The 57,671-nt window shown below is 59.7% G+C and carries 51 protein-coding genes, 1 tRNA gene and 1 pseudogene (2 of these 53 cut by a window edge); 19 read left to right on the forward strand and 34 right to left on the reverse strand.

Features of this window, described 5'->3' with window-relative positions; all coding sequences use genetic code 11:
* The 3 genes from groL to G7066_RS13000 all read right to left on the reverse strand — a co-directional run.
* A protein-coding gene (gene groL, locus G7066_RS12990; protein ID WP_166331495.1) for a chaperonin GroEL crosses the window boundary here: on the reverse strand, window positions 1-1,038 show its 5' portion. The gene continues 582 nt to the left of window position 1, outside the view; the window shows 1,038 of its 1,620 coding nt (coding positions 1-1,038); its start codon is at window positions 1,036-1,038; the stop codon falls past the left edge of the window.
* 249 nt (window positions 1,039-1,287) lie between these two features.
* Window positions 1,288-2,049 carry a LytR C-terminal domain-containing protein gene (locus G7066_RS12995; protein ID WP_244303000.1) on the reverse strand — a complete coding sequence of 254 codons (762 nt, stop codon included), beginning with the start codon at window positions 2,047-2,049 and terminating at the stop codon, window positions 1,288-1,290.
* A gap of 124 nt (window positions 2,050-2,173) precedes the next feature.
* A complete protein-coding gene (locus G7066_RS13000; RefSeq protein ID WP_166331497.1) occupies window positions 2,174-3,343 on the reverse strand; it encodes a heme/hemin ABC transporter substrate-binding protein in 1,170 nt (389 codons plus the stop codon).
* Window positions 3,344-3,486: 143 nt separating this feature from the next.
* On the opposite strand from G7066_RS13000, the gene G7066_RS13005 reads away from it, so the two are divergent.
* Window positions 3,487-4,656, forward strand: a complete 1,170-nt coding sequence (locus tag G7066_RS13005; RefSeq protein WP_166332076.1) for a FecCD family ABC transporter permease — start codon at window positions 3,487-3,489, stop codon at window positions 4,654-4,656.
* A complete protein-coding gene (locus G7066_RS13010; RefSeq protein WP_205881582.1) occupies window positions 4,631-5,407 on the forward strand; it encodes a heme ABC transporter ATP-binding protein in 777 nt (258 codons plus the stop codon). Before G7066_RS13005 ends, G7066_RS13010 begins: the two co-directional genes overlap by 26 nt.
* A gap of 3 nt (window positions 5,408-5,410) precedes the next feature.
* Here G7066_RS13010 and G7066_RS13015 read toward each other — a convergent pair whose 3' ends face one another.
* The 4 genes from G7066_RS13015 to G7066_RS13030 all read right to left on the reverse strand — a co-directional run bounded on the left by G7066_RS13015 (window position 5,411) and on the right by G7066_RS13030 (window position 11,799).
* On the reverse strand, window positions 5,411-6,331 hold the full coding sequence (locus G7066_RS13015; RefSeq protein ID WP_166331499.1) for an HtaA domain-containing protein: 921 nt from the start codon (window positions 6,329-6,331) through the stop codon (window positions 5,411-5,413).
* Window positions 6,332-6,396: 65 nt separating this feature from the next.
* Window positions 6,397-6,627: a hypothetical protein gene (locus G7066_RS13020; protein ID WP_166331500.1), complete on the reverse strand. Its 231-nt coding sequence runs from the start codon at window positions 6,625-6,627 to the stop codon at window positions 6,397-6,399.
* On the reverse strand, window positions 6,624-9,314 hold the full coding sequence (locus G7066_RS13025) for an HtaA domain-containing protein (protein ID WP_166331501.1): 2,691 nt from the start codon (window positions 9,312-9,314) through the stop codon (window positions 6,624-6,626). Before G7066_RS13025 ends, G7066_RS13020 begins: the two co-directional genes overlap by 4 nt.
* 217 nt (window positions 9,315-9,531) lie before the next feature.
* On the reverse strand, window positions 9,532-11,799 hold the full coding sequence (locus G7066_RS13030) for an HtaA domain-containing protein (RefSeq protein WP_166331502.1): 2,268 nt from the start codon (window positions 11,797-11,799) through the stop codon (window positions 9,532-9,534).
* Window positions 11,800-12,093: 294 nt separating this feature from the next.
* Between G7066_RS13030 and msrB the strand changes: the two genes are divergently transcribed.
* Together msrB and G7066_RS13040 are read left to right on the forward strand one after the other, a co-directional pair.
* The gene (gene msrB, locus G7066_RS13035) at window positions 12,094-12,519 is read left to right on the forward strand and encodes a peptide-methionine (R)-S-oxide reductase MsrB (protein WP_166331503.1); all 426 of its coding nucleotides are present in this window, start codon (window positions 12,094-12,096) and stop codon (window positions 12,517-12,519) included.
* A complete protein-coding gene (locus G7066_RS13040) occupies window positions 12,516-13,109 on the forward strand; it encodes a nitroreductase family protein (RefSeq protein ID WP_166331504.1) in 594 nt (197 codons plus the stop codon). Before msrB ends, G7066_RS13040 begins: the two co-directional genes overlap by 4 nt.
* Here the strand turns inward: G7066_RS13040 and G7066_RS16520 are convergent.
* From G7066_RS16520 to secA, 5 genes are all read right to left on the reverse strand, one after another.
* Window positions 13,096-13,287, reverse strand: coding sequence for a hypothetical protein (locus tag G7066_RS16520; RefSeq protein WP_244303001.1), 192 nt, complete (start codon window positions 13,285-13,287; stop codon window positions 13,096-13,098). The two genes, G7066_RS13040 and G7066_RS16520, sit on opposite strands and share 14 nt — an antisense overlap.
* Window positions 13,254-14,042, reverse strand: a complete 789-nt coding sequence (locus G7066_RS13045; RefSeq protein WP_244303002.1) for a DMT family transporter — start codon at window positions 14,040-14,042, stop codon at window positions 13,254-13,256. The genes G7066_RS16520 and G7066_RS13045 overlap by 34 nt, the downstream gene beginning before the upstream one ends.
* Window positions 14,043-14,121: 79 nt before the next feature.
* Window positions 14,122-14,197: transfer RNA gene (locus G7066_RS13050), tRNA-Thr, on the reverse strand.
* Window positions 14,198-14,229: 32 nt separating this feature from the next.
* Complete coding sequence (locus G7066_RS13055) at window positions 14,230-15,216, reverse strand: DsbA family protein (RefSeq protein WP_166331505.1); 987 nt, start codon at window positions 15,214-15,216, stop codon at window positions 14,230-14,232.
* Window positions 15,217-15,267: 51 nt separating this feature from the next.
* Window positions 15,268-18,012, reverse strand: a complete 2,745-nt coding sequence (gene secA / locus G7066_RS13060) for a preprotein translocase subunit SecA (RefSeq protein ID WP_166331506.1) — start codon at window positions 18,010-18,012, stop codon at window positions 15,268-15,270.
* 191 nt (window positions 18,013-18,203) lie between these two features.
* On the opposite strand from secA, the gene G7066_RS13065 reads away from it, so the two are divergent.
* On the forward strand, window positions 18,204-18,941 hold the full coding sequence (locus G7066_RS13065) for a polyprenol monophosphomannose synthase (RefSeq protein WP_166331507.1): 738 nt from the start codon (window positions 18,204-18,206) through the stop codon (window positions 18,939-18,941).
* Window positions 18,942-18,988: 47 nt separating this feature from the next.
* Here the strand turns inward: G7066_RS13065 and hpf are convergent, their stop codons facing one another.
* The 5 genes from hpf to mtrA form a co-directional block, all read right to left on the reverse strand.
* Window positions 18,989-19,615, reverse strand: coding sequence for a ribosome hibernation-promoting factor, HPF/YfiA family (hpf, locus tag G7066_RS13070; protein ID WP_166331508.1), 627 nt, complete (start codon window positions 19,613-19,615; stop codon window positions 18,989-18,991).
* Window positions 19,498-20,403 carry a ComF family protein gene (locus G7066_RS17995; protein WP_425280733.1) on the reverse strand — a complete coding sequence of 302 codons (906 nt, stop codon included), beginning with the start codon at window positions 20,401-20,403 and terminating at the stop codon, window positions 19,498-19,500. Before G7066_RS17995 ends, hpf begins: the two co-directional genes overlap by 118 nt.
* Window positions 20,404-20,479: 76 nt before the next feature.
* Complete coding sequence (locus G7066_RS13080; protein ID WP_244303003.1) at window positions 20,480-22,192, reverse strand: LpqB family beta-propeller domain-containing protein; 1,713 nt, start codon at window positions 22,190-22,192, stop codon at window positions 20,480-20,482.
* A complete protein-coding gene (mtrB, locus tag G7066_RS13085) occupies window positions 22,189-23,892 on the reverse strand; it encodes an MtrAB system histidine kinase MtrB (protein ID WP_166331510.1) in 1,704 nt (567 codons plus the stop codon). Before mtrB ends, G7066_RS13080 begins: the two co-directional genes overlap by 4 nt.
* A gap of 4 nt (window positions 23,893-23,896) precedes the next feature.
* The gene (gene mtrA / locus G7066_RS13090) at window positions 23,897-24,580 is read right to left on the reverse strand and encodes an MtrAB system response regulator MtrA (protein ID WP_166331511.1); all 684 of its coding nucleotides are present in this window, start codon (window positions 24,578-24,580) and stop codon (window positions 23,897-23,899) included.
* 134 nt (window positions 24,581-24,714) lie between these two features.
* Here mtrA and G7066_RS13095 point away from each other — a divergent pair, with 134 nt between their 5' ends.
* Window positions 24,715-25,170: an aquaporin gene (locus tag G7066_RS13095; protein ID WP_244303004.1), complete on the forward strand. Its 456-nt coding sequence runs from the start codon at window positions 24,715-24,717 to the stop codon at window positions 25,168-25,170.
* On the opposite strand, the gene G7066_RS13100 is transcribed toward G7066_RS13095, so the two are convergent.
* The 5 genes from G7066_RS13100 to manA all read right to left on the reverse strand — a co-directional run bounded on the left by G7066_RS13100 (window position 25,167) and on the right by manA (window position 31,913).
* The gene (locus tag G7066_RS13100) at window positions 25,167-25,601 is read right to left on the reverse strand and encodes a metallopeptidase family protein (RefSeq protein WP_244303005.1); all 435 of its coding nucleotides are present in this window, start codon (window positions 25,599-25,601) and stop codon (window positions 25,167-25,169) included. The genes G7066_RS13095 and G7066_RS13100 overlap by 4 nt on opposite strands.
* A gap of 17 nt (window positions 25,602-25,618) precedes the next feature.
* A complete protein-coding gene (locus G7066_RS13105) occupies window positions 25,619-27,010 on the reverse strand; it encodes a DUF5719 family protein (RefSeq protein ID WP_166331513.1) in 1,392 nt (463 codons plus the stop codon).
* Window positions 27,007-29,982: a glycosyltransferase family 2 protein gene (locus G7066_RS13110; RefSeq protein WP_244303006.1), complete on the reverse strand. Its 2,976-nt coding sequence runs from the start codon at window positions 29,980-29,982 to the stop codon at window positions 27,007-27,009. The genes G7066_RS13105 and G7066_RS13110 overlap by 4 nt, the downstream gene beginning before the upstream one ends.
* A gap of 82 nt (window positions 29,983-30,064) precedes the next feature.
* Window positions 30,065-30,379 carry a WhiB family transcriptional regulator gene (locus G7066_RS13115; protein WP_425280734.1) on the reverse strand — a complete coding sequence of 105 codons (315 nt, stop codon included), beginning with the start codon at window positions 30,377-30,379 and terminating at the stop codon, window positions 30,065-30,067.
* Between the two features lie 250 nt (window positions 30,380-30,629).
* Complete coding sequence (gene manA, locus G7066_RS13120) at window positions 30,630-31,913, reverse strand: mannose-6-phosphate isomerase, class I (protein ID WP_166331515.1); 1,284 nt, start codon at window positions 31,911-31,913, stop codon at window positions 30,630-30,632.
* 52 nt (window positions 31,914-31,965) lie between these two features.
* On the opposite strand from manA, the gene G7066_RS13125 reads away from it, so the two are divergent.
* The 3 genes from G7066_RS13125 to G7066_RS13135 all read left to right on the forward strand — a co-directional run bounded on the left by G7066_RS13125 (window position 31,966) and on the right by G7066_RS13135 (window position 35,726).
* Window positions 31,966-33,375, forward strand: coding sequence for an O-antigen ligase family protein (locus G7066_RS13125; protein ID WP_166331516.1), 1,410 nt, complete (start codon window positions 31,966-31,968; stop codon window positions 33,373-33,375).
* Window positions 33,376-33,380: 5 nt separating this feature from the next.
* The gene (locus tag G7066_RS13130; protein ID WP_244303007.1) at window positions 33,381-33,737 is read left to right on the forward strand and encodes a hypothetical protein; all 357 of its coding nucleotides are present in this window, start codon (window positions 33,381-33,383) and stop codon (window positions 33,735-33,737) included.
* A gap of 84 nt (window positions 33,738-33,821) precedes the next feature.
* On the forward strand, window positions 33,822-35,726 hold the full coding sequence (locus G7066_RS13135; RefSeq protein WP_166331517.1) for a glycosyltransferase: 1,905 nt from the start codon (window positions 33,822-33,824) through the stop codon (window positions 35,724-35,726).
* Between the two features lie 74 nt (window positions 35,727-35,800).
* On the opposite strand, the gene G7066_RS13140 is transcribed toward G7066_RS13135, so the two are convergent.
* The 3 genes from G7066_RS13140 to glf form a co-directional block, all read right to left on the reverse strand.
* Window positions 35,801-36,931, reverse strand: a complete 1,131-nt coding sequence (locus G7066_RS13140; RefSeq protein WP_166331518.1) for an S-layer homology domain-containing protein — start codon at window positions 36,929-36,931, stop codon at window positions 35,801-35,803.
* Window positions 36,874-38,421, reverse strand: coding sequence for a M12 family metallo-peptidase (locus tag G7066_RS13145; protein WP_166331519.1), 1,548 nt, complete (start codon window positions 38,419-38,421; stop codon window positions 36,874-36,876). Before G7066_RS13145 ends, G7066_RS13140 begins: the two co-directional genes overlap by 58 nt.
* Before the next feature lie 106 nt (window positions 38,422-38,527).
* Window positions 38,528-39,667, reverse strand: a complete 1,140-nt coding sequence (gene glf, locus G7066_RS13150; RefSeq protein WP_166331520.1) for a UDP-galactopyranose mutase — start codon at window positions 39,665-39,667, stop codon at window positions 38,528-38,530.
* A 136-nt stretch (window positions 39,668-39,803) separates the two neighbouring features.
* On the opposite strand from glf, the gene G7066_RS13155 reads away from it, so the two are divergent.
* Window positions 39,804-41,711, forward strand: coding sequence for a DUF6541 family protein (locus G7066_RS13155; protein WP_166331521.1), 1,908 nt, complete (start codon window positions 39,804-39,806; stop codon window positions 41,709-41,711).
* Here the strand turns inward: G7066_RS13155 and G7066_RS18000 are convergent.
* From G7066_RS18000 to G7066_RS13185, 7 genes are read right to left on the reverse strand one after another with little or no spacing between them, the layout of a single operon-like run.
* Window positions 41,695-41,853 carry a hypothetical protein gene (locus G7066_RS18000; RefSeq protein ID WP_425280774.1) on the reverse strand — a complete coding sequence of 53 codons (159 nt, stop codon included), beginning with the start codon at window positions 41,851-41,853 and terminating at the stop codon, window positions 41,695-41,697. The two genes, G7066_RS13155 and G7066_RS18000, sit on opposite strands and share 17 nt — an antisense overlap.
* A gap of 20 nt (window positions 41,854-41,873) precedes the next feature.
* Window positions 41,874-43,799 (reverse strand): acyltransferase family protein, encoded by a 1,926-nt coding sequence (locus tag G7066_RS13160; protein ID WP_166331522.1) that lies wholly within the window; start codon window positions 43,797-43,799, stop codon window positions 41,874-41,876.
* Window positions 43,800-43,848: 49 nt separating this feature from the next.
* Window positions 43,849-46,200, reverse strand: a complete 2,352-nt coding sequence (locus tag G7066_RS13165) for an acyltransferase family protein (protein ID WP_166331523.1) — start codon at window positions 46,198-46,200, stop codon at window positions 43,849-43,851.
* On the reverse strand, window positions 46,187-47,803 hold the full coding sequence (locus G7066_RS13170) for a class I SAM-dependent methyltransferase (protein WP_166331524.1): 1,617 nt from the start codon (window positions 47,801-47,803) through the stop codon (window positions 46,187-46,189). Before G7066_RS13170 ends, G7066_RS13165 begins: the two co-directional genes overlap by 14 nt.
* The gene (locus G7066_RS13175; protein ID WP_166331525.1) at window positions 47,800-48,189 is read right to left on the reverse strand and encodes a DUF2304 domain-containing protein; all 390 of its coding nucleotides are present in this window, start codon (window positions 48,187-48,189) and stop codon (window positions 47,800-47,802) included. Before G7066_RS13175 ends, G7066_RS13170 begins: the two co-directional genes overlap by 4 nt.
* A 6-nt stretch (window positions 48,190-48,195) precedes the next feature.
* Window positions 48,196-48,879, reverse strand: coding sequence for a glycosyltransferase family 2 protein (locus G7066_RS13180; protein WP_205881455.1), 684 nt, complete (start codon window positions 48,877-48,879; stop codon window positions 48,196-48,198).
* Window positions 48,880-48,921: 42 nt separating this feature from the next.
* Window positions 48,922-50,040: a glycosyltransferase family 4 protein gene (locus G7066_RS13185; protein WP_205881456.1), complete on the reverse strand. Its 1,119-nt coding sequence runs from the start codon at window positions 50,038-50,040 to the stop codon at window positions 48,922-48,924.
* Between the two features lie 118 nt (window positions 50,041-50,158).
* Here G7066_RS13185 and G7066_RS13190 point away from each other — a divergent pair, with 118 nt between their 5' ends.
* The 8 genes and pseudogenes from G7066_RS13190 (at window position 50,159) to G7066_RS13220 (ending at window position 55,616) form a co-directional block, all read left to right on the forward strand.
* On the forward strand, window positions 50,159-50,836 hold the full coding sequence (locus tag G7066_RS13190) for a glycosyltransferase (RefSeq protein ID WP_244303411.1): 678 nt from the start codon (window positions 50,159-50,161) through the stop codon (window positions 50,834-50,836).
* Window positions 50,830-51,246, forward strand: coding sequence for a glycosyltransferase (locus G7066_RS13195; protein WP_166331528.1), 417 nt, complete (start codon window positions 50,830-50,832; stop codon window positions 51,244-51,246). The genes G7066_RS13190 and G7066_RS13195 overlap by 7 nt, the downstream gene beginning before the upstream one ends.
* A gap of 50 nt (window positions 51,247-51,296) precedes the next feature.
* Window positions 51,297-52,469, forward strand: coding sequence for a lipopolysaccharide biosynthesis protein (locus G7066_RS13200; protein WP_205881457.1), 1,173 nt, complete (start codon window positions 51,297-51,299; stop codon window positions 52,467-52,469).
* A gap of 77 nt (window positions 52,470-52,546) precedes the next feature.
* Window positions 52,547-52,855, forward strand: a complete 309-nt coding sequence (locus G7066_RS13205) for a hypothetical protein (RefSeq protein WP_166331530.1) — start codon at window positions 52,547-52,549, stop codon at window positions 52,853-52,855.
* Window positions 52,762-54,039: a DUF2142 domain-containing protein gene (locus G7066_RS13210; protein WP_244303412.1), complete on the forward strand. Its 1,278-nt coding sequence runs from the start codon at window positions 52,762-52,764 to the stop codon at window positions 54,037-54,039. Before G7066_RS13205 ends, G7066_RS13210 begins: the two co-directional genes overlap by 94 nt.
* Window positions 54,040-54,142: 103 nt before the next feature.
* Entirely contained in the window at window positions 54,143-54,523 is a 381-nt protein-coding gene (locus G7066_RS18005) for a DUF2142 domain-containing protein (RefSeq protein ID WP_425280775.1), read from the forward strand.
* Window positions 54,448-54,642: pseudogene (locus G7066_RS17585) on the forward strand (DUF2142 domain-containing protein); the annotation flags it as partial. The gene G7066_RS18005 and the pseudogene G7066_RS17585, both read left to right, overlap by 76 nt.
* Window positions 54,639-55,616: a DUF2142 domain-containing protein gene (locus tag G7066_RS13220; RefSeq protein WP_166331532.1), complete on the forward strand. Its 978-nt coding sequence runs from the start codon at window positions 54,639-54,641 to the stop codon at window positions 55,614-55,616. The pseudogene G7066_RS17585 and the gene G7066_RS13220, both read left to right, overlap by 4 nt.
* Here G7066_RS13220 and G7066_RS13225 read toward each other — a convergent pair.
* Both G7066_RS13225 and G7066_RS13230 read right to left on the reverse strand, forming a co-directional pair.
* On the reverse strand, window positions 55,548-56,435 hold the full coding sequence (locus G7066_RS13225; protein WP_166331533.1) for a hypothetical protein: 888 nt from the start codon (window positions 56,433-56,435) through the stop codon (window positions 55,548-55,550). The genes G7066_RS13220 and G7066_RS13225 overlap by 69 nt on opposite strands.
* Window positions 56,333-56,812, reverse strand: coding sequence for a hypothetical protein (locus G7066_RS13230; protein ID WP_166331534.1), 480 nt, complete (start codon window positions 56,810-56,812; stop codon window positions 56,333-56,335). Before G7066_RS13230 ends, G7066_RS13225 begins: the two co-directional genes overlap by 103 nt.
* Window positions 56,813-56,880: 68 nt before the next feature.
* Between G7066_RS13230 and G7066_RS13235 the strand changes: the two genes are divergently transcribed.
* Window positions 56,881-57,671 carry the 5' portion of a glycosyltransferase family 2 protein gene (locus G7066_RS13235; RefSeq protein ID WP_166331535.1) on the forward strand. It continues 97 nt past the right edge of the window, so 791 of the gene's 888 nt are visible here — the first part of the coding sequence; its start codon is at window positions 56,881-56,883; its stop codon lies beyond the right edge, outside the window.

Consider the following 57,671-nt stretch of genomic DNA (forward strand, 5'->3'; position numbering starts at 1 on the left):
CTGCGTGACGCGGCCCTGGATAGCCTCTTCTTCGCCAGCGCCCTGAACGATGGTGGTCTCATCCTTGGTGATGATGACCTTGCGTGCGGTGCCGAGCATGTCGAGCGTCGCGTTCTCAAGCTTGAGGCCGACCTCTTCAGAGATGACCTGACCGCCGGTGAGGATCGCGATGTCCTGCAGCATTGCCTTGCGGCGATCGCCGAAGCCCGGAGCCTTCACGGCAGCCGACTTGAAGATGCCACGGATCTTGTTGAGCACGAGAGTCGCGAGAGCCTCGCCCTCAACGTCCTCAGCAATGATGAGGAGCTGCTTGCCCGACTGGATCACGGGATCAACTACGGGGAGCAGGTCCTTGATGTTCGAGACCTTGCTGTTGACGATGAGGATGTAAGGCTCCTCGAAGACAACTTCCTGGCGATCAGCGTCGGTGACGAAGTATGCCGACAGGTAGCCCTTGTCGAAGCGCATGCCCTCGGTCAGCTCAAGCTCGGTGCCGAAGGTGTTGGACTCCTCGACGGTGACAACACCCTCCTTGCCAACCTTGTCGATGGCCTCGGCGATCAGTGCGCCAATCTGGGGGTCAGCTGCCGAAATCGACGCGGTTGCCGCGATCTCGTCAGTGGTCTCGATCTCTTTAGCGTTATCGAGCAGCTTAGCGGCGACAGCTGCAACAGCGGCCTCGATGCCCTTCTTGATCGCGATGGGATCGCTGCCAGCAGCAACGTTGCGCAGGCCCTCGCGCACGAGCGCCTGAGCAAGCACAGTTGCGGTAGTGGTGCCGTCACCCGCGACATCGTCGGTCTTCTTTGCGACCTCCTTGACCAGCTCAGCGCCGATCTTCTCAAAGGGGTCGTCGAGCTCGATCTCTTTTGCGATGGAGACGCCGTCGTTGGTGATGGTGGGAGCACCCCACTTCTTCTCAAGCACAACGTTGCGACCGCGCGGGCCGAGCGTCACCTTTACGGCATCAGCGAGGGTGTTCAGGCCCCGCTCAAGCCCACGACGTGCTTCTTCATCAAACGCAATGATCTTTGCCATGTATTTCGCCTCTCTCGGACGTTCTCGTGGTGGGATCACCGTGCCGACGACAATCGCGGCAGCACGGATATTTAGCACTCAGTCGAATCGACTGCTAGCACAATCTTGGCACTCTCACCCCATGAGTGCAAGCGGCGAAACAGACTTGCCGCCGACGCTCAGCATTGACACAGAGCCAATTTCAGCGAGTGTTCGCGTCAAGCGGACGCAAATCGAGACCCGCGGATCCTGAGCCAACCGCTCGCGTAGTTACTGCGCGGGTGCGGCGTTCGGATCGACGAGTTCACCAGTGTCAGGGTTGATCAGCATTCCGGTGTTCGGGTCGGTTTCCCAGTCAGCCATGGGGTCAATGGTGCTTCCCGTTTCGGAATCACTCTGAGGTTCACCCGAGATTGGGGAGCCTTCCTCGGCAGTTATCTTTTTGGCCTCTTCGAGGCCGGGCCCTGCATAATCTTCACCGATCAGTACGATGAGACGCGCACCGTAATTACCGTAGTCCTCGGTGAAGTACGTCGAGATTCCACCGAGTTTTGCAGCAAGACCCGCAGCGGCCGCCTGGTCAGCGGCATCGCGGTAAAAGACCGCCGAAATCTTGACATCGCTCTTGTCTGCGCTGAACGCGTAGACCACTTTTCCCCAGTTGTTCTCCGGAATAATCTTCTCAAGAGCACCCGCGAGATTTTCCGTCGGAGTACCGTTCAGAATGGCAACGGTCGCCTCAGGGTCAACCTTAGCCGTAGCGGGCTTTTGGGTGCCTGTCGCGCCCCCTTTGTTGCCAAGGAGCGGCAGGGCCTCAACATTGCCGATACTTTGCAAAGCGAAAATTCCGGCGGTGGTCAAGAGTGCGAAGCCAAGTAGCGCCGCGATGAGGTACTGCCAGAAGTAGCGTGGCCGAGCAGCGACTCGGTGAGCCCCCACACGACCACTCCGCTCGACGCGGTCAAAACGATCCTCTGGATGCCCCGTACGGGTGCGGCGATTCGCCTGTGGGTCAGCGGGTGTTTGCGCCACGCTCATCTCCTCGGATCCGGATCCCACAGCCAAACACTCGACTGCCCGGTACAACTCAAAACAATGCTGCTGACCTTCAGCGGCTCAACTAGCGTACATTGATGAGGCTGCAAGACAGGTGAGGTTACTCTTTCAAAGAGTCGGGAGCGTAGATTGCGCGGGCGAGTCCGTCAATCACGTCGGGGATTCTGGTGCCACCCGCGAACAACACAGTGTCGTCAACATCGATGATGCGGCGGTGTTTTCCGGCCTGCGTCAGCGCGATGCTCGGTTGGGCGGCGATCAACCCGTCAACTCCGCCCGCACTTTCAAGACCCTTCGTCATCACAAGAATGACGTCAGGATCCATGGCGACCAGCGCTTCCTCGGTCATTGGACGTTCACCTTTCCAACCTGCCTCCTCGGCAACATCGACCGCACCAATCGACCGGATCAGGCTGTCAACCCCGCTCCCCTCACCAAACAGGTAAAAGATGCCCGCAGCGCCGCGCACATAGAGAAACGCAACCCGAGGCAGCTTGCCTGAGTCTTTGGGTAGCAGCGCCTTCACCTCGGCCTCTTTGTCAGCGATTGCCGCCTTGAGATGACCGATCAGTTGAGGAGCCGCCCCACCGACACCAAGTGCATCGGCAACCTGCTGGGCCGTCTTGTAGCTTGATTCGGGATCAATCGCACGATCAACCGTCACCACCGGAATACCTGCGTCACGCAGTTGCAACACCACGTCGGTCGGGCCGATACTTCCGTCAGTAATGATGAGCGTCGGATCAAGCGCGAGCACCGCCTCCGCGTTGATCGAGTGCCCATCGCGCGTAATAACCGGCAGCTCATCTGCACCGTCGAAGTTTGTAGAAATATCGCGACCAACAAGGGAATCGCTCATGCCATAGGCATACACAAGCTCGCCGAGCGTTCCGCTCAGCGAGAGTGCGAGCACGCGCGATGTGTCAGTAACCTCGATTTTTTTGTCACCAGCTTTGTCTTTTGAGACCACTGTGACCGGCAGCTTCGGAGCAGGTGGATCGGCAAGCGGTGGAATGCTGGGTCCACCGATGACGGCGGTGGTTGGCCCCTCGTAGGCAGTCGGATCTGCCAGCGGAGTCACGTCTTTCAGCGGGAGCAACTCAACGGTTTCCTTCTTCACACCACCCTCGGTGCCGCTTGCGTTCGCCTGGCAGGCGGTGAGGCTGACCCCGAGCAGTCCGACGAGCGCCAGCACCGACACACTGCGCCAAATGCTGCCAAGTTGCCGGGTCTTTTGCTGCCGCAACCCACGCGGTCGAGTTCCGTTCATTCCACCGCATCCCTTCATCAGACGAACACCCAACTTAGCCTAGCCCAATGAAGGTAAGATGAATGTCGGGCCTTCGGCCCTTCAACGTCCCGCCGCACGCGAACCAAGATGCGTCGCGGCCGAGAAAGCGGTACTACAAGCGCATGCAACCCACCTCACCGGCAACAGGTCGCACGGCCATCGCCGCGCGCCTCTCCGCCACTGGTTCGCGCCGCACCGCTACAAAGACAATTCTCTTTGTGGTGCTGGTGGCGGCGTTGCTCGCCGCTATCCTCGTTTCGGCAGGCACCGGACAGCTCGGAATCCCGCCCCAAGAGATCTTAGGGTCGTTGCTGCGCAAGATCGGAATCGACTGGCTCCCCGGCCCCACACACCCGAACGGTGACCAGACGCTCTGGTCGATCCGCTTCCCGCGCGTAGCAATGGCCGTGCTCGTTGGAGCCAGTCTCGCTGTTGCAGGTCTTATCATGCAGGCCATATTCGGCAACCCCCTCGCAGAGCCGGGTGTGATCGGCATCTCGTCTGGAGCCGCCGTGGGTGCCGGTCTCGCAATCGTTTTTGGCCTCACGATCTTTGGCGAGTGGACCACGGCAATCTTCGCGTTTGGCGCGGGCCTCGCTGCAACGCTCGTCGTGTATGCAATGAGCCGATCAGAGGGCAAAACCGAGGTGGTCACGCTCGTGCTCACGGGTATTGCCGTAAACGCGATCGCCGGTGCCGCAATCGCCCTACTCACCTTCCTCAGTGATACCCAGTCTCGCGAGCAAATCGTGTTCTGGCAGCTCGGCAGCCTCGCAAATAGCCGCTGGCCACAGGTAATGATTGTCGCTCCAGCGCTGGCCATCGGCCTCTGCGCCGCGTATTTTGTCGCGCGGAAGCTCGATCTACTCGCTCTCGGTGAGCGGAACGCGCGTCACCTCGGTGTGAACGTCGAGCTGCTCAGAATCACGATGATCTTTGTCGTGGCGCTTCTCACCGGGGCCGCGGTCGCATTTGCCGGCATCATCGCGTTTGTGGGGCTCGTGATCCCCCACCTCATGCGCATGATCCTCGGCCCCGCCCACCTGCCCCTCGTAACCGCTTCTGCCCTCGGCGGTGCGTTGCTACTCGCCCTCGCAGATCTTGGATCGCGCACGATCGTTCCCATGGCCGATCTGCCGATCGGCATGCTGACCGCTCTCGTCGGCGGACCCTTCTTCTTCTGGCTCCTGCGACGCACACGCAAACGCTCGGCGGGTGGGGCTAATGGCCGTCGCGCGTCACATGACGATGCCCACGTTGCCCACCATGGGAGATGTGGTGTGCTCTGCTGAGGCCGTAACGCTCTCGCGTGGTGGCCGCGTGCTGCTCGACCGGGTCTCGCTCGAGGTGAAAGCTGGCGAGGTTCTTGCATTGCTCGGGCCGAACGGCGCTGGTAAGTCAACACTTCTCAACTTGCTCTCGGGTGACATGGCACCCGACTCGGGCACGATCCAATTTGGCCACCGCGATATCTCAGACTGGTCGCTCGGCGATCTCTCGCGCAGACGCAGTGTGCTGTTGCAAGACAATCAGTTGCTGTTTCCGTTCACCGTGCACCAGGTGGTCGAGATGGGGCGTGCGCCCTGGCGACGCACTCCACTCGAAGATGAAGACAACTCGGCGATCTCCGAGGCTATTGAGGCTGCCGACATTGCCCACCTGGGCACTCGCCGTGTTCCGTCGCTCTCAGGTGGGGAGCGAGCCCGAACCGCATTTGCGCGGGTGATGGCCGGACGTACGGGTGTGCTAATGCTCGATGAGCCAACCGCAGCACTCGATCTTGGTCATCAAGAAGCGGTGCTTAGCTTGGCACGGGATCGCGCTGCCGCTGGCGACGCCGTGCTCGTGGTGTTGCACGATCTCAACCTCGCGGCAGCCTACGCTGACCGTATTGCGCTGCTGCGCGACGGCAAGATAGTTGCCTGTGATGAACCCGCGCGGGTGCTCTCGGCAGAGATCGTCAGCGACGTTTACCGCACACCAGTTGAGGTGATCCCCCACCCCATCACGGGAGTTGGGATCGTCATGCCGCTACGCGGTTAAGAACTACTCGGCCGGTTCCTGCGGGGAGGGATCCTGGGGAGCAGGATCCTGTGCCGGACGCGTGCGTTTGCGCCCACTCAGCAGCATTCCCGCTGTGACGCCGATCACAAGGAGCGCCACTCCTCCAATAATGATCGGCAGCCAGGGAGTCTCCGAGCCGGTCTCAGCGACGGGAACCGCGGTCGCGGGTTCTGTGGTCGCAGGGGTTTGCGTTGTTTCGCCAGGAACGGCTTTTGAGAGGTCACAGCCCGCGAGGTCAAGGGAAACCGTGACCGGGTCCAGGTTTGCACCAGCCTCGTAGAAACCAGCAAAGGCCTTCGCACCGCTGTTGGTCAGCACGGTCTTCACACTGTCAAACTTGAGCGGTTCACCCTCAACAGCAAGCGGGAACGGGGCAGTCATGTCGCCTACCCACTCTTGTTTGGAGTCGATCGTCACCTTGCCAGCGGCGTCGGTGCTGCGTGCGTCGAGCAGCAGCGAGGCTTTGCCGTCACCCTCAAACTCGATTGTTGGGTTCGCGAGGGTGAGATCCAACACCCCGTCATGACCCGTGAAATGCACTGTGCCAACAAAAGACACACTTCCGGTACCGGTTGTTGGGTCAACGCTTCCCGTGGCCTCGGCCCACTGGAAATCGGGGGTCGTGTAGGTTGCACCGTCCTTGGTATCCCACGAACCATTTGCGATGCTTCCACTGATGTAGGAGCGGAAGCTCTCCTTGACGCCCCAGGTGAGGGTGCCGTTAGTCACCTGGCAGGCATTCGTTTCTCCCTCGGCTTTTGCTGGGCTTGCAGAAGGGGCCGCCAGCGCTGCTGCCGGCGCGAGGAGGAGCGGCGTTGCGAGCAGCGCGGAGACCAACAGCACCCCACGGCGCAAGAACTTACGAGTCAACAAAGTCCGCTGGCTATTGGGAATGGTGTTCACGAGTTGTCCTCCTGGGGCGTGGCGACGTTCAAGTTGTATCGTACCGGGGCGCACTGCGCCAGCAGCTAATTCGAGAATCGGCGCTGCCGAATCACGAGAAGGGTCATGCAGGCGGCAATGGCCACTAGACCGCCTGCGCTTGCCCACCATTCCCAGGTCGACATACCGTTATTCTGAGTTCCACCAACGAATCCAGCAGCCTGCACAGCTTCTCCATCAAGCTGTGTTGCCTTCTGAGTGAGCTTCTGTTTGGTCTGCTTCGTGTCGAGAATGTCAATCACCGCGCCCGCGTTCACACTGCCCTGGAGCGTAATTGTGTACTCGCCGGTCGTGTCTTTCGGCAACGTTCCCGACCATGCGACGCTGCCACTCTTATCAGCTTTCGCCTCTTCGTCAAGCAGGATCGGCTTGGACCCCTAGCTTTGTAGAGCACTACGAGCACCCCCTCGTCGTCGGCTTCAAAGCCATGGGCTTCAAGCTCGATGCGGCCGCCAGGCCTGAGTTTGGAAGCTTCGGTGAGCACCGTGATGCCGGTCGTTGCGGGGGCGATCTCAGCGGCGGTACGCTTCTTCTTGGTACTCTCACCCTTCTGAGTGGAGCCGTAGTTCACGCCACTCGCAGACCCGACAGTGAAGGTGAGGGGATCTGCGGCAAGGCTGTACTGGTTGCCGCCTGAGGCACCACCGCTGAAGCCTCCAGCCACCGGCACGCCGCTCCAGGTTACTTCGCCGTTTGCGCCTACACTCTTCGTTGCTGAGGCCAGATCCAACATGCCCCACCGGCTGCCCCCTGAATAGATGACACCCGTCGTGGCACTCGTAACCTCAATCAAGGGGTTACTCACGCCCTCCTTGAGCAACCCCTTGTGCCCCGTGAAAGTCACAACACCCGAGTACTGCACGGAGCCCGTCTGCGTGGTGGTGTTCCAACTGCCACCGTCTGCCTGTGGAAAGAGATACACGCCGCCACTATTGCCGACACCACTGGTTGAGATGTCGCCCTTTGCAATGGGACCGGTGACGTAGTTTGCGAAGGCTGTTGAGACCCCCCAGTTAAGAGATCCCGCAGTTTGTCCCGCACCCGTGGCTATCGGCCCGGTTGGCTTCTCGGTCGGTTTGTTGAGGGTCTGAGGATCTGTGGGTTTCGGTGTGACGATATGAGTCTCGGTCGGTTTGCCGATGGTAAAGGTCATCGGGTCTAGGGAATCGCCTGCCCTATAGAAACCCTCAACACCCTCGGGTCCCTCGTACGCAAAGTATTCTTCAGCACCGGCCTTCGAGAGAGTGGCCTTGGCACCCGCAAAGTTAACCGCACCACCCTGCAGCGCAGTCCGTCTTGCGGAGCTGAGGTCAATCGTCGCGAGAACCATGACCTTCTTCTTGTGCTTCACAAGCAACTCAGCCCTTGTTTTACTCGTCACCGAGATGACTGGATTTGCGAGGTCGACGTTCATCGCACCATCGTGCCCGTAAAAGTTCACGTTTCCGGCGTACTGCACTGTGCCGGTGCTACCGTTCCAGGTGCCACCGGTTGCCTGCGGGAACTTGTATGTGGTCTTCGCGGAGTTCTGCGTGGCGGGCTTCTGAAGCGTGATCTTGCCGTGGGCAATCGGCCCGTTCACATAATTCCTGAAGCTTGACTTGACGCCCCACTCGAGCATACCGTCGGCCATGTTCGGGGTGGGGATCTCGGAGACTGTCACCTCGACCGTGTTGGAACGAGATGAGACATAGGCAGCGGAGTTCTCGGGGATGAACAGCGCTCGAACGTTATTTACTCCGACGGGCAAGGTCTTGGTCCTGAGAACGGCTTTGCCGCCCTTAACCGGCACCGGGCTGCCAATGGGCTTTGAGTCGCTACTAAAGGTTACTGTCCCAGCGAGGCTTGCGGGTTGGACGGAGGCGGTCAAAGCAACTTCAGTCTTTTCGACTGGCTTAGCGTTCGAGGTCTGCAGTTGAACAGATGTTGGAGTGCGTTGGACGATCTCGAACGGCACCGTAAACGTCATCTTGTCGAGCGTTGGATCCAATCCGCTATCTGGATTGTAGAAGCCTCCAAAAGCTTCATGACCAGCCTCTGTAAGTTCAGGTTGGGCATTTCGCCACGTTGTCGCACCATTCTCAACAACAGGGTCACTCTCGAGATCTATCGTCGCAAAGAGCACGCCATCTTGTTCAAACCACTCTGGGCTCAGCGTCGTTGTTCCCTCAAACTTGCGGCTTTCCACATCAAGGTAGAGGTTAGCCTTCGAATCAGAAACAATCTCAATGCAAGGGTTCGTGAAAGTTTGATCAAGAGCGTACTCACCCTGCATCTTGTGTCCATAGAAATGGACACCGTTGCCGACCCCGAACCCGAAACTTCCAGAAGTGCCCGCGGGCGATAGGCTCCCTGTTCCCCCGTTCCAGACAAACTGTTCCTCGGTTGAACCTAGGTTTTCAATCTCACCCTCAGCAATCCGACTTTTAATGTAGGTTCGGTAGGACTGCTTTACGCCCCAGCTCAGCGTTGCCGCCGTTACCGCGGTCCCACCCTCGACGGTTGAGCCCATCGCGCAGGGTGAAAGGTTCGGTACATTCAGAGTAGAAACTCGCTTATCTGGCGCACCGAGGGGCTGTGGGGCCTCGGCGGGCGCAGGGGCCGCACCCGCCCCGCCTTCAAAGGCGGTTTCCTGCTCCTCAGCCTCTGGCGAACCGTTGGGTGCCGGTTCGGAAGAGTCTGAGACAGCAGGCTCAGTTGTTTCAGCCGACGGAACTTCACCGCTGGGTTCTGAGCCAGAGGTGTTTCCGGGTACGGTAACCGACTCAGCCTCGGGCGGGGGTTCTTCTGCGACCTGCATTTCCGTTGTCGCTACCTGCGATCCGGCCTGTTCTTCGTCTCCGAACGCCAACGCCGCCGTTCCCGTTGCGAGTAATCCACTAAACACGAGTGTAGTCGCGAGCGCTGCCGATATCAGGCGAAGCAGTCTTGCGCGAGCAGTCATCAGTCAAGCACCTACTTTAAGATTAGGGATCGAGCGTCAGAGCTTCGCCGCTCTTAGCGGTGATCGCTCGTCGGATCTGAGTAAGGCTTACCTAAGCCACTCCATCTAGTCTGGTCAACTTCATCTGATGATGCAAGTTTTCGGCAAAAATAGGCTACCCAAGGCAGCGAGAGACCCCGGATCCGTGGGATCCGGGGTCTCTCGCTCTTCCAGCTGTCTAGTGCGCCTTGCGGTACAGGAACGCGGCCATAGCCGAACGTGAAACGTTCGACTTTGCTTCATAGCGCGGCTTACCTGAGGCCTGCTTGGTGCCCGTGGATAGCTTGGTGGAGTACATCCAAGCGATCTCCTTGTAAAACTTGTCGCTCGTCTTCACGTCGGCAAACGGTGAAGTCGCGGGTGCCTTCGGCTTTGCCTTCGTGTCAATGCGGTACATGAACGCGGCCATGGCCTCGCGGGAGATACCGTCCTTCGCTTTGTACAACGGCTTGCCACTCGGCTGCTTCGTACCGGTGGAAATGCCCTGCTTGTACATCCAAGCGATCTCGTTGTAAAACTTGTCACCGGGCTTCACATCAGCGAATGGCGAGACCTTCGGCCCTTTGTAGTTCGCTTTCGCCTCGCGGTACAGGAACGCGGCCATGGCCTCGCGTGACACGGCGTCTGTCGGCTTGTAGAGGTAGGTGCCGTTGGCTTGCTTGGTTCCGGTCGACAGGCCCGAAGACGCCATCCACGAGATCTCCTTGTAGAACTTGTCGTTCTTGTTCACGTCAGTGAAGATGATCTTCGAGGACGGGGCGTCAACTTTAAACGAAATAGCCTTCGAGGTCGAACCCGCAATCTTTGCCGAGTCAGAGGGCGTGAACTTTGCAGTGAGGGAGTGCGTGCCTGCCTTGAGTAAATCACTCGGAAGGTAAGCGAACCCATCCTGATCAACCTTCTTCGGGGTTCCTATCTGCTGCTTGCCCGAGAAAAGTGTCACGGTACCAGCAGCCTTTGCACCCGAGGCAACGCTGACATTGGCATACACCGACTCGTGACTCTCGCCGCTGCCAGCCCCGGAGGGCACTGCCACGGCGATTCCAAGGGCAACACTGCTGGCGATCTTGTTGACTTGGAACGCACTCACGCTCGACTCTGAAGCGGCAAATGCCGTCGCATCGGCAGGAGTGAACTTTGCCCGAAGCTTGGCGGGCCCAGCGGGAAGATTCGACACTGTAACCGAGGCCGAACCCGCATTCAGGGTCTGAGTTTGCCCCACCTGGGTCGTTCCGTTGAAGAATGCAACCGTACCGGCAGGCACACCCTCGCCAGCTGCAACCGTGGCTGTCAGCTTGGTTGACGTGCCAATCGTTGCAGCATTGGCCGGAGCCACCGCGAGAGCAGTCGTGGTGCGCTGGCTCGGATCGTAGTTCAGCGCAACCCCCAGCTCCTGGCTCGCATTGTTCACACCACCGGCGCCGTAGGTGTAGATACCGTAGGCACCTCCGGCCGCCAACTCGGTGGGGTTCTTAAGGGTGACTTCCCACGCAAAACTTCCGTCACTTCCAAGCTGCACCCACTGGTTACGGATAGTCGTCTGGTACTGCGCGGGCACGGCATCCACCGTGGCTGAAGTCAGCGCCCAGCCCTGGGCTCCGACCTTACGCGTAGCGCTCGCTGCGCCGCTCGAGGGCTTCCAGCTAGAAGCGAAATGACCGAAAACAACGTAGCTGCCCTGAGGTAACGTGTTCGGGATCGGCACACCACGTCCACCCACGTTAGCTGTGGGGTCAAAGCCCGTTGCCTTTACTACGAGCTTGTCGCCGGCGTGAACTACCGAGTTGCCGACGGGTGTGGTGCCGTCCGCAAGGAAGACCTCAAGCGCCGGGGCCCAGTTGCTCACCGTGAGCGTGAGTGGGTCAAGCGCGGTTCCCGCTTCGTAGAAGCCACCGAATGCGTCAAAGCCTTCGGGCGTCAGCTCCGTCGCGGCATTCGCCCAGGTGAGATTGCTTCCGTTCTCGGTCGGAGCCGGCAGTGTCACTGTTGCGAAACGAACGCCGGCCTGCTCGAAAAACTCGTCGCTAACCGATGTAAGGCCCTCAAACTTGCGGCTCTTCACATCAAGGAAGAGGTCGGCAGTGGTTGCTGAGGTGAGTTTGACACGCGGATTGGTGAACTGCATGTCGAGTGCGTTGAGGCCATCGATCTCGTGCCCAAGGAAGTGCATCCCGTTACCAGCACCGAAGCTCACGTCGAACGAGCTACCGTCACTCGCAGCGGAACCGGTACCGTTGGCCCAGTCAAACTGGCCGGTGGTCGTGCCCAGGTTCGTGACGGTGCCGTGCGCGATCGAGCCCTTGATGTAGCCCGCGAAAGACGACTTCACGCCCCAGTTGAGGGTGGCGGTCTGCACTGCGGGATCCACGGCGTTCGCCGCAGCTGGAGCAAACCCCAGCCCGCTCGCCACGACAAGAGCAGCGGTAATGGTCGCGAGGAGGGACATCACTCTCCTTCGTGGCTTCTTTTGAGTCTCCACCATCACGAACGCACTCCTTACAGTCGTTTGCAGAGATCACACGGGGTGGCGCAATGTCCGCAGTCCATCATCGGATCGAACTGAGGCTTACCTAACCTCGGTTACCACGCACCAGTCTGGCGAACTTCATCAGATGATGCAAGTCAACGGCGAAACATCGCCCGTTTCGCCGTTTTACGAACCCTTCAGCGGCAGCCAATACTCCCCACGTACACTGGCTCCGCGATCAAAAAACGCGCGCGCGAACCAGAGGAGACCGCAATGAGCAGCCCAGCAGAATCCGGCAAGTACCCCGTTCAACGAAGCGACAGTGAGTGGCGCGAAGCGCTCAGCCCGGAGGAGTACGCGATCCTGCGCCAGGCCGCCACCGAGCGCGCGGGCACGGGAGCCCTACTCAACGAGGAGCGCGACGGCCTCTACCGCTGCCGCGCCTGCGGTAACGAGCTCTTCGTGGCGGGCACCAAGTTCGATTCCGGTTGTGGCTGGCCCAGTTTCTACGAGAGCGTCCGGCCAGACGCGGTAGAGCTGCTAGAAGACAATAGCCTCGGCATGACTCGCACCGAGGTGCGATGTGCGCGCTGCGGATCCCACCTGGGCCACGTCTTTCCCGACGGCTTCGGCACCCCAACCGGTAACCGCTACTGCATGAATTCTCTCGCGCTGTCGTTCGAAGCCGATGAAACATGAGTTCTACCGCATTTGACGCACTGCGCGCTCGGCGATCTCATTCGAAGGTGACCGAAGACGCGCCCGATCACAAAGAGTTAGAGCGCCTTCTCAGCGCGATGTCGAGCATTGCAGACCACTCCGGGCTGCGCCCCTGGCGCATCATCGAACTGCGGGGCGACGCTCGGCGCAGGCTCGGTGAGGGGCTTGCGCACGCAGCGGCTCAAGCGGCGAGGAAGGAGTCAGGATCGGGCACCGGCCTCGCTGACCCTAAAGACATCGAAAAGTATGTTTCAAAGGCCACACGCGCACCGCTTGTTCTGGCAATAATTGTAAGCCCCAAACCCTCGCACAAGGTGCCACTATGGGAGCAGGAGGCCGTCGCAAGTGGTGTTGCCCACGCTCTTGGGCTGCTGCTTCACGAAGCCGGTTGGGGATCCATCTGGCGAACCGGCCCGCTGACCCGCACCAAAGCCGTGCGCAAGGCACACGGCATCAAAAAGCCTGAGTACCTGCTGGGCTGGCTTTACGTCGGCGGGATCCCAGATCGCGACAAAGTTTCCAAACCTCGCAAGCCACTCGACGTGTCCCACCACCTCAGCTCGCTGTAGCTCGCGATGGCAGCGCCGCGATCACCACGGCAAGCAAAGAAACCGCGGATCCCGCAATCAAGCCAGGCGTAAGGCCGTCTGCAAGCGGAATCCCCGCTTCGAACGCGACCGCTGCGATTAATTGCCCGGCGACATTCGACATACTCAGCAGCAGCACTCCGGCGGTGCGCACGAGCATCGCTGCGACGGCAATAAAGATGGTGCCAACGACTCCCCGATGTAGTACCACGGTGAGCTTGGCCAATTTGTGGGCCACCCTGAAACGATAACCGAGATTGCTGCCGTTACAAGGAGTATCGCAGTGCCAACAACAAAGTTGATGAAGGTTGACGCGATCGCACTCCGAGCTGCAGCCCGCACGATGCCGTTCACCATGGACTGCCCTGCGACAAGCGCACCGATCACAAATGGGAACACAACCAGCCATACATGGTGCAGCGTGCCCAGGTTTGACCCAACGGCCACTACAACGGCTACCACAGCCAACACAGTTCCAACAACACGAAGTGGCGTAGGATCCATCCTGCCGCCAGGGCCGAGCCCCACCCGGTCGAGGATCAGCCCACCCAACACCTGACCTGCCACAATTCCGACGGTGAACAGCGCGAGACCGGTGAGTGGGGCCACTAATCCCTGGGCAAGCACAAACATGGATCCGGCACTACCACCAAGCAGAGTCCAGACCGGCAGCTTTCTCGCGGTGATCTCGCCACTCACTCTCCCCAGGCCAACTCTGGCTCTGGGAGACAGCATCACCATGATGCACATGATGATCAGCCCGGACCCAAACGAGGTCGCCGCGGTCACGTAGCCGTTGCCGAGCTCCTGACTCAGCCCACCATTAACGCGGGATTGCAGCGCAACGAGCACACCGGCAAGGCCGGAGCCGACAAGGGCCACCCAGACGGGAAACTGTGAGGTTGCGCGGTTCACTCCCTCACCCTATCGCCCTCGCCGAACGCAACCCGGCAGAAGACGGCACGCAAAAGGCCCCGCTTTCGCGGGCCTTGCTTGGAGCCGCCTGTCGGACTCGAACCGACCACCTGCGCTTTACAAGGGCGCTGCTCTACCAGATGAGCTAAGGCGGCGAGCGGGCGGCCGCGAGGCCGCCCTGTATAGCTTAGTCCTTCTTCGTGTCAGCTTTCGAATCGGCGCTCGTATCGGTCTTCGAATCGGCGCTCTTCTGCTCGATTTCACCCTTAACTTTCAAGAGGTAGCTCTCAAGGCTGCCATCGCGAGTGGGGTTCCACTGCTGGCCGTTGACAATCACTGTCGGCGTGCTGACGAGACGCTGCGGCTTGTCAGCGGGCTGCAGTTCAGTGTTGCTGCTCGGCATCAGTAGACGCGCACCCTTTGCGAGGCCCTGTACGCCGTCTTCGCTCACGGCCTTGTAATTGGCAGAGATAAAGCTGGCGAAGGGCTGACTCTTGACACACTGCTTGAGCTCATCGGTCAGTTCAGCGCCTGCGTCTTTGGCCTGCTGGAGAAGCTGATCATCGGTGAGTCCGGTGGTACCTTCTTGAGGCTGCACCTCTTTACTCAGCAGGCGGTTGTGCAGCTTAAACGCGACGTCAGGCTGCTGATCAACAACACAGCTGAAGAGGTTTGCCGCGCGCGTCGAGTACTTGCTGCCGAGCGACGATGAGTCCAGGAAGTTGATTGGGTACACCTCAAGCTTGACGTCACCACTTCCGACAAAGTTCTGAAGGATCTCACCGTTCTGCTGCTCGAACGCCCCACAAGCCGGGCACATGTAGTCAGCGTAGACCGTGACATCGAGTGGCAGCTTGCTGCGGTCGGTCTCGGGTGCCTTTCGGGTCTCGCCTGATTCGAGGCGAGGACCCTTCACGACTTTCAGATCCTTGCCAAAAACAACCCCACCCGAGGCCATGTTTGCGGGGCCGGGTCCGGGTGGCTGGATCGACTGGGTGACAACGATCGCAACAACCGCGAGGATCGCAAGCACACCTACGACGATCCCACCCTGCCAAAACAGGCGATTTCGTTTTTCGCGCTTCTTCTCTTGCTCGCGAGCAAGCCGTGCCTGTTCGCGGCCCTGTGCGCGCCGCTCGTTTTTAGTCAAGCGACCGTTCGTCTCATTTGCCATGGGTGGATCTCCAGTTGGTCCGCTCGCGCGGGTTTGCTATTGCGAGAAAGATTACTTCTTTTTGCTGGCACGACGCTCAGCACGGTTTGTGGGGGCGTCATCGGAGTCTTCAACGGTTTGACCGAATGCGCCTCTCTGGGCTGACTTCTTCGCGGGAGTATTTCGAGTTCCCGGCTGCGCTGCACCGCTCATCGCCGGTGCACCGTCTTCGTCGGGAGCACTGTAGCTCAGCTTGGACTGATCAGTGCCCTGCTCCTGCTCAAGGCCGCCACCCTCAAGGTGCACGTGGTCGCCCTCGCCTTCGGCGGGACGCACCTTGACCTCAAGGTTGTACAAGAGACCCATAGCCTCTTCTTTGATCTGACCCATCATGCCCTCGAACATGCCGAAGCCCTCACGCTGGTACTCAACCAGCGGATCACGCTGGGCCATCGCACGCAGCCCGATGCCCTCCTTGAGATATTCCATCTCGTAGAGGTGGTCTCGCCAACGACGGTCGATCGTGGCGAGCACCACACGACGCTCAAGCTCACGCATCGCTTCTTCGCCGAGGGCTTCTTCGCGCTGCTGGTAGACCACCTCAGCGTCAGAGAGAATCTCGGTGCGCAAGAACGACTTGGTCACCTTGGTGGTGCCAGCTTCGGCGAGCAGTTCGTCGACGCTAATGCCAACGGGGTAGACCTGGCGCAGATCTGCCCAGAGAGCGTCGAAATCCCAGTTCTCATCACTGCCGTGCGAATCGAGAATCGCGTCAATAGTTTGCTCGCGGAATGCGTCGATGCGGGTTTCGATTTCTTCGCCATCGAGAATCTGCTGACGATCGCTGTAGATGGCCTTGCGCTGGCGATCCAGCACGTCATCGTATTTCAACACGTTCTTGCGAATCTCAGCGTTACGAGCTTCAACCTGGCTCTGCGCGCTCTGAATTGCACGCGAGACGACCTTTGATTCAATCGCGAGATCGTCGGGGAAGTTATCGCGGTTCATCAGTGCGGCGGCCGCGCCAGAGTTAAACAGACGCATCAGATCGTCAGCGAGCGACAGGTAGAAGCGGCTCTCGCCTGGGTCACCCTGACGACCAGAACGTCCACGCAGCTGGTTGTCAATACGACGCGATTCGTGGCGTTCAGTGCCGAGTACGTAGAGCCCACCGACCGCAACGACCTTTTCAGCTTCTTCTGCGACAGCCTCCTTCACCGCTGCGAATACATCGTCCCAAGCGGCCTCGTACGCTTCGGGATCGTCTTCCGTCGAGAGTCCACGGGCAGCCATCTCTTGCACCGCCAAGAACTCGGCGTTGCCGCCGAGCATGATGTCGGTACCACGACCGGCCATGTTGGTTGCAACCGTGACAGAACCGAGTCGACCGGCCTGCGCAATAATCGCGGCCTCGCGAGCGTGGTTCTTCGCGTTCAGCACCTCGTGACGCACACCAGCCTTGGCGAGCAGTCGCGAGAGATACTCACTCTTCTCAACGCTCGTTGTGCCAACAAGCACGGGCTGACCGGTCTCGTAGCGCTCGGCGATGTCGGCAGTGACCTGCTTGAACTTAGCCTCTTCGTTTTTGTACACGAGGTCTGGCTGATCCTTACGGATCATCGACTTGTTAGTCGGGATCGGCACGACGCCGAGCTTGTAGGTCGACATGAACTCGCCGGCCTCGGTCTCGGCAGTACCGGTCATACCGGAGAGCTTCTCGTAGAGACGGAAGTAGTTCTGCAGTGTGACGGTGGCGAGCATCTGGTTCTCGGCCTTGACCTGCACACCCTCTTTGGCCTCAATCGCCTGGTGCATACCCTCGTTGTAGCGGCGACCGGCAAGAATACGACCGGTGTGCTCGTCGACGATCAGTACCTCACCGTTGAGCACAACGTAGTCTTTGTCGCGAGTGAACAGCGCGCGGGCCTTGATCGAGTTGTTCAGGAACGAGATAAGCGGTGTGTTGACCGACTCGTACAGATTCGTGATGCCGAGGTAGTCTTCGACCTTCTCGATGCCTGGCTCAAGCACACCGATGGTGCGCTTCTTCTCGTCGACCTCGTAGTCAACGCCGGGTTCAAGCTTCTTTGCGACACGAGCAAACTCGGTGAACCAGCGGTTGGCTTCGCCGGAGGACGGGCCGGAGATGATGAGGGGAGTACGCGCCTCATCGATCAGGATTGAGTCGACCTCATCAATGATCGCGAAGAAGTGCTCGCGCTGCACGCGCTCCTCTGCGGAACTCGCCATGTTGTCACGGAGGTAATCAAAGCCAAACTCATTGTTGGTGCCGTACGTGATGTCAGCGTTGTACTGTTCGCGACGCAGTGGCGGATCCTGCCCAGCCACGATACAACCGGTGGTCATGCCGAGCGCACGGAACACACGGCCCATGATGTCGCTCTGATAACTCGCGAGGTAGTCGTTAACCGTGACAATGTGCACGCCTTTGCCAGCAAGCGCGTTCAGGTAAGCCGGCAGCGTTGCCACGAGCGTTTTACCCTCACCGGTCTTCATCTCGGAGATGTTGCCCATGTGGAGGTTTGCGCCACCCATGATCTGAACATCGAAAGGGCGCAGGCCGATCGTACGCTTCGCAGCTTCGCGAACCGCGGCAAACGCCTCGGGCAGAAGGTCGTCGAGCGTCTCACCCTTCGCGAGACGCTCGCGAAACTCTGCGGTTTCTCCCCGCAGTTCTTCATCGCTCAACTCCGCGAAGGAATCTTCAAGCCCTGCGACAAGCTTGGCTTGACGCTCAAGCTTATTCAGAGTGCGTCCTTCGCCTACGCGAAGGAGCTTTTCGAGAACTGTCGCCACTTTAGTTTCTCCTGTACGGTTTGCCACGTTGAGTGCCACAAGCGCGACACATACGTCGTTGCCAAATTGTGACAACACTTCAGCTTACCAATCTAGAGCAGTCCGTCACCTGAAGAGATGCAAAGATAGAGGTTGCCGTCAAAATTGATCGCTGATCGAGCACAAATGTGGATGGTCGATGAGGGGGAGAGATGCGAGAGCGCGGCGGTGAAACACTCGTAATTCTTCCGACCTACGATGAACGATCTTCGCTTCCGACCATCGTGTCAGCGCTGCGCGAACAACTACCAGAGGCCGACATTCTCATCATTGATGACAGCAGTCCCGATGGCACGGGAGAGATCGCAGAAGAACTCGCTGCCAAGGATTCGCGGATCAGCGTGTTGCATCGGCAAGGAAAGCTTGGTCTCGGCACCGCGTACATCGCCGGGTTTGAGCGCGCCCTCGCTGGCCGATATCGCTTCGCGATTGAAATGGATTCTGACGGTTCACACCTCACAAGCGACCTGCCCAGATTGATCGCCGCTGCGCGCGAGGGTGCGGGGTTGGTTCTCGGCGCCCGCTGGATCCCAGGAGGAAGGATCGAACACTGGCCTTGGTATCGCCAGGCCATCTCGCGAACTGGCACGGCGATCGCCCGCATTTCGCTTCGCTCAAACCTCCACGACCTGACGAGCGGCTTTCGCGTCATTGATACAACCTGGCTGAGACGGCTCGACCTGAGCAATGTCACGACCGAGGGTTACGGTTTTCAGGTTGAGGTGGCCTGGGCGCTTGAACGCATGGGCTGTCCAGTAACGGAGGTACCTATAACTTTCGTCGAACGATCAAGTGGACGCTCAAAAATGTCGCTCGGAATCGTACTCGAAGCGCTTGCTAAGGTGCTACTTTGGGGCTGGCAGTTGCGGTTCGGAAAACTGCGCGCATAGCAAACGGGGCCGTGATTACTCACGACCCCCGCGCATTCCAACTGAGGCTAGTCAGTGGTGAGCGAAATCACACCGTAGTTCCAGCCTTTACGGCGATAAACCACCGCGGGCCGCTCGCTGTCAGTGTCCATAAAGAGGAAGAAGTCATGGCCGACAAGCTCCATCTGATCCACTGCTTCTTCGACAGAGAGTTTTTCAGCAGGGAACTCTTTCGTGCGAATGACGACCGGTGAGTAATCTTCTTCTGTCTGCGGCACGACCGGCACGTTGCCAGTAGCGATTGACTCAAGCACCTCGAGCGGAGCGGGAGTGACGTCTACCATGTCAAAGTCGTTTGCTGCGGCATCTCCCAGTGAGGTGCGGCCGCGACCGCGACGCTCCTTGCGACGGTCTTTCAGCCGACGAATACGTTCTAACACCCGCGCATAGGCGATATCGAACGCCGAGTACTTGTCTCCGCCCACGGACTCCGAACGGATCACGGGTCCTGGTCCGACCATCGTAATTTCAACCCGGTCACCGTGCTTCGGACTGCGATCGCTGAGTCGCGAGACACTTACTTCAAAAAGTTGAGCCTTCGGAAGAAGACCCTCAACCTTTTCAGCCTTCGATTCGACATAGCTCTTGAAGCGGTCGGTGATGCCGACATTCTTGCCGCGGATGTGCACGTCCATGGTGACCTCCCAGGGTATTCAGGCGGTGGGCCGGTGTGGCGCAACCTTACGCCTTTCTGGAAGCCTACTCCCTTACAGAAGGGGTTTCCAGTCCCAGAATTCTGGCGCGTGTCACGCCGTACGACAATACACAGCGCCACAACTGCGATGACTCGAGCTCCCGCATCCTCGAGCGTTTGCTGAGCAGCCCTCACGGTTGCCCCAGTAGTGATCACGTCGTCAAACAGCACAACCTCACGCCCTTTCAGAAGCGCTCGCGTTGATCTGCGAACACAGATGCGTGTTGCGTTTTGCTCGCGCTGCGTGAGTTTCAGACCGACCTGACTCGTGCGTCCGCGCAGTGTTCGCAGCGCCCGTAGCATTCGAGGGCGTGGCGACCGTTGCCCACGCATGGAGATTCGTAACAGCATTTCGAGATGACGGTACCCTCGCTCGCGCACCCGCGAAGGGCGGGAAGGTGCAGGCACAATGAGTGGCGGTCGGTTTCCTTGGACAAGGCGCAACGACTCAGTAAGCAGTTCGCGTAACTGCGGTGCCAAGTGACGAGCAAACCCAACTCGTCCCCCGTGTTTATAAGCCACTAAGACGGCCCTGAGAGGGCCTTCGTACGCCCCTCCCACAAACGCCGGTGCCCTGACCCCGGGCAGCATTCCGCCATGCAGAAGTGACTCAGCGGACCTGATTTTGCGTGAGCACGAGTCGCAACAGTCGCGGTCTGCTCGCCGGCATCCCACGCACTCAGTGGGCCAGACCAGGGCGAGTAAATCTAGGCCGGTTTCTCTGAGCATGTTGGCGAGCGTCACACCTTCATTCTCAGCTGCTGTCCAATTCAGCGAGCGTCCCAGAGCTCGATTGTGGATAGATTCAGCAGTTTCCCAGAAATTCAGGCGCGGTGAGGGAAGCTGAGCTAGCCACGCTTCGCAAGCAACTCGACATCGTCATCGACTCGCTGCCACCCAGAACTGCCCTGCGATGCAAAAAGGTCACCTTTCTCGCCGAGAACTCGCAACTGGGTGCGTGTGCTCCCCCACTCAATTGCCAGCCTCCCGGCACTGTTCCTTGATCCTGCGAAAAAAGCCCTGGCCCACCGGTGGTGACTTTGCTCGCGCGGCCGGCCTTGCTCAGCGTTGCAAAATGAGTCTGGTCGATCCAGTCGAAATCGATGGGAGACCCGACAGCCGACATTTGTTTGTCTGCGTCGTCGGTTGTGCGCACTGGGGTTCCAACTTCATCGCGAACCACTGCGGCAACTAGCACCACGCTCTCTTCGTCTTCTTCCACCAGTGCGGCGATCCGGCTGCCGTCGGGCGAGAGCCGCACTGCTACGGGCTTGAGATCGCTCAGCCAGGGCGCAGCAACCTGTACCGTACCCCCGTCCGAAGTTGAAACGCGCATGCTCATGGGAGACGCAGCCTGCACCGTCCAAATATTGCCGAAGACGTCGTAGCTGGGTTGCAAAAGCCCAGCTCGTTCGTCGACTGTCACTGTTCCGTCTGGCCCCACCCGGCTGACGCCCGTCGGCGACAGAACAGCGGCGGAGGTTGCCTCGGGCGAAAGCGTCACCGCACTCGGATTCAGCTCGGTCACCGGCCCATTCAGTTCTGAAAGCTCTTGGAATTCTCCCCCGACGAGTTCTCCCAGCTTCCCATCGACCATCACCACCGAATTCGTTGCCTCGGTTGTCGGTCGCAGTCCGATCTGAGAACTCGTGGATTCTTCACGGGGCGACGCACCGTCAACAAGCAACTCGAAACTTGTGACACCCTGCACCAGACGAAGGCTGGCGCTTAGCTGGGCAACAATCTCATCGAGTGTTTTGGGCTCTGCCTCAAGCAGGTCCCCGGTGAAATCGACCTTTGCGTGACCGTTTACGACGGGAACGGTGCCGCTCACGAGCGCGCTTCCTGCGGGGAACGCAGTGCGAACGGATTCACGCATACGCTCGCTCGGGCCTGCCAACAGGTCATTGACAATCTCGGTCGCGAGCGCAGCGCGCGTGATGTACCATCTGGTCTCCGGCACCAAATACCCGTCCGCGCCAATAAAGTTCAGCTCGTGCGAAGACCAGATGGCAAGGAAGTCGCTTCGGTCAAGAATGATGCCGTTCGGTGCGGAAGAGATCCGCCACTCGTCCCCGACCTTTTTCAGCTCAAACCTCATGTCAATGCTCGGGCCAGCATTGGCGGGAAGCATCTCTCCGTGCTCGTCAACGTTAGCCACGATCGACAATGACAGCACACCTACCGAATCACCCTCACCACGGAAAGGACGGTTACCGTCATCAATCGATACGCCGGCGTTGGGATCCCACTGGTTTGCATAGTCGTTCGTCAGGTACTCTCGCGCGACAGAGTAATCCTCAGCGCTTGAGGTTGCGGCAAGCACAAAGCCCCTCACCACGTCTTCTCGACTGGAACCGGGGGTGGGGCCAGGCGGGTTGAACTGCACGAGCTGATCCACCTGGCGCAGGTCAGTGAGCCCTACCTCGACGGGTCCGGAGGTCGGGATTGCGTTGCACCCCGCGAGGGTAAGCAACGCGAGTGCCACTGCAACCGTCCGAGCGACTCGACTCCTCATTGTCGTTTCTCCTTACGGGTGCGCCTACCAGGCCTACGGAGCCAACCACCCGTCGCCTGCAGTTCACCGTCTTCATGATCAACATCGTCGGGGACAAGAGGCAACGGAGACATAAACGCAGAGACGCCATCGGTGCGTGGAATCGTGAGCCTGAAGTTGGATCCCATGCCGGGTCGGGACCAGGCCTCAAGAGTGCCTCCGTGCACCGCCGCATCCTCGCGGGCGATCGCCAGCCCCAGTCCGGTACCACCGAGTGTGCGTTTTCGCGACGGATCCGCGCGCCAGAAGCGGTCAAAGACGTGATCGACGTCAACGGGGCTGATGCCGATGCCCCAGTCACGCACGGTGATGGCAATCGCCGAGGCATTAGAGTCGATTGATACCACAATGGGGTTGCCCTCACCGTGTTCAATCGCGTTGCCGACAAGATTCGAGACGATGCGGCGAATGCGGCGAGCATCAACGTCAATCGGCGCGTATCCGCCAAGTGGCCGAACCTCAATGAGGCTTGAGGAGAGCGGTTGCAATCCCTCGACGACCTCGTGCGCGAGATGCACGAGATTCGTCGGTTCCGTCTCGAGAAGCACACGACCAGCGTCGTACCGCGAGATCTCCAGCAGGTCACCAAGCAGGGACTCAAAACGATCAACCTGGGTGCCCAGCACCTCCACCGCACGCAACTGCCCCGGGCTCAGCCCTTCTTGTTGCCCCTGTAGCACCTCACCCGCGAGGCGGATCGTAGTCAGTGGTGTACGAAGCTCGTGTGACACGTCGGACACAAAGCGCTGCTGCATCTCAGACACTTCGTCGAGCTCGTGGATTCGGGCCTGCAGAGTGTCGGCCATGTCATTGAACCCCTCCGAGAGCATGTCGAAGTGCTCGTCGTTTTGCACCGGCATGCGCGCATCGGTCTCTCCGGCGGCAAGACGGCGGCTGGTATCGGCCGCAGCGCGGATCGGACGGAACACCACTCGCGAAATGATCCACACCAGAATGCCGATGAAGGCCATCATCGCCGCCGCGGTGATCAACAGGGTGCGCTGCACAAAACTCAGTGTGTCCTGCGTGTCACTCAGTCTGTAGCCGATGAAGAGGTCATATGTGCCCGCGCCGGCGGGAAAGCTGAGACTTGATGCGACAACGATCCCCGGTGAAGTTGTTCCGTTCTCCTCAACAAACGTCACCGACTGCCAGTGCTGTGGCTGCGTATCGGCGGCGACGGCCTTCGCCAGCTCGGGTGACACGGCGTCCACTAGCATCCTGTTTGTGTACGAGGGCGGAGGCGCTTCCGGGAACGACTTCTGACCAAGCTGCCTCCGTAGATACACCATCTGACTCGACGAGGTATCACGCACGGTTCGGCGCACGGACTCCGCGAGCGTCGAAAGGCTGCCTCGGTTCGACGCATCTGAGGCATCGAGATCATGCTGGGCAGCCAGCGTGGCGCGCGCGGAGTCTTGTAACGCCTGATCTCGTCGTGAGGTGTAGAGATCATCGCTGATACTGCTCAAAATAAAGACCCCTGAAACCAGCACAACAAACCCGGTGACCAACCCCGTGATGGTCATGGTGCGCAGCATGAGCGAGCGGCGCCAGCGCGCTCTAAACGGCCCCAACACTGGTTGGGTTACGCGCACCCAGCGCAGGTGCGCCCGACGCCACGCGAGCGCAATACGCGAGCGGCCTCGGGATCGGCTCATGTTGCTACTCAGTGGGAGCGCCGGCGCGGTAACCCACACCACGAACGGTCATCACGATGGTCGGGTGATCAGGATCCTGCTCGATCTTCGCGCGCAGGCGTTGCACGTGAACATTCACTAGACGAGTATCGGCTTTGTACTGGTACCCCCACACCTTTTCGAGAAGAACCTCTCGTGTGAACACCTGTTGCGGTTTGCGGGCGAGGATCACGAGCAAGTCAAACTCGAGCGGGGTAAGAGAGATGGGTGTGTTCGCCCGCCGAATCTCGTGCGCGGCGACATCGATGGTGAGATCGCCGATGCGCAGTGTCTCCAGCGCTTCTTGCTGCGGTTCACGGAGACGGGCCCGAATACGCGCGATAAGCTCAGCCGGGTTGAACGGCTTCACCACGTAATCGTCTGCGCCAACTTCGAGCCCCCGAACCACGTCTCTCGTGTCGGTGCGTGCTGTGAGCATGATAATAGGTACGCCTGATTCGGCTCTGATCTGCTCGCACACCTCAATGCCATCAAGCCCGGGCAGCATCACATCGAGCAGCACGAGATCAGGGCGCACCTCACGAAACATCTCGACGGCCTCAGCACCATCTGCGGAGTGTTCGGTAATAAATCCTTCCGCTTGTAAAACCATGCCGAGCATCTCGGCCAGTGCCCTGTCATCGTCAACCACGAGGATACGTGCGCTCATGGTTCCCATTATGGCCGCAATCCCAAGAAATCTTCTCTTCCGCTGCACCTTTGCGCTTGCAATAATGATCCAAACGCCACGAAACGTCGATCTCAACGGGGAGAGTTCTCATGTCTGGTCTTGCTAGGAGCGCGGTGGCTGAGGCTCTCGCGACTTTCCTCTTCGTCTTTATCATCATCGCCGCGGTCAACAACGTGGGCGACCTGACGCCGCTTGTTATCGGCTTTGCGCTCATGACACTTGTCTTCGCGACCGGACACCTTTCTGGCGCCCATCTCAACCCAGCGGTCTCTCTCGGCATCTTCTTGAGGGGTGCGCTGAGCGTTGGCACGTCGAAGGATCACCTCAACAATTCCTTCTACGGTCTCGCCATAGGCACAACCGTGTTTATTGGGGCGGCCACTGTTGGCGGCATCTCAGGGGGTGGCTTCAACCCGGCTGTGGCCTTTGGCCTGGCGATCAGCGGTCAGTTCGCCTGGGCCAACCTGTGGCTGTACGTGCTCGCACCGCTCGTAGGGGCAGCGATCGGAGCGATAGCGTTCCGCATGCTCAACAGACACGATCTCACAAAAGCGACGGGAGACAACTAGTAGTGTTCGAATCGCCCGGGAAGCAATTCCCAGGGCTCTTTTCCGAGATATTCGCACACAGCACGGTAGACGCAGTGCTCCACAAAATAGCGGCGATGTTCGTCATCATCAACGTGCAGACCGCGTGCTCGCTGAATGGGCATTCGATAGAGAATGATGGTCTGGGCAGCACGATCAATCGCGTAGAGCAGCGGGAACTGGCTCTCCCCGCTGCCACTCGGTGCGGTTTGAAACCCAATCTGAACACCGTCAAGTTCCTCAGGGAAGAGCGCCTGCAACATCTCGACAACCCCGCGTGCGTCTGTCTCAAAACGGGCAAAACGGCTGCCCGGGTCGGGGAGCCCGGGACCGGTAATTGAGGATCGGATCGGCCGTCGACCATGCCGACGCGCAGATGCGCGCCGATCCGAATGCGATTCCCGGCCACTCATAGCGTCAAGTGTAGGCGTCAGCGCGGATAGACCAAAAGGGCACCGTCACGTGCGTCGGAGGCCTGCACCGGATAGCCCGCTATGTCTCCACCGCTCGTAATCCGTACGCCCGCCGTCACGTCACCCGTGCTTGTCAGAATGATATTGGTCTTAACGTTCTGCACAACGGCGGCTCCCGCGGGAACCTTTACCGAAACCGGTTTGCCGCTTGCAGCAACAAGTTTAACCTCAACCTCTTCGTCACCTGTGTTGGTAACGATCAGTTTGCCTCCGGCCACCATGGGAACGGCCACGGGCGTCTGAGCGTCGAGGGTGGGAGCTGGGACGAACCAGCTGTAATCGTGATCAGCATCCTTCTTCGCAGATCCCATAACACCGGCGAGGATCGGCGCGTCCGCTTCAATAATCACCGCGTTTGCGGCCTCGGGCCAGTGCTCAACGAGCAACTCACCTACACCGCTTCCGGCAAACTGAACGTCACCGAGGTCAAAGCTCTTACCTTTGCCGTCAATCGCAGTTACGTGAGCGGTGCCAACCTCGCCACCAGGGGCGAGCACTCGCACCAAGACGCTAAAGAGGTCAGCTTCTCCCACGTCACCAGCGCCATGCTCGTGATCGCTCACGTTCGTTATCCCAGGCACAACCAGTTTGGTAGCTGGTTCCGCCTGTCGTGTGACCGTGTCGACCGCGTAAGGATCAAGTCCCGTAACGTGGGCGACACCCATGCTCGCGGTGACCGGGGCCCCGGTGCTGACAACACGCACCGCAATGCGCTCGCGATCAGGAGCGTACCCGTTCAACGAAATCGTCTGTTCGGTTCCGGGTGATACAAGCACACCCGCGGTCTGTCCGTCGGCGACCTTGCCCTTTTCATCAAACACAGTGATCTGCACGGTCGCAGGTACTTCGCCCGGGTTTCCCAGACTGAGAGTACTCGAAACTCCAAGCCCGGTAGCCCCGCCAAGCACCCACTGCTCGTTCAGCGGCTCCGTGCATGCACTCGCAGCTAGACCGCGGAGCGCGTCGGTCTTCACGCGCTGCACCTGCGCTGCACCGAGCGGGTCTTTGGTGGGAGCACGGAACACCTGGGGCAAACCTTCGCCGCCCTCAGCGCGCGCAAGCGTTGACGTGTCACTCGCTGTGCCTGCGAGGGAAACCGCGGGTGCATTCGTTGGAATCGCTACACCGGGACGCTTGGAGTCGGCGCCGAGTTCGGCGAATGATCCCGCGCACACGAGCGTACGCTCAGTGTTCTGAGTTGTGTCGGTTTTGATAGCGAGCGGTGCACGCGTAACGGATGGCAGCGTCGTGTTGCCGAGGAACACAACAGCGCCTGCTGCCACGCCGACGATTGCCAGGCCAACAATCGCACGAAGTGTCGCCTGAAAGGCTCGGGGCTGAGAGGTCATCGCTCTTCTCCCTCTGCGAGTGGCTGGACTGAATTTACGGGTGGATCGGGATCAGGGCCGGGCGCGGCCCCGACGGAAGTTTTTGCTTCACCGGTTGTCTCCGCCTCCGCTGTCGAATCCGATCCAACGACGGGGTTGGGAACCTGAGCCGCCCCAGGTGCCGCCACTGTCAAAGTAGGAAGCTCAGCATTTTTACGCCGTGACCATCGCGAGGCCCGCTTACGTCGCTCTGGGCGGTATGTCACTTCCCCCGTGGGCAGGGCCAGCAGGATCATGCCAAGCACCACGACGAGCTGAATCACCCAGATGGTTTGCCCGCTCCAGGCTGTCCCACCGAGGTTTGCAGCGGCATTGCCCTCGGCATCCATTTTGGGTGAGACCTCAACTACGCGCCACAGCAGGCCCTGAGCGGTCTGGCCAGCGCTCTTCAGGGAGGCGTGCTGGTCAAAGACGCGCTGCAGCTGGGCACGCTCAGCACCGTTCCCACCGTCGCGCAGCAGCACGTGACCAACGTTTTGGGCCACAAGTGCGTCACTCACGTCTGCACCGCCAACGCTCGCAAGCCCTGCAACAAGCGCAGCAAGCTCTCGATCAGCTTTGGTCTCGGTCGGCACCGTCTCAGCGGTACGAATTTGATCCAGCCGCAATCCGGAGCCCGTCACGAACTCAGCGCTCACACTGTGCGGACCCTCAGCCGTCAAAACAAGCGTTCTGATGCCGGGGTTACTCTCTCCTGCCGCTTGCACGAGTGCGGGCATCTGAGTGCTACCGTCGCGGAACGGTGTGTTGTTGAGAAGCAGCTGGCTAGCCATGGGCAACACTGCAACGAGCATTCCGACCAGCGCAACCGATACAACGGGTGTGGCTGCGCGACGCAGCGCCCCCGCCCCAACTGCAGCCAGGCCAAGAATCGCGATCCAATACACGGCAAGTCCGGAGCCCGTCCACAGCGAAATGCTCTCGTTGCCAGTTGTCGTGAGGTGCAGCTGCGCGGCAGCAAGCGCCGTCAGCATGCCAAGTCCACCGAGAACTGCGCTCATGACGGTGACCGCGATACGCCCTGTGAAGACCCCGAGGAGCGTGAGTAACGCTAGTGGCACCATCAGCACACCAACCAGCAGCGTTGATGGTGGTCCGCCAAGTCCAATGTTGTCGAGAATGCCGGCCCAGCCCTCTAAACCGAATACTGGGAATCCCAACAGCATGTGCCAAGTTGTTCCGGGTTCGAACGGCGCGTTAATGCCCGGGTCAAGCAGGATGTCGAGCGGGCGCCCATTCACGAGGCACGTGATCAGTTTGGGGGCAAAGAGCACAATCGGCACGATGGCGGTCGTCAATACTCGACCGATACCGCGGAGCGTTGAGAACAGCCCCACGATCAACAGCACAATGGCGGCGGGGATCAGAACGGGTGCGGCGGCAAGCGCCACAGCGATCAAGAGGGAGGCCGTTCCCGCCCAGCTCCAGGACTCACGGCATCGTGCTGCCGCGAGCAACAGCCATGGAAGCACTACTGTGAGCACGAGCGTTGGGAGATGTCCGCCGCTAATCGAGCCGAGCAACACCGGACTCATCGCAAAGCCGAGTCCAGCAAGAGCGCGACCGGCCTTCGAATCGGTGAGCTGCGCGGCCCAGATCCAACTGCCAAGCGCGGTCAACGGAATCGCCATCACCATCAGCAGCACAATGCTCAGCGAAGGGTTCCAGAACGTGAGCGTTCCGAGCAGCGCGAGTACCCAGGTGAAGGGATCCGCAGGCACACCATCAATAGTGTGAGTGTTCTGCCAGAGTTGGTCAATTGGGCTCAGCGGCGCAAGGTCACCCCCGGTGAGGCTTGTATACGAGAACGCCCACCAAGTCAGCGCGATGGTGATCACGGTGGCGGCAGCCAGCACCGCTAGTCCGCCTGTCGAAATAAAATGCAGCTCTTTGGGTTGCCGCCCGTTTGAAGCGAGAATTGCCTCGCGGTCGATCATGCGTGCAGTTCGCACGCTCTTTGGGTCAATTCTGAGCTGCCGGATCGCGGGCCAGCCAACCGTTGAGTTGGTTTTCAGGCGCCGTCGCGAGGCCAAAATCGCGTGCGGGGTGAAGAAGACGGTGAAGGCCGAGACGAACTCTCCGGCCATGTAACCGGGCTGCTCGCGGATCAGCGCCCACAGCACGCGGAACAGCGCGTAAATAGGCAGGCCCAGCCACTCGAAGAATGCCACGAAGGCCGGAGCGTACGTGATCCTGCGGTGCAGGTGAGCGGTGCGGGCCTGGCGGTGCGCAACCCGCATAACTGAGCGTTTGCGGTCAATTCGTGGACCAGCGACACCGCTCTGGGCAAAACGCACGCGTGATTCGGGGGCCACCTCAACGCGGTGCCCTGCGAGACGGGCGCGCACGCAAAAATCAAGCGCGTCATCGTAAACCGTTAGCGCAGGATCAAGTCCGCCAAGCTGATCCCACACGTCTCGTCGAATGAGCATGCCAACAGGGCCAACACCCAGCACGTCTTGCATGTGGTCGTACTGCTGCTGATCCAGCTCCTGGCGGCGCAGCGTCCAGCGTGCGCCGTAGCGGGTAAGGCTCTGCCCAAGTTCGATAATGCGATCGGGGTGATCCCAGTCGACGAGTTTGGGTCCGGCAACTACAACAGAGGGGGCACGCTGCACGCGGTTGAGAATGTGCTCCAGGGCCTCCGGTTCTGGGCAGGAATCCTCACTGAGCAACCAGATCCACTCTTCAGCGGGATCTCCCTCTACAGGAATCGCCTGCACAGCTTGCCGAACAGCCTGGCCAAAGGGAACGCGAGATCCCGTACCGACGACGCCTTGAGCGCCGCCAGCCAGCAGCTGTTCGGCCACCTTTTGCGAACCGCCGTTGTTGACAGCAACAACGGCCGCGGGTGGACGCGTTTGCGCGGCGACTCCCGCGATGGTCTGGTCTAGCCACTCGCCACCAGCATGGGCAACGAGAACGGCAGTCACTTTTGTGCGCATATCGGCCTCAGTCTAGGCAACAAAAATGCGCGCAGCTGGTAAGCCATGCCGCAAATACGCAGGGAGTGCCCTATATTGCTTCGCGGCGAAGCCTGCGGCGCTCACGCTCGGAAAGACCACCCCAGATGCCAAAACGCTCATCGTTTTCAAGCGCATACTCGAGGCACTCAGAGCGAACTTCGCATCCCTCGCAGATGCGCTTTGCATCGCGCGTAGAACCGCCCTTTTCAGGAAAGAAAGCCTCAGGGTCGGTCTGTGCACAGAGTGCATCTGTCTGCCAAGCGAGGGCTTCATCTTCTTCGGGCTTGCGTACACCCGGAACACCCAGAAATACCGGGTCGACAAACCAATTACCAGGAACCGGCGCGTGTGACGAGTTATTCACCAAACACTCCTTCACAACCGTTCAAGTTGCCACGCCGTTTGCGCAACACAATCACAATTACACCGTTGTGATTCGCACAAGTCAAGCCGGAGAGTCTAAACCCTCAATGCCACCTTGAGGGTCTACGCCGCGCTGGCGTGTCGCGAATGTGATGCATTTGCCTCCGCGCTTCCGCCAAATTCGCACCACAAAGTGCGCTTAAAACGACCGTTTAGGCACACTTTGTGGCGCGGAATTTTTTGGGGCAACCTCAACGACCGACCGTTGCTGCGAATACCTCGCCCGACCCCGTGAGCCGAATTGGGGCGCCCGCCGAAACGTAGAGCGACTGGCCTCGGCGCACAGCGGCCACCTCTTCGAGGTCGGCCTCTGGACGCTCAACTCGCACGCGTCCAGACGTGACCACCAGCACGACAGGATGCTGCGCACTGAGATTCACGCTCGGGGCCGCCTCACCACCCTGATCCATCACATCTTCAGAGTCACACAACCGAGCTCGCAGCAACTGAAAATCGGGCACCGGGGGGCGCCACGCCACGAGACCGGGAGAAAGCCGCTCGCCCGGGAAGCGCGGTTCGTCGAGTTCTCCGGTATCAACCACCCGAGTCAGCTCGGCAATATCGACGTGCTTCTGAGTGAGCCCCGCTCGCAGTACATTGTCAGACGCCGCCATCACCTCGACGCCAACTCCACCGAGGTAGGCGTGCAACTGCTGAGCCTCGAGGTAGATGGCCTCACCTGGGGCGAGGCGCACGAGATGCAGCAACAGGGAAACCAGTATTCCGGGATCGCCCGGATAGGTCGCAGCGAGCGCCCGCAGGGCTCCAACACGCTCGGGATCCAGCTCATTCTCACGAAGCAACTCGTTGGCCTCGACGGGGCCCGTGTTGGCGATTCCCGCGTCAGCCATCGCGGTATTGAGGGCTGCAAGTGCCTCAGTAACGAGCGGGTCGCCGCTGAACACCCAGGTGAGGAACTCCCGGCGGAGGCTCTCTGGCTCGCCGTGAGCCAGCCGCTCCGCAATCTTTGCAAGCACCTCCGACGCCGCTCCGCGAGTCAGGGCCGCAAACGCGAGCAGATCGTGCCTCGCCTCCGTGAGCGAGCGAAACCCACTGAGCGCGGTCACCTCGCTCAGGGCAACCAGAAGCTCGGGCTTGTGATTAGCGTCACCGTAGTTCCGGTTCCGCGCATCGTTCGGCACCCCTGCTGCCTCTTCAGCGGCAAAACCCGCGGCCGCCTGCTCAAGGTTCGGATGCACCTGCAGCGACAGCGGCGCGCCAATAGCCAGCACCTTCAAAAGAAAGGGCAGCTGCCCGCCATCGACTCCGTATCGCTCAGGATCGCGTTCGATCAGGTCGATAAGAGTCTGCGGTGCGGGTGAAGCTTTTGCGACGAGCGCGGGGTTACCGGGATGGGCTCCGAGCCACAGCTCGGCCTGCGGTTCGCCGGTAATCGGAGTACCCAGCATTTCGGCGAGCGCGTCCATCGACCCCCAGGCATAGGCCCGCGGGATATTTTCGATGAAGATCAGCACGTCACTCCTCCGGCGAACGTAGCTTCGAGCGCCATGCTCTACCATACCGACTATGGCAGGTAGCAAAGATGGTGGGGCTAAGACCGGCCCCAATAAGTCACGACTCGGAGTGAGCGCATTTGCAATCTGCGCGTTTATCTTCACTCTGGGCAGTAATGGGGTGCGCAACCTCATTGGGTGGCCAGGTTTCATTCTGCTTGCTGTGACCCTCGTGGTAACCGGGATCGTGCTGTTTGTGCGGCTGAAACCCGAGCGCTTTCGCTGGTATCGGCTCCCCGCACCGCTGTACTGGTTCTTGCTGGTTATCGTGCTCTCAATCTTCTGGTCTCAGTACCGCTTCGAGACCGTGCTCGGTGTTACTGCCCAGCTCGCGACCACTGTCCTCGCGGTTGTTCTCGCCTTCCTCTTGAGCTGGCAGGAGGTGTTACGCACGCTCGGCACCGCACTGCGCTATCTGATCGGCCTGTCACTCCTGTTCGAGCTGTGGGTATCACTCGTGGTGCGCGAGCCGCTGCGCCAAAACTTCCTCCCCTCCGAGCTCGCGGAGAGCAAGTCCAAGCTGCTGCTGTGGAGCCGAGACTTGCTGTTCTCCGGTGGCCCGATCCAGGGTCTCGTCGCCAACTCCGTGATGCTTGGCTTTATCGCGCTGCTCGGTCTCATTATTTTCTCGATCCAGTTGCGCGCCGGACTCGTAAGGCGATTCAACGGCTGGTTCTGGGTGGGGCTTTCGGTTTGCACTTTGCTGCTGACCCGGGGCGCTACGGTATGGGTTGCGCTCATAGCGGTGATCGTCGGCCTGGTCGTAGCACTCTGGGCGAGACGGCTCGGCCCCGAGCGTCGCGTGCCGCTCTACATTGTGAGCACCGCGCTAGTGACCGCGGCGGTAGCCATCACACTGTTCGCGCGTGAATTCGTCTTTGGTCTACTGGGCAAGAGCGGCGACCTCACCGGTCGCGTCGATATTTGGGATCGTGTCATTCACCTCGCAGAACAGCGCCCCTGGTTTGGCTGGGGGTGGGTCAGCTACTGGGCGCCCTGGGTCGAGCCGTTCAAGTCGCTCGACGTCAAAAAGAACGCGGCAACCATGAGCGCGCACAACACCTGGCTCGATGTGTGGCTTCAGATCGGAATCGTCGGGGTGCTGGTGTTTGCTCCGCTCGTTGTGCTGACGATCTGGCGCGTATGGTTCCGAGCGGTGGATCCCCCACGCCGCGGCTACGGTCCAGCCCTGCCCTACGCCACGAGCTCGCTGTGGCCCTTCCTCATCATGATCGCTCTTGTCGTGCAGTCGCTCACCGAGAGCCGATTGCTGATCGAGGGCAACTGGGTACTGCTTGTGCTCCTCGCGGTGAAATCCCGCTTCGACTTTGTGCTGCCATCGTCCGACATCGAGCACACACGACTTCCGTGGCGGCGCGTTCCTATCGTGCACGATACCGGCCAGGTGGAGCTCAGCAGGTGATCCCAGTGTCCCTGTCAACGGAGCGCCTCATCAAGCTGCGAGCCGACGCGCATCTCGAACGTATCACCACGCTCGAGAGCCGCGTGCGTGCGGGTGAGGATCCGGCAACCGCCTACGCGGAGACGCCGGAGATCGATGACCTGGTCGTACTTACTCTTCGCGATGAAATGCTCGAGGAGCGGGATCAGCTTGCTGAGTTTGGGCTTGCTCGACTCGCGGCGCGTGCGGGTGGACCCGACGCCGCCGAGCACCAGCGCAATACCGACCGGGTCGAGTTTGCGCTGCTGCGAGAAATCGCAGCCGAGGTGCCAGAGCTCACGGTCGCGGTCTGGCGACTGAGTGATCGCCTGCAGGTCGATTGATCGCTCGGGCAGCGCGCAGCGATCCCTCGGTAGACTTAGCACGCTGTACCCGTTTGTTGTTTCCCGGTGAAAGGGCTTCTTTCGATGCCGACCACTCTGCAGTCCGTCGTATTTCCGCAGGCAAAAGACCCCGACGTCCTGCCACTGTACGCGGACCCCGAGACCTGGACGATGATCGATGAAAAGTCGGTTCGTTTGAGCCAGCACGCACACATTGACAGCGTGCTCTCCCGCTCAAGCTCGCGCGTTCGTCCCGGCGAGCGCATCTCCTATGCAAGCTACTTCAACGCCTTCCCGGCAGCCTACTGGCAACGCTGGACCGTGGTCACCGAGGTTCGCCTGGAACTGCGCACACGGGGCGCGGGCACCGTCATCGTGTATCGCTCAAACTCCAGCGGTGTTCAGCAGCAGGTCGAGGCCCGCACGGTTTCAGGATCGGCTGTCACCTCCTTCGATTTGCCACTCAAGTCGTTCAGCGACGGTGGCTGGTACTGGTTTGACCTCATCGCGGGTACCGAGGACCTCACACTCGAGCAGGGCACCTGGTCCACCGACGCAAAGCCGGTCAACGAGGGCAAGCTGAGCCTCGGCATGACCACTTACAACAAGCCCGACTTCTGTGTCGCCACGCTTGGCAATATCGCACAGAATCCGGCCCTCGTTGAGGTGATCGACCGAATCTTCCTGGTCGACCAGGGAACCCAGAAGGTGCGCGACGAGAGGGGCTTTGACGAAGTGTCGGTTCAGCTCGGCGACACCCTACAGGTGATCGAGCAGGGCAACCTCGGTGGATCCGGTGGTTTCGCGCGCTCAATGTCAGAAACGCTTGAGCGCGAAGACACAGATTTCTTGCTGCTGCTCGACGACGACATCGAGTTTGAGACCGAAAGTGCGCTGCGCGCGCTGCAGTTCGGCCGCTTCAGCCGCACACCCGTGATCGTCGGCGGTCACATGTTCGATTTGCTCGACAAGCCCGTTATGCACGCCTGGGCCGAGGTCGTACGCCCCGGTCCATTCATGTGGGGACCATCGTTCGAAGAGCAGCACCGCCACGACTTCCGTGAGAGCAACCTCCGCCAGACCAAGTGGATGCACGCGCGCCTCGACTCCGACTACAACGGTTGGTGGATGTGCATGATCCCCAAGAAGGTCATTGCCGAGATCGGACTGTCGCTTCCGGTCTTCATTAAGTGGGACGACGCGGAGTACGGCCTGCGAGCCAAGGCCGCTGGCTACCGCACGGTGTCACTGCCGGGTGTTGCGCTGTGGCACGTATCCTGGATCGATAAAGACGACTCGCAGGACTGGCAGGCGTTCTTCCACACCCGCAATCGCATCATCGCGGGTCTGCTGCACTCCGACGCAGCTGGTGGTGGCCGACTCATTCAAAACAGCAGCCGGCAGGATCTCAAGAAGCTGCTGAACATGCAGTACTACGCGACCCAGCTATCAATCGATGGCATGCGCTCTATTTTCGACGGCCCAGGTGCGCTGCACAGGAGCATCTCAACAGATATGCCCGCCGCGCGCGCGCACGCTGCGGATTTCCCTGAGACTCGCATCTACCGCTCCGACGATCCAGAGACCCCAGTCGCTTTCGGTGGCCGAGCCCTGCCGTTACTGGAGGATCCCGATGACTACCCAACGGGTGCGCGCCTGGCGCTCTTCACGCTCAAAACTGTGCCGAAGCACTGGCTGCGCAAGAACCGCGAGTCGGATCAGCACGCACCTGAGCTCGAGTACTCGAAGGCTGATTCGCTGTGGTGGCGCATCCCTGTCCACCACAGCGTTGTGATCGGCTCTGCCGATGGTAGCGGCAAGATGTGGTATCGCCACGATCAAGCGAAGTTCCGCCGCCTACTCAAGGAATCGCGTCAACTCGCGCGCCGTCTGGAGAAGAACTGGGACCGGCTGGCGGAGGCTTACAAGGCTGCTCTGCCTGAGATCACCTCGGTCGAGGAGTGGCGTAAGACCTTTGACGGGCGGTAGATTCCGCCATTGTCGGTGAGAATAGCAGAGGGCTGGGATCCGGTTGGATCCCAGCCCTCTGCTATTGTGCAGGGTTAGTGTTTGAGACGGTAGAGGAAAGCACCCATAGCTTCGCGTGAGACGCTATCCTTCGGTTTGTAATGCGGTTTACCCGAGGGCTGTTTCGTCCCGGTGGAGAGACCGGACTTATACATCCAGGTGATCTCCTTGTAGAACTTCTGCCCCTTCTGCACGTCTGCAAATGGAGAGGCCGCTGGGGCTTTGTAGCCCTTCGGCTTCTGCATACGGAACATGAACGCTGCCATGGCCTCACGGCTGACAGCTGCCTTGGGATCATAGAACCGCTGACCATCACGCATGGTTCCGGTAGACAGTCCGGACTTGTACATCCAGGTGATCTCCTTGTAGAACGGCTGTCCCTTCTGCACGTCTACGAACGGTGACTTGGCAGGTGCCTTGTAGTTCTTCGGCGCGTTCAAGCGATAGAGGAATGCCGCCATGGCCTCACGGCTCACAGCTGCCTTTGGCGCATACACGGCACCCTTGGCAGTGCGGGTGCCAGTGGAGGTACCGGATGACTTCATCCAGCTGATCTCCGTGTAGAACTTGTGACCGTAGAGCACGTCGATGAACGGTGGGCTCACAACTGTTTTCGCTGCAGCGGTTGTTCCCTTACCCGAGATCCAACCAGCAGCATAAGGCTTGACCGTCACTGTGACCTTCTGACGAATGTCAGCGGCGGTCGTCTTGTAGCTTGCACTAGTGGCGCCTTTGATGGCTTTTCCGTTGCGATACCACTGGTAGCGGTCAGAGATTTTGGTCGGGGCTGTGCCGAAGGTCACTGCCCACTTGCCCGATGTCTTCGCCGTCAGCGTCTTGCCAGCGACAATGGTTCCGCCCTCTTTGACAGAGGTCGAGACGGATTTGCCACCGTCTTTGAAACCCTTGTATTCAACACGAACCTTCGCGGTGGCGCCTGAAGCTGACTCAACCACGACGCGAACTGTGTCGCTGTAAGGCATGAGAGTGTTGCCAACACGCAGTGCCTGGTAGCGATACCCGCCCGACCAGCGAGACAGCACTGAAGACGTCTTACCCTCAACAGATATTCCAGAATCCGCGGCCTTCAGAACACGCACACCCGTGCTCATTCTGCCGTCGAAGAACCCACCACCACCGTACCAGGAACCGTCGGCCCATGGCATTCCGCTGTCTTGCCCTGTGCCATTGCGGTATTCAACAAAGAACGTTTTGCCGGGTGCAGGGCTCGCGACACGCAGACCACGAACACCACTCGTGGCACTCCCAGCATTGATCGTAAAAGTCTGGACCAAACCGCCCGAAGTTGAAACCTCCTTGAGCATTGAGCCATTGGTGATGCCAAGCATCTTTTTCTGAGCGATTGTGAGCGCTGCTGGTTTACTGCTGCGCCCCTGTGCTGCCATCCCCATGACGCTCCAGTGGTCGCCGTATTCCGCATCAACACAACCTGATCCCGACACTGGGCGACCCTTGGGGGTGGATACTGCAGCATCAACCTTGGGCTAGTGCACTGGCGTGCATTACTGTGCCCGAGGCCAAGCGTGTGACCAAGCTCGTGAGCAACGGCGTGTTCTGCGTCTGAAACGGGAACGTTTGAACCGCCGCGCATGCCAAGGTCGATCCAGGTCACACCGCCCGAGTGGAGGGTGCCCAGAAGCGCCAGACCGTAAGCGTCACCGCAGCCAGCATTCACAAACGTTACGAGGTGACGACCGCTCGTCAGGTAAGTATTTGCATTTCGGTAGCCCATGTCGAAGATCGCTTGGTTCCAAAGAGCTACGACGTCACACCGGCTTGTACTCGGCGCAAGCGACTTATAGCTGGCAACCGGCATCGAACTAATCTGACCACCCGTCTGCTCCTTCCAGTAGGTGGATGCAGTGTTCACGAGGGACTCAAGCTGCGCTCGCGTCGGCGAAGGAAGGGCGCTGCCTCCGAAGTAGCGAATATCTACCGGGTGGCTTTTTGCAGCGAGAGCAGCGGGGGCGGCAGCTTCAGCGTCAATGCCCACACCGGTGGTTTCAAGCGAGGTACCTGCAACGTATGCGGCATCAGCTGCGGTTTCAGCAACTTCGGTCGAGGAGAGCTCGCCTTCAACGTCGATCCGATCTTGCAGGGCAGCCACTGATTCTTCAGGAAGCTGCACGACACCGGAGAACGCACTTCCGCTCTCGAGTACACCCTGTGAGTTCGCCTCATCAAGCTTCACAAGTCCGACCTGGTCGGTTGCAACCAGTGCATCACCCTGACGGATAACCGGTTCTTCGCCTGCCTCAATCTGCTCAAGGTTCTGGGGCGCAGCCTCGTCTGGCATGACGTAAACGGTGCCCGTAACCTCGATAGTTTCAGGAGCCTCGGTCACTGGAGCCGCATCACCCTCGTTTGTCGGGGCTGCGGCGTCAGTATCTTCAGCCCGAGGGGTCGTGTCCCCCGACTGTCCGCCAGTGGCATCAGCCTCAGCATCTTCATTCTCAGCAGCCTTGGTGCCATCCGCATTCTCGGAGCCGTCGACTGCGTCTGGCTGAGTCTGGTCTTCGACGGCTGTAACCCCGTCTTCAGGAGTGAGGGGATCCAGAGCGTTTGCCGGAGCTACGCTAAGAGCCAGCAACAGCGCCAACGCGCACCCAGCCACGGAATTGACTACTTTTCGCAATATTTACCTTTCGCAAGATGACATTAACCTCACCCCAAACGAAAAGCTTATGTGGGGGTTCAGTGAATGTCGAGCTTCAGGGTGTGTTGCGACCGAATTGAGAGCTTTAGAGCAGCTCACTCAGCTTATTGTTATACATGGACAGTGCCGATCCGATAGCCATGTGCATGTCAAGGTACTGGTATGTGCCGAGGCGACCACCAAAGAGCACCTTATTCTCCGAGTCGGCGAGTTCGCGGTACTGCAAGAGACGCTCGCGATCCTCTGGAGTGTTAACCGGATAGTACGGCTCATCTTCGCGAGTCGCGAAGCGCGAAAACTCGCGCATAATGACCGTCTTGTCGCTCGGGTACTCCCGCTCGGGATGGAAGTGACGGAACTCGTGGATGCGCGTGTAAGGCACGTCTGACCCCGCGTAGTTCATAACACTCGTGCCCTGGAAGTCGCCGGTCGGCAGCACCTCTTGTTCGAAGTCGAGTGTTCGCCAGCCAAGCTCACCCTTGGCGTAATCGAAGTAACGATCCACCGGCCCGGTATACACGACCGGAACGGTGCCAACAACCGCGTTTTTGTTGAGCTGCTGCGACTCGTCAAAGAAGTCGGTGTTGAGGCGCACCTCAATGTTCGGGTGATCCGCCATCTTCTCAAGCCACGCCGTGTAGCCGTCAACCGGGAGACCCTCGTACTTGTCGCTGAAGTAGTGATTGTCGTAGTTATAGCGCACCGGGAGACGGCTAATGACCTCTGCGGGCAACTCGGTGGTCGGGGTCTGCCACTGCTTCTCGGTGTAGTCCTTGATGAACGCCTCATAGAGCGGGCGCCCGATCAGCGAGATGCCCTTCTCCTCAAGATTCTTGGCACCCTTTGTATCGAACTCGGTAGCCTGCTGCGCAATAACCTTGCGGGCCTCATCTGGACCATAGGCCGCACGGAAGAACTGGTTGATTGTGCCGAGGTTAATCGGCAGCGGGTAGACCTCGCCCTTAAAGTTCGAGTACACCTTGTGCTCGTAGTTCGTGAAGCTAGTAAAGCGGTTCACATACTCCCACACGGTCTCGTTTGAGGTATGGAAAAGATGTGCTCCGTACACGTGCACCTCAATGCCGGTCTCGGGCTCCGCAGCTGAGTACGCGTTGCCACCGATATGCGGGCGGCGATCAATGACGACCACCTTCTTGCCGTCGTTTGCGGCACGCTCCGCAATCGTAAGACCGAAGAAACCTGAGCCGACCACCAAAAGATCCATGACAGCCAGCTTAGTGGAGACGCTCACGGCTGAGCGGCGACGCGTGCCCACTATGAGCAGATACCCGGTTGCACTCGGTTAGTCTCGGTTGGGAGCACGTTTCCCGTGCCTTGACCGACAACAGTTACGGACCTTCATGAGTTGGATCGAAGCAATTCCGACGGCCTTGGCGAGCGCAGCCATACTGCTGATTCCCGGACTGGCGGTCGGCTGGTTTATTGGGCTGCGCAGGTTATGGTTGTTGGCACTCGCCCCGGCTGTATCGATCACGCTGCTGAGCGTCGCCTCCGTCGCGCTTCCACTCATCGGCATTTCGTGGCACCCGCTCTCAGCCCTACTGTTTGCTGCTATCTTCGGTGCCCTCATCGTGTGCCTGTTCAGATTCGCGCTACGAGCGAGGTTCGATTTCGCGACCTCAGAAAGCGGCCGATCCTGGCCCACCATCGTAGCTTGGGCTTTCTGTTCAATTGCGCTCATCACCATCACGGCCGTCTCAATCGGCAAACCCGAAAACATCTCCCAGACCTTCGACAACGTCTTCCACCTCAACGCCATAGCGTTCATCCACGACACCGGCAACGCTTCACCCTTCGATATCACCCTGCTCACAACCCCCAACGGGCAACGCGGTTTTTATCCCGATGCCTACCACGCTCTCGTCCAGCTAGCTCAGCAGTTCACCGGTGCGTCCATCCCGGTCGCCATCAACGCGTTCAACGTTGCAGTGCTGGCAACCGTCTGGCCGCTCGGCATTCTGCTGCTGTCGCGCCAAATCGCGGGCTCCTCGCGCGCGGCCACGATCGCAACAGGAATTCTTGCCGCAGCCCTACCAGCTTTCCCCCTCAACATGCTGGTTTACGGCGTGCTGTACCCCTTCTTCTTGGGTCTCGCGCTGATGCCCGCTGCACTTGCGCTCGTCATGAACCTCCTCGGAGCCTCTCGCGAGGGACGCATTACGACGATGTGGCCTCACATTGTGCTGCTCGCGGGCATCATCTTTGGTGTCGCAATCACCCACCCGGGCGCAATGATGGGTGTGCTCGCACTCGCCACCGCAGTTGCGACCGCGGCGTTCTTAAACGGCTGGACTCAACTTAATCGGAAGCAGAAGCGGCAGCGGAGCATTGGTTTTGGCATCTTTGTGGCGTTCGGCATCCTCCTCCTCATTGTTCTTCGTCAGGGCAACTGGTGGGAACCACGTATGTCTGTCTTTGAGGCCCTTCAGCAACTCTTAACGCTCTCTCTAGAGGGCTACGGCCTCCCCCTGCTGACTGCGGCGCTTGTGCTGTTTGGCCTTGTCATCGCGATTCGCAGGAAAGATGTCATCGGCGGGGCTGTGATTGGCATGTGGATTATCACAGCGGTTCTGTACGTGCTCGCTGCGAGCGCGGGTCCAAAGATTCTGCGGTTCCCTACATGGGTTTGGTACGGGGACTCGCCCAGGCTTTCAGCCATCTTCGCGATCGCGGTGATCCCCGCGGGTGTTCTTGCCGTGCGCTGGATAGTTGAGGCACTTGCCAAACGGTCACGCCCATCTTGGGCAGGCGAGGTTGTTGTACTCCTTGTCATCGCGGCTGTCACCCTCACAACGGCGGGATACGATCGGCTCGCTAGGAACATACGCTGGATCCACTCGATCTCACAAGACTCTCGTTTGCTCTCAGAAGACGAGGCGGCCCTCATCAAGCGACTACCCGATGAGGTTGCGGCCGACGAAGTCATCGCTGGAAATCCATGGACGGGCACCTCTCTCGCGTTTGCGTTCGCCGACCGCCAGGTGATTTACCCGCACATGCTCATGAACGACGTGGGCAAGGATCGGGAGACGATCATGAGTTCGCTCAAACAAGCTGACAGCAATCCCGCGGTGTGCGGGGCCGTTGATCGCCTCAACGTGCGCTACGTGCTCGACTTTGGGACCAGAGAGGTGCACAAAGAAGCCCATCGCTATCCTGGCATCGAGGGGCTCAGCAAGTCGCCGCTGTTCGAACTGGTGGACCAGGAGGGCGACGCGAAGCTCTACCGCTTTATGGGTTGTCAGTAGCGGACTGTTCGACGAGAGGGGTGAGTTCTCGCGCAAACCACCCCTTTAACGACTTGGTGTACATGGCGCTCAGGTGGTTGTCGTCTCTGTACATCACGAGATCACCTGAAATCATGTGGCAGGTACCCTCTGGGCACACCATCTGATGGGTGTCGAGCACGCTCAGGCTGAGCTCCGTTGCCGCCTTGGTGAGCCAGTCAGCCTCCTGCGCATCCCCCACGAGCAGGCATCGTCAATCGGGCCCTGCCTGATAAGGCAATCGGGCCCGCTCAGACTCTGCCCCTCCGCACCAAAGATGCCAACAGACGGCGCATCCCTCATAACAACTACCTGTTTTCCGGCGTCGCGCAACCGAGAAAGCGCTGGTTTAGGATCTGCCTCACCCGACACTAGATCAGCGCGAACGCTTACAATGACGATGTCAATCGAGGGGTCCGCCTCGATCGCGCTGAGCTGTTGCTCGCTCCACTCACGACAGCGCGCGGCCTCCTCATCGCTGATTGTTGAAGGCACGTCGAAGATCTCACACGATGCACGTGATTCCACACGCAGCCCCCAGTCTGACTCAGCCGCTAGATGCTGAAGCGGAGTAGCAAACTGTTCGGCGTGAGAGTCGCCAATCAAGAGGATCTGAGCACCCAGTCCCGGGAAATCGCAAGATCGCTCAACCCACGTGCTGACGACCTGCCCCGTGCAGTGGCCATCCTTCTCGGCTGAGCGGAACCACTTCCACGGAGTGTCCTCCTGCGCGAAGGCGGGATCGATCAAGGCTTCATCGTATCTATGCGGATCCGGACACTTGTTCAGCACCGCATACGCCCCAACGCACAAGCCCACCCCCGTTGCGCCGCCGTTCTTGTCCCCGCGCAGTAGCGACTCGATCTCGGTGCGCCGCTGATCCACGTCCTGCTGAATCGCGACAATCTGTGACGCGGCAAAGCCAATGATCGCCGCGATCGCCCCACCCATCAACACAAACGTCGCGCTGCGACGCTTCAGGAGTCCCGGTGCCCTACGCACAGGGTCTTCCACCCACCGGAGTGTTAACCAAGCGAGTAGGACAGTAACCGGCACCACGATCGCCGCACGCCGCCACCCCCACCCCGCCTCGGGAATCGCGGCGGTCACCGCGAGGATCAACGGCCAGTGCCACAAATAGATCGAATACGACGTGTCACCAAGAAACTGAATAACCCGGTTATGGGTGAGGCGTTGCGGAGCGAATCTCCAACCGCCGCGCTCACTGTCACCGCTCCAGATCAGGACGGCCGCCGCCAAAACCGGGATCACCGCGATAGCGCCTGGGAACGCGGTACCTGGACCAAAGAGCAGCGCACACGCCCCAATCGCGGCCACCGCAGCAAGACTCACCAACCCCCGCACGAGCGACGGGCCCCTCCACGCCGGAATCATGGCCACCAGCCCGCCCAGCGCGAACTCCCAAGCGCGGGTTGTAGTCACAAAGTAGGCAGCTGGCTGCGAGCGGGCGGTCTCCATAACCGAAAAAGCGAGAGATGCAAGCAGCACCGCTATGAGTGCACCGAGCACAAACCGACGCGACGGTTTCTTGAGCAGGGCCGCGATCCCGACCACAAGCAGTATCAGGAGTGGCCACACCAGGTAAAACTGCTCCTCGATCGACAGCGACCAGTAGTGCTGCACAAGCGTTGGGGGCAGTGCGGAGTTGAGGTAATCGACTGAGTTCGCCGCGAGACGCCAGTTCAGGATGTAACCGGCCGCATAGCTAATGTCGCCATAGTTCTGAGGGCGCGTGTTCGTCTGCATCACCGTCATGGTCAGTAGAAGTGTTACCACAAGCACCAATAGTGATGCCGGCAGCAACCGCCGCACGCGTCTCGCCCAGAACTCAGTAACGCGAATTCGCCCCGTTGTCTCAAGCTCGCGCAGCAGGTGTCCGGTGATAAGAAAGCCACTCACCACAAAAAAGATGTCGACGCCGATATAGCCACCGGGCAACCATGCTGGAAACAGGTGAAACACCACCACCAGCACAACCGCAAGGGCACGCAAACCCTGAATATCAAGACGACGCCGAGACGGGCCACTCGTGTGTGCTACACGCTGCAAGTCTGTTGTTTCCTTTGCTGAACCGTTTCGGGGCGAAGACGCTAAGAGCCTAATCTAGGAGCAATTTCAGTTCTCTAGCGAGCCACCCCTCGAGAGACCTCACAAACGTTCCTGTGAGGTGGTTGTCGTCGGTGTAGACCACCAGGTCACCGATAATTGTGTGACAGGTTCCATCTGAGCACAGAATTTTGTGCGTATCTATCACACTCAGGTCGAGGTTGTCTGCCCCGGCTAAGAGCCAGCTAGGTTGAGGATCCTCAGCCCAACTGCACGCGTCGTCATTCACGCCTTGAGCTAATAAGCACTCTGGGCCAGTGAGCCTTACACCGCTCGGTCCGAAGAACCCGATCTCGGGCGTGTCCCTCACAATAATGACCTGTTTCCCAGCATCACGAAGTCTGGAGAGCCCTGGCACAGGGTCGGCTGGCAAGACGTTTCCCTCGATACGCATGCTCACAATAACCACGTCTATTGTCGGGTCGGCGATAATGGAGTCGAGCAGCTGTTTACTCCACTCCAGGCACCGAGCAATATCCTCGTTCTGGTCCTCGACAGGAAGGGTAAAAATCGCACAGGATGAACGGCTCTGCAAACGCAGCCCCCACCCTTCCTGCTCGGCCACCCGACTGAGGGGCTCCATGAGTTGATCTGCGTGGGAGTCCCCGATAACCAAGATCTGTTTGCCCTTACCGGGGAAATAGCAGGATCGCTCAGGCAGGGAGCCAACGGTTTCCTTCGTGCATTGCCCCTCGACAGTCTTGTCGTTAATCCATCGCCACGGTTTGTCTTCCTGCGCAAATGCGGGGTCTATGAGCTGCGGGTTGTAGGCGTACGGGTTGTCACACTTGTTGAGGATCGCGTACGCCCCAACGCAGAGTTTTGGCTCGACTGGATCAAGGGTTTTTGTGTTTCCAAAGAGTGATTCGAGTTCGGTTTGTCGTTTTTCGACGTCCTGTTGGATCGCGACACTCTGCCACACACAGACACCAACAATCGCCGCAACCACAACCGCCATCAACCCAAACGTCATACTCCGACGCCGCAACACACCAGGAGCCTTGCGGATTGGATCTTCCACGCACTTCAACGTCACCCATGCCAGCACCACCGTCACAGGCACCACAATCAACGCGCGACGCCACCCCCACCCCGCCGCAGGAAACACCGCCGTCACCGCAAGAATCAACGGCCAATGCCACAAATAGATCGAGTACGACGCATCGCCCAGAAACTGCACCACCCGGTTATGCGTGAGCCGCTGCGGCGCGAACACCCAACTCTGATCGTCACTGTCACCGCACCAGATCAGCACCGCCGTCGCCACAACAGGGAGGAGCGCGATCGCCCCCGGGAACGAAGTCGCCGCCCCAAACATGAACGCGCACACAGCAACCACAGCCAACGCGACCACGCTCACCAGCCCACGAACCAGCGGCGTGGTACGTGCCGCTGGCACCATCGCGACAAGCCCACCCAACGCAAACTCCCACACCCTGGTTGTTGTCACAAAATAGGCGGCGGGCTGCGACCGAGACGTCTCAACGATCGAAAACACTAATGAAACCGACAACACGAGCACAAGGGCGGCAAGTACGAACCGACGCTGAGGTTTGCGCACCAGCGCCGCGATCCCAATCACGATCGCAATCAACACTGGCCACACCAGATAAAACTGTTCTTCAATCGACAACGACCAGTAATGCTGCACCAGCGTTGGCGGAAACTGCGAGTTAAGGTAATCGACCGAGTTCGCGGCAAGACGCCAGTTCAGAATGTAACTGGCCGCGTACCCGATGTCACCATAGTTTTGAGGTCGCGTGTTCGCGGGCATCACAGTCATCGTGAGAACAATCGAGACGGCTAACACGAGGAGCGACGCGGGCAACAACCGACGGACGCGTCTGGCCCAAAACTGCGTCACACAAACCCGGCCCTGCGTCTCAACCTCGCGCAACAGGTGCCCAGTAATCAGGAACCCACTAATCACAAAGAAAATATCGACACCGATATAGCCGCCAGGCACCAGACGAGGAAAGAGGTGGAATACCACGACCAGCACAACCGCAAGCGCACGCAAACCCTGAATATCAAGACGACGCCGAGACACCATCAGACCACTCTGTCGCTGCAAACCATTTACCTTCGGGAGGGAGGAAACTGTCGGGTTAGTCCAGAGCCTTCGGGCCAGCTGCTGCTCAGCAACATCAATCAGCTCAACAATTCGAAGACTATTTCCTCGTAGTTCGTCGATCTCTGCCTCGAGACGATCAATGTGCGCGCGCGCCGACTGCAGCTCAGCCTCGATAGCTGTCATTCGACGAGCATCGTCACGCCAGTGAAATACAAAACGATGAGCCAGCGCGCGGAAGCTTCGTGGTGACTGCGAATCAGGCTGAGTCATGGGGTCCTCCTGGTTGTGTGGATCGCGGCAACGGCGCTGAGACTGTGGGTTCTGCGATGCGCACCCGAGCTCCGACCGGATCACGATCAGAACCCTCCGAAAGCCTACTGAACTCTACAGCGAGCCCAAATTGAGAGGCCTCGACCGCCACCTCTTCTTGAGTGAGGTGCCACCCGCTTGGATCATCAGTGGTGATGTCTGCGACCGGGTGAGAGTGAAAAGTAAGGAACGCCGCGCCACCGCTGCGCAGAGCCATGCGTGCAATGCGCCAAACGTTTGGTCGAGCATCATGACCCAGCTCTTCAATGAGGTGGTTCGCAACGACGCTAAACGGACCGGTGATTGCAAATCTGCGGGTGAGCGCAATCGATTGCAACCGATTCAGGTTGAGTCGCCCAAAGGAAAGATTAGGCAGCTCGAGTGCGGCAGCACGGCGCAACGCGGCAGTAGAAAAGTCGAGGCCCAGAACTCGGCGTGCTGGATCCGCGGCTGCGATTTCGCGCGTGAGAGTTCCCTGCCCCGAGCCGAGATCCACCACAGTCGAGCAACCAAGCTCCCGGGAAGCTAACCACTCACGACCGGTCCGCCATTCCGAGTCGGCCTCGGCGCTCGCACCATTCGTCGACTCCGCAAACCGGTCGTCCCAGTACTCTCGTTGAAAATTGAATCCGCCAAACCACCGTTCGAAGCGCCGCCTGGTCTCAAGCGGCGTCACGATCTTGAAACCGGGAATCGGACGGCGCCAGTTCTCGTCATAGTTGATTGTGAGCCAGTGGTCGACGTCTGCCGGGGCCGGAAACTCGAAGCCGTCGATCACGACGGAACTAAAGGGCAGCATCTGAGACTCGGCCATTGGGGCACGCACGTGGAACGGCTGATTGATGCAGCCATCCTGCGTGAAGAAGGCGGCGAATACATCGATGTAGTAGTCCTGATCCGCGGGAGATCCTGAATCATCGGCGACACCCTGAAACGACAGCTGCATATGAGCCGCGCTGTGGTGCAGAACGCGGTACCCCAGCTCGGCCAAGCGGCGCCCGACTCTGAGAGCCTCGAGTGCCACGTCCACCGGGTGGGTGTGAGTCGAAAGGTACGCAATATCGGCGTCGTCATCGTGCGGCAAAAGTTTACCGTCGCGCACACCACCGAGCAGCGTTCCGCCAACCACAAATGGTCGCAGCCCAAAGTCATCAAGATGAGCGACAAGCTCTGTCGCTTGTTCGAGAATGCGGCGCTGGGAGCTGACCCCCATCGCTTCAAGGGACCGCCCGAGCCGGCCCCACTTGTTCACCATGAGTTGGCGTCCGTGTTCGTCCACAACACGAGTTGAGTGCGGCTGCTCGTCAAACCGCGCGTCACACGCGGCCAGTTCAATGTGGCTTGCCGAATCAACAACTGTGACGCGCGCGCGCCCTGTGAGGTGGGGCTGAAGCGCGGTCGGCCAATTAACACCCAAGGAAGTCAGCTGCGCGACCTCAGAGCTACTCACGTCGATGGACCAGATTCTGCGACCGTCAAAACAGACGTCCAACGAAGCGGTTCCCGCGGGAATCGCTTCAAGCTGGAGGCGGGTATTCGTAACCCGTAGCGCCGGGTGATTCAAAGCCGCGGCTGATCCTCAGCCGAGGATTTCGAGTCTCGCGCAGCCGGCATCGGTTCAAGCGGCCGCTGCAGCGCCAGTGTCCGAGCGAGCTGGGTAATCTGCGTGTCCTGCGCGCTGCGCCTGCGGGCCGCCTGCAGTGAGTTACCAATAAAGACAATGATGAAGGCATAAAGCAGCAGATCCGCACCTCGACCGATGCCGACACTGACCGCGAGTTCGTTGACGATGCCGGGAAAGATAACAGCAACGATGGCCGCGGCAAGAAAGAGCATCAGCGCGAGTGTGCGGATCGCCTGGGTGCGCGCGGATCCACCCGAGCGGAGCAGCATGATCCCAAACAGCACAAAAACGACGATGAGAATTGACTTAATAATGATCTGGTCCATACTGGCCTACTTCACGAACAGTTCGCTTAGAATATTGACGGAGTTCCAGAGCGACTGCCCCTTCGCACGCGAGTAGTCAGTGTAGATGATGTGCACCGGTTCTTCTGCATAGCGCAGGTGTCGTTTGCCAATCTGGGCAACGATCTCACTCGCGTGGGCCATGCGATTTTGGCGGATCTGAATCTTATTTACCGCTTCGCGGTTCAGTGCACGCAGCCCGTTGTGCGCGTCAGTGAGCTTGACCCCGGTACTGAGGCGCTCAAACCATACGGCAGCCCTAAGCACGATCCTCTTCATGAAGCCCGGCTTTGTGCGCCCGTCGAGAAAACGTGAACCAACCACAATGTCGAGTGGCTCGTTACGAAGGCGAGCAACCATGCGCTCGGCGTCTTCGGTGCGGTGTTGGCCATCGGAGTCGAACGTCACGAAGTACTCGGCACCTGGCTGCTCAGCCGCAAAGTCGAGGCCCGTCTGCAGCGCGGCGCCCTGCCCAAGGTTGATGGGGTGGCAGACAACGTACGCACCACCCGCACGTGCTTCCTCGATAGAGTCATCGCTGCTGCCGTCATCAATGCATACGATGTTGGGGAAGGTTTCGCGAGCCCGCTCGACAACCTCACGCACCACTTGGGCCTCATTATAAAGGGGCACGACGAGCCAGGTGTCCGCATTGCGCGGTACAGCAGCCATGGGTGTGTCCTTCATGCTATTCAGAGGTGTGGATACTTCAGTCTAGTTCGTGTGTGCCCCCGACCGCCGCGCACACTTCAACGAACTGCTGGGCACGAGCGGGCCAGGTCCAGCTTTCAATGAGCTCGTGGGGGCCGGGCTGCCAGGATCCCGCAGAACCGCGGTCACCGCTTCCACAAGTGACGCGGTATTTTTCTCGTCAGTTATCGTAACGTTTGCGCCCTGCTCTTTCAGAGTCGCCGCACCCGGCACCGAATAGGTCACGACGCGTCCTCCCTCGGCAATTGCCTCAAGGAGTGTGGTCTGAAACCCCTCTGAGAGTGTTGTTGGGTTTACGAGTGTTGCACCTTGCAAGGCCTCACGCACCTCGCTCTGGGACACGCGGCCGCGCACCGACACGATGTCCTCCACCCCCAGCGAAGCGGCAAGCGCACGCAGCGACGCCATGTCGGCTCCATCACCCAGCACTTCTGCTGTAAGTTCAGGATGAACGGGGCGGATTGCTGCGACCACCTCAAGAAACTCCCGCCAGCCCTTTCCTGCGACAAGCCTGCCGACAAACACGAGGTGAGCCTGGCGAGCGGATGATCCTGAACCGGCTGCGTCCGTCACAGAAACCGCATCAACCGCGTTGTAAAACACCTCGCCGTCGACGTCGGCGAGCCTGTGGATGAAGGCCGTCACATTCTCTGAGACCCCGAGTACCCGGTCGGCGCTGCGCAGCACCCTGCGTCCGAGGGTGAAGTCCACAAGACGACTCGCGAAGCGAATAACCGCCGAATCGCTCGCAACGTGATCGCTGCCGTGCTCTGTGTGAATGAGCGGCAGCCCAGCGGCACGCGCTGCACGCATGCCGACGTAGCTCATCGGAAAGAACCGGGTGTGCACCGAAACAACGTCAATTTCGCGCTGCCGCAGCAGCCCGGTGAGCTGCCTGCGCGTGCCCAGCGAGGGGAACCCCAGAATGTCTGCGACCCGAAAGTGTTCTGGCAGGGTAAGAATCTCGACCCCGTTGACGTGAGACCAGCCCGGCTCCGTGCCGAGCGTCACGACAAGTACCTCGTGTCCCATTCGGGTCAGCTCCGTGGCGAGTGAGCGCACGTGCAGTTCAACTCCCCCGGTACGCGGAGGATAGTTGTTGACGACAAAAGCGATGCGCACGAAATTTTCACCTTGCCTTGCTGAATTGTTGAGTTGCCGACTTGCTGAGTGTTGATCCTGTCATTCGATACTAGGGTGATGAGCGACTGTTCCAACACAGGAGGACCCCGTGCGCATCATGTATGTCTGCACCGACGCCGATATTGGCGGTGCAGAGCGCCTGCTTGCACTGCTCGGCAGGCACGCTGACCCGCGAGACGAAAGCTGCCTCGTGGTACTGATGCAGCGGGGCACACTGAGCGACGAGCTTGACGCAGCCTTTGACAGGGTCGTTTACCTCGACACCCCTCCCACCTCGCGAGACATCTTCCGCATGGTGCGCGGACTCAACGCGCAGATTCGCGACTTTGAACCAGATATCGTGTCATCGCACCTCTTTCACGCCGATCTCGTGACGGCTCTCGCTAGCACAAGAGCACCGCGCACGACGACCGTGCACACGCACGGATTTGGCCCGGGCGATCATCCGCTCACCAAACTCATCGCGCGAGCAGTCGGTGCGCTTTCCTTCCGGTTCGACGCTGTGATTCCGTCAAGCGACAGTGACGACATGGCGCAGTTTATTCGCGCGTTGCGCATGAAGAACGTGCGCACCCCCATCTTGAACGGTGCCGAGATCCCACCCGCCGCAACCTTTGATCCCGCGGCCCGCAGCTTTCTTTCCCTCGCCCGCAACCACCCGGTCAAGGGGCACAACGTGCTCTTCGGCGCTTTTGCCGACATAGCCGAGCACATACCCGACTGGAGGTTACGGGCCTACGGACCGGGGTCGTTCCCGACGATCCGCGCATGGTGAACGTACTGCGCGAGTCGGGTGCAAGCGAGCTTGCGGCGGCGGGCAGGATCACGCTCGACGGACCCACCTCTCACCCCAACGAGGTACTGGCGCGCTCTTCGGCTCTCGTTATCTCAAGCCTCTACGGTGAAACCTCTCCGCTTGTAGGGGCCGAGGCAGCGGGCAACGGTGTACCCGTCATCACGAGTGACATCGGCAACTGCCGCCAGTTCGTTGATGACCCGCGCTTCGCTGTGCCAGCGGGGGATCGCGTCGCGCTCGCCGCCGCAATGCTCAACTATGCGCGAATGAGTGACGCCGAGCGTCGAGCCCTGAGCCAGTCAGCCCGGAAGAGAGCAGAAAAAATGTACAGCCCTGAGAGGGTAGCGCAGAGCTATCGCGCCGAGTTCGCTGAGCTGGTAAGCCAGTGAGCAGTGCAGGAGGTGGTGTGCTCTCGCGAACCGTCATCTCAACTATCGGGATGGGCGTGCAGGGGCTTGCGCGTTTCGCGTATACGCTGATAATCGGCAATATTGCAAGCAAGGAAAGCCTTGGCGAGATTAGTGCTCTGCTCTCTCTCTCAGTATTTGCTTCGCTCTTCTGGCCAGCTGCAGCAGGTGTTGCGGCCTCCCGATTCATTCCGGATCTCAAGTTGTCAGAAACCGCAATAGCCGTACTAAAACGCAGCTTCATAATAGCTGTCTTGATTCTGGCGGTACTCACAGCACCAGTCACATATTTTCTCGGTAGCGACTTGTCAGAAGTTTTCGGAACAGTAGCGCTTGTTATAAGTTACTCCGGGTACGTGTTCGTGCGTGGCGTCCTTCTGGGAGAAGATCGGATCATTCGAGCAACCGTAATTGATACGATCACTTCGTTTATAGCAATCACCATACTCGTCCTGGTGTTGTTCGCTGGTTGGCACTGGGCGACACTGTTACCACTAACGATCTCATACTTGGTCTTTACTCTCGTAAGTTGGCCGAAGGGTGGCCGTGTTAGAACCTCCGCGATGCGCCGTGAAGTGCTCCTTTTCACGAGAGACTCTACGTTAGCGATGATCGCAACTGGCGGACTACTTCCTGTAACGATGCTATTTGTGCGTGCTTTCGACACTCCGACAGTGGCAGGTCTCTTTGCAGCCGGATTATCTCTTGCAACCCCTGCAAACCTCTTAGCACAATCAGTTAATCAAGTACTTGTCCCCCATTTCGCTCGAATGCTGGGTGGACCCATTAGCTCCATGCGACGCTCGCAACTGCACGTGTTTCTGGTCTCTCTCGTCGGCTTCGTTGCAGTCTTTGGACTATTGATATGGCTTTCACCTTGGATCTTGGATACGTTCTTCCAAGGAGAGTACAATGATGGCTTGGCAAGCATGCAAGTGATGCTCGTTGTGGTCGGTATGATGTCACTGATGGCTGCACCTTCAGCGTATCTTGTCGCAACCGGCAGGCAGGGCCTCTACGCTCGCATCTGGTTGGTCGCCACGATCCTCGGCATTCTGGTGATGCTTCTAGCGGCACCGACCATGGGGCAGTGGGGCGCGGTAGCCGGATTCGTGCTGGGAGGAATTGGCGGCTCCCTCGCGGTGGTTGTCTGCGGCTTGACACTCGCCCCGCGAACCCTCCAGCCTGATCCCGCGCCAGAGTAATAGCACCTAGAATCTTGTGTGACCTCGCGTACCCACAAACCGAGCACACGTCCCAACCTTTTGGAGCCGCCCGCAGCATGTTCACGCCCAAGCGCACGCTCGCCGTTATCGGCATTCTGCTCGCCACACTCGTAACGTTTGGCGCGTGGGCACTGTCGTCTCCTATCGGAGCGACTCCCGACGAAGACTTTCACCTCGCGAGCATCTGGTGCGGTAGTGGCGAACGTGAGGGCTCTGCGGTGAGGGCTCAGTCGCAGATAACCGCGCCATTCCCGACAAGATCAAACAATCAATCTGCTACGCGCACAACGATGAAAAGAGCGCCGCGTGCCAGGGCGAAAACTTCCAAGATAGCGGCTTTCAACTGGTCGACTCCCGCCGCGTAAACTCCAACGGCCAGTACCCCACGGGGTACTACTTCTGGTCGTCATTCTTTGCCAGTGACAACCTGGTCGTGTCAACAATGGCGCTTCGGTTCACTCAGGCGCTGCTGTTTAGCGGCCTGGTCGCTGCGACAGCGCTGCTGCTGCCACGGGCAAACCGACCGTCACTGCTCGGGGCGATCGCGATTACCTTCGTGCCGCTCGGCATGTTTCTTATTCCCTCCGTCAACCCGAGCGGGTGGGCAATCGCGTCGGGGGCGCTGCTGTTTCCGACCCTCGTGGGTTACCTCACGACCACGGGTTGGCGTAGCAGGGCCTTGGGCGCGCTCGCGGTGCTGGCCGGGTTGCTTGGCCTCGGCGCTCGCGGCGACAGCGCCGCCTACGCTGTGGTGGCCGTACTTGCAGCGCTCGTGATCACGTTCAAACGCAGCCGCGAGTACGCGTTGCGCGCGATCCTGCCCGTTGCGATTTCAATCGCGGCGGTCGTCACGTTTGTCACCGCCGGGCAGACCGGTCTTGCGCTCGAGGGCATGACACAGAAGGGCTTTGACTCGATCTCGCCCGGAAAAATGCTGGCAGAGAACATCTTCGCGCTCCCCGAGCTTTACGCTGGGGTACTTGGCCAAAACTTCGATTCGAGCGACTACGCCGGTCTCGGCTGGCTCGACACGCCTCTCCCGGCCTCCGTGTGGGCACTGACGACTTTCGTGTTTGCTGGCGTGATCTTTCTTGCGTTCCGACGTTTTGAGCCGCGCCGCGCAATCGCGCTCACCGGAGTTGCGCTCGCCGCAGCTGCGATCCCGCTCTACATCCTTTTCCAGGGTCACGTGCCGATCGGGTTCCAGGTTCAGCCGCGCTATGTGATGCCGCTGCTCGTTCTGTTCGCGGCAGTGGCGCTCTCGCCGAGCCCGCAGGGAACGGTTGTGTTGGATCGGCTGCCTAAGTTCACACAGATCCAGTTCTGGATCGTGGTGTTGCTGCTGAGCGTTGCGAACTCGGTGGCGCTCTTCATTAACATGCGGCGCTACGTGTCGCCCGGCAACTTTAATCTCAATAATGCGGATTGGTGGTGGCAAGCAGCGCCGCAACCCATGACCGTGTGGTTTGTAGGCTCGCTCGCCTTTGCCGTGCTGGTTTTCTTCCTGATGAGAAAGCTACAGCGAGATCGCCTGGAGGTGATCGCATAATGTCGGTGTCTGAAACTAGTGTTGCGGTGACTGAAACAGCCCCAAGGCCCTGGAAGTTCGCTCAAAACGTCCGATCTTGATTGGTTTGCTCGCCGTTTTGCTCATGGTGCTCGCCTTTGGGGCCTGGGCACTCGCTTCACCTGTCGGCGCAAGTCCCGACGAAGACTTCCACCTGGCCAGTATTTGGTGCGGCAGCGGCGAACGCGAGGGACTGTGTGGCCCCGGCAGCACCGCTGATTCCCGCATGGTGCCCGACAACATCGAGCGGGCAATCTGTTACGCACACGAGCCCGACGTGAGCGCTGCTTGCCAGGGCAAGAACTTTTTGGACGGCGAATTTGGTCTCACCGACTCGGATCGTGTGAACGGTGACGGCCTCTACCCTCGGGTTACTACTTCTGGACCTCGTTGTTTGCCGGTGACAACATGGTTATCTCGACCTTGTTTATCCGCTTCGCTCAGGCGCTACTCTTCTCCGCACTAGCGGTGGGGCTGTGGGCGCTGCTGCCACGCGAGAACCGCCTTGCCTATGTTGGTGGCATCATCGCCACGTTTGTGCCGTTTGGCATGTTCCTCATCCCATCCATCAACCCGAGTGGGTGGGCAATCTCGTCGGCTGTGCTGTTGCTTCCCTCGCTTATTGGGTACATGAGCACCACCGGTTGGCGCTCTTGGGCGCTTGGTGGATACGCCGTGTTTGCAGCGCTACTCGGGCTCGGGCCCGCGGTGACGCCGCCGCCTACACAGCGATTGCGGTGCTCGCAGCGCTGGTGCTCACCTTCGAGAAGTCCCGGGCGTTCTTCGTGCGTGCGATCCTGCCCCTTGCTTTGATGGTGTTTGCTGCTTTTGCCTTCTTGAGCGCAAATCAAACGGGATCGGCCCTCAGCGGAGGTATGGCACTGAACGATGCGGCTGAGATTCCGAAACGTGCGCTTATCGCGATCAACCTCTTCGATCTGCCCGAGTTGTTCTTCGGAATCGTTGGTCAGAATTTCGACGGCAGTCCGTATTCGGGTCTTGGCTGGCTCGATACGCCGATGCCCGGTCTTGTGTGGTTCTCGACGACAGCGGTATTGGCAGGTGTGCTGTTTGTGGCTCTCGCCCGATCCGACTGGCGCAAGACCATCGCGCTCGTGGGAGTTGGGCTCGCGACGGTCGCTATTCCGATGCTGTTGCTCGTGCAGAACGGTGTGACCGTTGGCTGGCAGGTGCAACCGCGTTACATCATGCCACTCCTCATCATGTTTGTGATTGTTGCGCTGATGCCGACGCGTGATCGCGGAAGTGTTGTCAGCGGAGCGCCTGTGTTCAGGCAGCCGACATTTAGCCTCGTTCAGGCTGGGGTTGCAGCGGGGTTATTGACGGTCGCGAACTCGGTCGCACTCTTCTGCAACATGCGTCGCTACGTCGCACCCGGCGAGTTGGATCTCAACGGTGCTGCCGAGTGGTGGTGGCGAGTCGGTCCGTCACCCATGATGGTGTGGGGCACAGGAACGCTCGCGTTTGCGCTACTCGCCGCCCTGCTGCTCTGGATCGCGAGTTCGCAGCGCCGCAAGGTGAACGACGGCGCCGAGTAGCGGGCCGACCACAAGACCAAGCACGATGCGCGTCTCGAGAGAGGCTGGCAGAAACGCGAGTGCGGCCAGGGCAAACACCGCGGCAACGACCCAGCCGGCTGCGAAGAAACTGTGACGCTTAAGTGCGAGTGCGGCGGCTCCCGTGGCTGTCAGCACGCCGAGGCAACCCGCGGCTGCAACAAGCCCTGCCAGTGTCGAAGCAGAGAGCACAAAGCCCTCTCCGAAGAAGGCCGCGAGCAGCGGGCCGCCCCAGAGCCACACCACCCCGGCAACGAACATGGTCAGCACCGTGATCACCGCGAGAACAAGCGCGAGCAGGCGATTTCGTCCCGCCGTGGCTCCGCTCAGACGAGCGATCAGCATGCTCTGCAACGCATTGATCGGCACCAGGATCGGGGCACGAGTGAGGGTCACCGCCAGAATAATGGCTCCGAGGGTATCCTCGTCCGTTCGCCCGAAGAGCGATATGAATACCGGGAAGCCGTTGATCAGGATCGCCGCCGCGATTGATGCGGTGAGCGTGCGCGACATGTTTGCGGCGAGCCCGCCCGCTGTACCGGCGACGAGTGTGTTGGCGCGAATGGTGCGCGCCTTGACAAAAAACACGATCGCGAGTGAGACCGGGAAGGGGATCGCGACCGCCCAGGCGAGTGCCGTGCCACCGAGATCGAGGCCAAGCGCCAGCCCGACGAGCACAAGACGCAGTACACCGTCAATCACGGCGAGCAGAGCGAATGCGGCCCACTGGCCAGTGCCCGCGAGGATCCCGTTCGTCGCTGCGACGAGCGCATACGCAGACACCGCGATCGCGAGAGGCACCCCCAGGTAGCGGTGCCGGATCCGAACAGAGCCTCGCTCCAGAGCGGACTCGTCGCACCGACCAGAACGAGCAGAGCGGCAGCGATCAGTAGGGCGAAGCGAAGCACCGAGGTTTTGTGGTGGCGCGCTGATGTGGTGCTGCCCGTCACCGTGCCCTGAGCCGCAGCCACCCCACGGGTTGATTCCTGCTGCACCCCGAACAGGATTGCCACCACCATAAACAGCGCGCTCCAGTACACGGAGAATTTCGCGTAGTCAGCTGGCCCAAGCGCCGGGGCCACTATCAGCAGCACAATAAAGCTGCTGGCTGCCGAGACAACCGTGCCGGTGAGCACAAGCGCTAATCCGGATCGCGCGTTCGTGGCGGTGTTTGTCAAATGAGACCCCTTAAGATGATGAGCGCGCGACCACGACACATTATCTCAGGAGACGGAGCGACTTCGGCGTGACCATCGACATTCTCATGCCCTACTATGGCGACCCCGACCAGCTCAAAGAAGCTGTGCTCAGTGTGCTCGCCCAACGTGATCCAGACTGGCGAATGGTAGTGCTCGACGATTGCTACCCCAAATGGGATGCTGAGCCGTGGGTCACCTCGCTCGAGGATCCCCGCATCGTGTTCGAGCGCAACCCGCAGAACCTGGGGGTGAGCGGCTCCTTCAACCGCTCGGTTGACCTGGCAACTGCAGACTACGTGACCATCATGGGCTGCGATGATCGCATGCTGCCGGACTACATTGGCACTGTGCGCGCCGCGATCGAGCGCTTCGACAATCCCGAGTTTGTGCAGCCTGGTGTACGCATTATTGATGAAAACGGCGCGGCCTCTTACCCGCTCGTTGACCGAGTAAAAACCTGGGTGCGGCCGAGCGTTTCCGCCGGAGGAGCACTATTCTCTGGCGAATACGTGATGATGACCCTGCTTCGTGGCGACTGGTCGTATTTTCCGGCGATCTGCTGGCGGCGTGATGTGCTCGAGAAGCACCGCTTTTCGAAGGATTTTGAGATCACACTCGACCTGGTCATCAAGAGCGATATTCTTCTTGAAGACGGGAGGCTTGCTCTGCTGCCCGAGGTGGTGTTCGAGTATCGCCGCCACGCGGCCAGCGCTTCCTCCTACACCGCCAAAGACGGAACACGCTTCGACGAAGAGCAGGCCTTCTACCGCTCCGCTGTGCCTCGGCTGCGCAGCAAAGGCTGGCCGCGCGCCGCGCGCTCCGCGCAGAACCGGATCAC

Source organism: Leucobacter coleopterorum (assembly GCF_011382985.1).
Classification (GTDB): Bacteria; Actinomycetota; Actinomycetes; order Actinomycetales; family Microbacteriaceae; genus Leucobacter; species Leucobacter coleopterorum.

Coding starts and splice junctions, on each gene's coding strand:
- G7066_RS18000 (WP_425280774.1), bottom strand. CDS start 41,853: ATGGTGTGCCCAGAGGGTACCTGCCACATGATTTCAGGTGATCTCGTG.
- G7066_RS18005 (WP_425280775.1), top strand. CDS start 54,143: ATGGTGCTCGCCTTTGGGGCCTGGGCACTCGCTTCACCTGTCGGCGCA.
- G7066_RS13010 (WP_205881582.1), top strand. CDS start 4,631: ATGGGAGATGTGGTGTGCTCTGCTGAGGCCGTAACGCTCTCGCGTGGT.
- mtrB (WP_166331510.1), bottom strand. CDS start 23,892: ATGAGCCGATCCCGAGGCCGCTCGCGTATTGCGCTCGCGTGGCGTCGG.
- msrB (WP_166331503.1), top strand. CDS start 12,094: ATGAGCAGCCCAGCAGAATCCGGCAAGTACCCCGTTCAACGAAGCGAC.
- G7066_RS17995 (WP_425280733.1), bottom strand. CDS start 20,403: ATGCTCAGAGAAACCGGCCTAGATTTACTCGCCCTGGTCTGGCCCACT.
- G7066_RS13155 (WP_166331521.1), top strand. CDS start 39,804: ATGAGTTGGATCGAAGCAATTCCGACGGCCTTGGCGAGCGCAGCCATA.
- mtrA (WP_166331511.1), bottom strand. CDS start 24,580: ATGAGCGCACGTATCCTCGTGGTTGACGATGACAGGGCACTGGCCGAG.
- G7066_RS13195 (WP_166331528.1), top strand. CDS start 50,830: ATGGTGAACGTACTGCGCGAGTCGGGTGCAAGCGAGCTTGCGGCGGCG.
- G7066_RS13175 (WP_166331525.1), bottom strand. CDS start 48,189: ATGGACCAGATCATTATTAAGTCAATTCTCATCGTCGTTTTTGTGCTG.
- hpf (WP_166331508.1), bottom strand. CDS start 19,615: ATGGACGTGCACATCCGCGGCAAGAATGTCGGCATCACCGACCGCTTC.
- G7066_RS13140 (WP_166331518.1), bottom strand. CDS start 36,931: ATGCCATGGGCCGACGGTTCCTGGTACGGTGGTGGTGGGTTCTTCGAC.
- G7066_RS13040 (WP_166331504.1), top strand. CDS start 12,516: ATGAGTTCTACCGCATTTGACGCACTGCGCGCTCGGCGATCTCATTCG.
- G7066_RS13055 (WP_166331505.1), bottom strand. CDS start 15,216: ATGGCAAATGAGACGAACGGTCGCTTGACTAAAAACGAGCGGCGCGCA.
- G7066_RS13205 (WP_166331530.1), top strand. CDS start 52,547: ATGTTCACGCCCAAGCGCACGCTCGCCGTTATCGGCATTCTGCTCGCC.
- G7066_RS13065 (WP_166331507.1), top strand. CDS start 18,204: ATGCGAGAGCGCGGCGGTGAAACACTCGTAATTCTTCCGACCTACGAT.
- G7066_RS13200 (WP_205881457.1), top strand. CDS start 51,297: ATGGGCGTGCAGGGGCTTGCGCGTTTCGCGTATACGCTGATAATCGGC.
- G7066_RS13125 (WP_166331516.1), top strand. CDS start 31,966: ATGGCAGGTAGCAAAGATGGTGGGGCTAAGACCGGCCCCAATAAGTCA.
- G7066_RS16520 (WP_244303001.1), bottom strand. CDS start 13,287: ATGCTCGTGCGCACCGCCGGAGTGCTGCTGCTGAGTATGTCGAATGTC.
- G7066_RS13190 (WP_244303411.1), top strand. CDS start 50,159: ATGTATGTCTGCACCGACGCCGATATTGGCGGTGCAGAGCGCCTGCTT.
- G7066_RS13080 (WP_244303003.1), bottom strand. CDS start 22,192: ATGAGGAGTCGAGTCGCTCGGACGGTTGCAGTGGCACTCGCGTTGCTT.
- G7066_RS13025 (WP_166331501.1), bottom strand. CDS start 9,314: ATGACTGCTCGCGCAAGACTGCTTCGCCTGATATCGGCAGCGCTCGCG.
- G7066_RS13000 (WP_166331497.1), bottom strand. CDS start 3,343: ATGAACGGAACTCGACCGCGTGGGTTGCGGCAGCAAAAGACCCGGCAA.
- G7066_RS13165 (WP_166331523.1), bottom strand. CDS start 46,200: ATGACTCAGCCTGATTCGCAGTCACCACGAAGCTTCCGCGCGCTGGCT.
- G7066_RS13135 (WP_166331517.1), top strand. CDS start 33,822: ATGCCGACCACTCTGCAGTCCGTCGTATTTCCGCAGGCAAAAGACCCC.
- G7066_RS13100 (WP_244303005.1), bottom strand. CDS start 25,601: ATGAGTGGCCGGGAATCGCATTCGGATCGGCGCGCATCTGCGCGTCGG.
- G7066_RS13180 (WP_205881455.1), bottom strand. CDS start 48,879: ATGGCTGCTGTACCGCGCAATGCGGACACCTGGCTCGTCGTGCCCCTT.
- glf (WP_166331520.1), bottom strand. CDS start 39,667: ATGGATCTTTTGGTGGTCGGCTCAGGTTTCTTCGGTCTTACGATTGCG.
- G7066_RS13005 (WP_166332076.1), top strand. CDS start 3,487: ATGCAACCCACCTCACCGGCAACAGGTCGCACGGCCATCGCCGCGCGC.
- G7066_RS13030 (WP_166331502.1), bottom strand. CDS start 11,799: ATGTCCCTCCTCGCGACCATTACCGCTGCTCTTGTCGTGGCGAGCGGG.
- G7066_RS13105 (WP_166331513.1), bottom strand. CDS start 27,010: ATGACCTCTCAGCCCCGAGCCTTTCAGGCGACACTTCGTGCGATTGTT.